This is a genomic window from Legionella longbeachae, assembly GCF_004283175.1.
In the GTDB taxonomy this organism is placed as follows: domain Bacteria; phylum Pseudomonadota; class Gammaproteobacteria; order Legionellales; family Legionellaceae; genus Legionella; species Legionella longbeachae.
In genome coordinates this window covers 57672-115342 of record NZ_RXNW01000002.1, presented here as the reverse complement: position 1 = coordinate 115342, position 57671 = coordinate 57672, and the positions used below count along the sequence as shown (strand labels likewise).

Here is a 57671-nt window from a genome sequence, read left to right as displayed (position 1 = left end):
ATTGCTTACCTCAATGGACATAATGGAAATTGTACCTCTTTTCCAATCAATAGTCCTTGGAGTAGTTGTTGCTGCAATCACTGGAGCAATATTTGGTGAACTTATCGTTCATTGCCCTAAACCCTATAAACTTAAAACCTTTATGTTAGGTTTTATCATGGTCCTCCTTTCCTTGCCTTTTTTTGATTTGGGATTGATGTATTTTATCGAGGAATCAGAAAGGCCAATACTCAAAATAACCAATTTCCAGGATCTTTTTCTCTCTTATTTGACAGTATTAGGCTACAGCTATCTTCTGTTCGGATTTTTACTTGCCATTGCGGCAGGTCTTGCTTCTATGTATTTAAGAGGCCTGTTCGTCTATCAAATTTTGCATACCGATAAACGGCGAAGTCATCGTTTACCTCGATATATAGGAGAATTAGATAAGGTGAAAGCAAAATCCACTCCCAAAAGGCGTGCTATGCAACGGAAAAAAACTTCAGTAAAATAATCTAGAAATGAGGCATCTTTGAAAATGTACTCCAAGATCTGACGTACATCATCACGTTAAGGAAGAGAGTAACGACAATATAAAATTTACATTTTCAATTCTCATAAGAACACTTGCATCGATTATCAGCGAATATACGTTTAAGATAATCTTATTGTGTAATAGCACTCAGGTACCCATGTTGACTTTGACGCTAATGGTTATATTTGAGCTCAGACAGAGAGAATATTTTGAGAAACAAGCACCGCATACATCCGAATGTGAGCCTTAGTTAGCGAAATTCTCTCGCAAGATGAACCCAATATGGTTATTTCCCCATTGGGGCTGAATTCTTACTTTTTTTGGATAGTTATGATCCTCCATACTTTTAGTAATAAAGATCAACTTTTTTTTCTGTTAACAAAAGGAGCAATTGTCCTCACTCCTAATAACCGACTAAATGAATCCATAATTCACCAATATTTTAGTCATTGTAATACTGAGACTGTAGATAAACCAAAATGCATGCCTTATAGAACCGCGCTCATCAACGCCTATGAACAACTTAATTTTATTGATGCAAATGACTCCTATCCTATATTATTAAGTGATGCCCAGTGCCAGTATTTATGGCGTAAGATCATTAAATCGGAACCATCCATCATCTACAGTGAAGGCTTACTCAAATCGGTTATCACTGCTTGGGAGTATTGCCAACAATGGCAAATTAACCCCGAAAATCCAAAATTCCTCTATACTGATCAAACACGCCAATTCCAACAATGGTGGCTTGTCTTTGAGGAACAACTAAAAAAGCATCATTTAATTACGGAATATCAATTAATCACTCACCTACTCAATGCTCAATACCCTGTGTTTTCTGACTCGATTGTTTGGGTATGTTTTGATGACTTTACGCCGCAGCAAATTCACCTGCAAGAACAGCTAATCAATCAAGGAATTACCCAATACCAATATGATTTAAAAGAAAAATCGTCTAAAATTGAAATGCTGGCAGCTCAAGACGACAAAGAAGAATATCAACAATTAATGTTGTGGCTGCATTTAAAATTACAAGAAGGTAATCATCGTATAGGCGTAGTTGTACCTAATTTAGAAAAAGAATCAAATTTATTACAAAGAATATTAACGAATCATTTTGAGCCAACGCTCTTTAATATTTCCTTAGGCCAACCTTTAAGTGATTTTCCCTTAGTTGCTCATGCCTTGTGTTGGCTCAATTTAGATGATTTTACTTTATCGCAACATCAAGCAAGCCTGCTTCTCCAATCACCTTATCTTGGTTATTCTAAGGAAGAATTTATTGGGCGAGCGGAATATCTGCAAGAGGGCATACTACTCGAAAGACACGTGATTCCATTAAAGGATTTTATAAACGAACTCCATTATTATACCCCTAAACTTTCCCAATTATTAAGTCTTCTAATCGCCTATCCCGCAATGGCTACCCCCCAGGAGTGGGTATGCCTGTTTCAAGATCGCTTAAGGGTGATGGGATTTCCAGGTGACTATGGACTTAACTCAGAAAATTACCAATGCCTCAATCGTTTTATCACACTTTTTGATGAGTTTAGGCAACTGGCAGTGTTTAACACTAATTTAACTAAGGCTGAAGCACTCGAAGCATTTCACCATTTGACTCACCATACTATTTTTCAAGCACAAAAAAACAACGCACCAATTCAAGTTACTGGTCTTTTGGAGGCATCTGGGTGTGAATTTGATAGTTTATGGGTTATGGGATTAACTGATCAATGTTTGCCAAATAAAGTTCGTTTGTCTGCTTTTGTTCCTTCATATTTACAACGCGAACTGAGTATGCCGCATAGCCTACCTGAACGTGAGCTGCAATTTGCGCGTCAAATACTCCAAAGACTACAAAAAAGTGCCGATTCTGTAGTATTTAGTTTCCCACAGTTACAAGGTGATAATCCTAATTTACCTTGCTCCTTAATAACAACATTTCCTCATTTTACCTTATTACCTGAACCTAACTCTTCGATTTACCAACCTAAATACATAACTGTAGAAGAACATTTTTCTCTACCGGTATTGCCAGAAGAACGTATTACCGGAGGTACCGCAATTTTGTCGAATCAAGCAAAGTGCCCTTTTAAAGCATTTGCAGAGCATCGACTTCGTGCAAAGGCCCCTTTGCAAACAACTGATGGTTTGAATCATCAAGAAAGGGGAAAGTTGATTCACAAAGTGATGGAATTATTATGGCAAGCCTTAGAGAGCCAGGAGAAACTTAAGCTTTTAGCACCCCATATTGTAGATAGGTATATAGATGAGGCAATTCATACAGCTTTAAGTCATCTAAATCAACGTATTAATTCCCTCTCTGCATCCCTTCAAGAAGTTGAAAGTGCTCGGTTGAAACGTCTTATATACACCTATCTCGAATGGGAAAAACAACGAGCTCCATTTACAATCGCAGCATTAGAACATTCTTACTCCATTAATTTAGCCGGGCTTGATATTCAAGTACGTATTGATCGTTTGGATCAAGTAGCCGATAAAAAATGGGTTATTGATTATAAGAGCACCCTTCCCACGAGTAAACCTTGGCATGAAGAGCGGCCGAAAGAGCCACAGTTACTTCTTTACGCGCTACTCGATGATCAAATTAATACTTTTTTACTAATGCAATTAAAATCAGGAAAAATATACTGTGCTGGTCTTAGTGAAGAAAAACAGGCTATTAATGGAATTACTTCATTAAAAAAGGATGAGACTTGGACTGAATGCAGAAAAACATGGCAAAAACAATTAACCCATTTAGCAATGGAATTTCAACAGGGATATTGTCCCCCACAACCAGCACATTTAAGTATTTGTCAGCGATGCGACTATCAAAATTTATGCCGTATTCAAGACAACGAATAGCTTCCCTTCCCAAATAAACAGCTTTGCCCATGATCAAATAAATAAAAATACCATGATTTTTCCATATTAATTATGTTATAAGACATTAATTTAAATGGTTTTAATTACATGTTTTCCTAAATAATTATAATAAGAGATGAATCATGCCTTATAATCATAAAATATTAGAACAACGTTTAAGCACTTGTGACGACCAATTATCCGCGCTCTTCATCACTGAAAAAGAACTTGACGACAAGATAAAACAACAAATAAAAGCAGTCCAAGAATATTATAATCTCTCCTACACGAAAGCGACTTCAGCAAAAACTGTTGAAGCAATAGCGAACAGTTATGAATCTTTTGTCGCTTTGCTCACTAAAGTCAAAAATAAAACAATGCCTCCTAAAGAAGCAATGGATGCATTAATAAACACAAGCCAATCCAGAAAAGTTAATGTCTTATTCAGCAATCTTACTAAAGCATGTGAATTATTATTTTGGTCCTCCACTGCATTTTCCTTGTATATGGGGATTTTTGGAATTGCTTTACCTGTGCTTGTGATCCAACCTCTTTTAGGCGTTGCAGTGGGAATAACCATTGTTGGGGCAATGCTTGCAGCCGCATATAAAGCGCTTTCTTGTTTTACTGAATTTAAATCATTGAGTCGGCATAATACAGAATATACAAATGAAGCAAACCTGGTTTCATTTTTCAAACCAATACATCAAGAACGAGAAAAAATTCATCCGATTGATGAGGAAATAAAAGGACTAGGGCAATTATGTTGTAGTTAAATTTGCATGAACTCAATATAAAAAATAAAGTGCATGTTTCTATCAACCGTTTAGAACTCAATCCCCTATAAATACTAGGCATTCCATCTTTGCTAAAACATTAAGGGATAAAATTCGTTTAACGACATGTTACATTAAAGGGATAGAGCCAGCCCCTTGAAAAGGGATAATGTTTGCTCAACTTGCGAGAAAAACTTACACTCAAGCATTCACATGCTGCACGCTTGCCTAAAGAAAATTTCTCGCAAGTTATCAATCAAATCCTATCATGCGAAGCAACATTTGTTATGGAGTAATCTCTCATCTGGATCAAAATATTGCTAAACCCAGAATACAGATATACCTTAATCACTACTGATGTTTATTTTTATACTTTATAGATTAAGAAGTTACAATTGCGAAATTTAATCAGATGTTTAATAATGATTAAATCACAGAACAAGGGAGTGAAGATGTCACTCAAATTAACTAAAAGAAAAATTATATATTGTGGTTTTATTACATGTTTACTCAGTAGCTGCGTTCACCCACCCTATAATAATTTTAAACCGGTACATCCCATGCCTAAAAGAGTTGTTACCGGTGCGGTGGTTGGTACTGCAGTGGGGGCTGCGACAACAGGTACTGTAGCCGGAGCACTCGTAGGTACTGCAGCAGGAGGGGTTGCTGGAGCCGTTGTAGGTTTTAGCAAAACCAGTAGCCGCAGTATCATTAAAGAATTAAATAATGAAAATATTGAGTTCGTGCAATATGGCGATACCATGACCCTTATTGTACCTGTTGATAAATATTTTATGTTTGAAAGTCCACGTCTTAACGAAATTTGTTATCCGGGTTTGATTAACATCGTAAGATTGTTAAAATTTTACCCATTAAGCCCTGTCTATGTAGCAGGATTTACAGATGATGTAGGCACAAGATACCATAAAAGGTCATTGTCCCAGGCACAAGCAGAAACAATGCTTACCTTTTTATGGGCAAATAATATCCCCGCACAACTGCTTAAAGCAGAAGGTTATGGTGATAAAAATGATGTAGGTGATAACAAACTGATTCATGGTAGTGCATTTAATAGACGCATCGAAATTCAATGGTTCAGTAGTTTAGGAGCTAAAAGATGTGCAACGTGTCCTGCTCCAGTACCACCACCTATGATTTATGCAACGAAGTAAGGTGGTTTAATGCGTACATCTAGATTTATTGGAGGCATTCTTTTAATTGTTGGGACTTCCATAGGTGGGGGGATGCTTGCTTTACCTGTTGCCAATGCAGCTACTGGTTTCTGGCAATCTTCTATTTTTTTGTTTCTGTGCTGGGTTTTTATGACCTTAGGCGCTTTTTTTATTCTTGAGGCAAATCTTTATCTGCCTCGAGGAAAACATATGGTTTCTATGGCACAAGCCACCTTAGGTAACTATGGCTTGCTCCTTGCCTGGGTAAGCTATTTGTTTTTACTTTATACCTTATTATCAGCTTATATTTCTGGTGGAGCTGATGTATTAAACAGCCTTCTTTTTAAAGTAGGATTACACTTGCAAGATTGGCAGGCAAGCTTTTTATTTACACTCTTTTTTGGACTTGTAGTCTATGGCGGTATTTACTATGTAGACTATGTAAACCGTGGTCTGATGTTCGGCAAATTAGCGGTTTATTTTTTGTTAATAGTATTGATTGCACCCCATATAGAAATAGAGCATCTTCACCATGGCGATATGGGTTATATTGGCGGCTCGATCATGATTTTGATCACCTCTTTTGGATTTGCCATTATTGTCCCCAATTTAAGAGACTATTTCGATGATGATATCAAGCAACTAAAAAAAGTGATTTTTATTGGTTCATTAATTCCATTATTTTGTTATTTAGCGTGGGATGCCGTCATTATGGGTGCTCTTCCTTCCGAAGGCAGCCAAAACCTGGAAAGCCTAATGAGCAATCCTCATACTACGAGCGCCTTAGCCAGTATGCTCTCGAATAAAGTACAAAACACGACTATTAGTGCTTTATTTAATTTTTTCACTTCCATTTGCATGTTAACTGCCTTCCTAGGCGTTTCCCTATGCTTATATAGTTTTCTTGCGGATGGTTTGAAATTACGTGAACGAGGGAGCCATGGTTTGGGTTTATTTTTACTCACTTTTGTACCCCCGCTACTTATTGTCATATATTATCCTGGCGCATACATTCATGCTTTAGGTTATGCGGGAATTTTTTGCATCATACTACTACTATTTTTACCCGCGCTAATGTGCTATTTTGGTAGAAAATACTATAGCCCTGCTTTTAGTGTCCCTGGCGGTAAATTGACTCAGATTGTTGTCATCGCTATTTCAATTGGGCTATTGGTACATGAACTTTGGAAATTAATAGGCTAAACGTTACAAAATCTAAAGGATTGAGGGGTATATACATCAATCATCCCAATCATTTTCAGCCTAAAATACTTGATTGTGCCTGGTCATGATGCAATTGACTCAAAATGAATAACATTGTATCATATTGAATTATTTTTGAGCTGTTTTTTTGGATTACTTCTTATGAACCATTCAAAGCTAATAGGTGGAATATTACTTATAGTAGGTACCTCAATAGGTGGAGGCATGCTGGCATTGCCTGTATCTACAGCAGAAGTAGGCTTTAGTAATTCAATTTTTTTCCTATTCTTATGTTGGTTTGTTATGACTGCAGGGGCATTATTAATGCTGGAAGTTAATCTGCGCCTTCCTGCAGGAAGTAACATGATTTCCATGGCTAAATCTACATTAGGTTTACCAGGACAAATTATAGCTTGGATTACTTATTTATTCTTACTGTATACCCTGCTTTCTGCTTATATTTCAGGTGGAAGTGATGTATTCAATAGTTTATTGCATAAGATAAATATTGATTTGCCTAACAGCGTCACAGCAATACTCTTTACCTTTTTATTCAGTTTGATCGTTTATAATGGTATCCGTTCGGTAGATTATGTTAACCGAGGTTTAATGTTTGGCAAGTTAGGTATTTATATTTTGCTAGTTGCGATTATCAGTCCGCATACATCAACTATAGGATTAACGGGGGGGTCTGTACGTGCTTTTGCTGGTACCTTAATGATTCTTATTACTTCTTTTGGTTATGCAACAATAATACCCAGCTTAAGAGACTATTTTGGAGATGATATTCATAGTTTAAGAAAAGTCATTCTCCTTGGTTCACTCATCCCCCTTTTCTGCTACATTATTTGGGATGCGGTCATTATGGGTGTGGTATCACGAGAAGGAGATAATGGGTTAATTGCACTTATGAGTTCAGAACACGCGACTAGTGGTTTAACTGAAGCGTTAAGTCAGTCCGTTCAAAATCAATGGATAAGTGGATTTTTTGGATTTTTTACTTCTATTTGCATGCTCACTGCATTTCTAGGTGTTTCTATAGGTTTATTCGATTTTCTGGCAGATGGATTAAAGCTTAAAAAATCAGGCCATCAAGGAAAATATACCTTGGCATTAACGTTCCTCCCTCCTTTGGCAGTAGTTTTACTTAATCCAGGAATTTACCTCCATGCTTTAAGCTATGCGGGAATTTGCTGTGTTATTTTATTACTGTTGTTGCCTGCAGTTATGGCATGGAAAGGGCGTCAATACCTGGTAACTACCGATAGCCATTTGGTCCCAGGAGGGAATTCCAGCCTCGTCGTAATTGGTTTTGTCGCCATAGGTTTACTCATCATTGCCATGATGTATTAATCGTTGAATTAGCAAACTTTTATCAGGGAACAATTATATTTGAACAATATTAGGAGAATATTCTTAATTAATACCCTCATTATGTTGTCATGAATCTCTGCGACGAAATATGGGTAAACATCAGCATACTAACATCATAAAGCCAAAAGGTATCCTATTACCAATTGATCATTCGAAAAATGGTTAATTAATGAGCTATAATATTAGTTAGGGATAACTTGTATCTGTTCAAAGGGTATGCTTAAACCTCTATGAAAGGCTGATTATGCAATTCAGTGCATGGGCCACGAACGGTTACGATAACTTTACAGCAATAAGTACAAGGAGGTTATCATGTTAGGCTGGGCTCTTACATTTTTTATCATCGCAATTATTGCCGCAGCATTTGGGTTTGGAGGTATAGCTGTAGCCGCTGCAGGAATTGCAAAAATTTTATTTTTCATATTTCTAGTGATCTTTGTCGTATTTCTAGTTATGGGTTTACTTGGACGCCGTCCACCTCCTCCCCTATGAGACATTCTCACTCATAAAAATTTCAATTTACTTTCGAAAAGAGCTTGTTTAAGCTCTTTTTATGATTCGTCCCTTCAAATTTTTCTCCCAACTAATTCCCGTTCCTTCATTTGAAGTTATATTTTTTCTATTCACCAACGTGCTGGACAATTACAAAACGAAATCTGGATCATCGACGATAATTCAAAATGCAAGCCATTATCCCAATCCAGATAAAAACTCTAGTTTGAGCGGTCATTTCACGCTAAGCCAAGATAAAGACTAGATGCACATTGTACGGGGATGCAAATCCTGGAACCCTATTATTTTTATGCCTCAAACTCGCTTCATTAAATCTGACGTTGAACATAACCTTTGTCTGCATTACTGTAATGAGATTTAGGGAGTTTTTCAATACGATCAGGAGCTGCTTTAGCATCATGTACTTCAACTCCAGTCAATTGAAATTCAATTGGCATACGCTATAACATTGCCTCAACAATCATAAGCAGATTAGGCTTGTCATAAATCTGTTGTTGTAGCTTGATTTCCTTTAGCTTTGACCACAGCTCATCATCGAGCATCAGTCTAGCTCTTGCAAACTTATTTTATACTTAATATGAGAATCGTTCTATTATGAGGCTGCTCTTATTAATCAATCGATTAGAATAAACTATTGGGTTTATTTTTAATAGGACTGTCTCCGGGATGCCGCGAATAAGGTGCGGTACGTAGGCAGTGGGGATGAATGGTCAACACGCCTTATTGACATTAATCAAAAATTTTAACCTTCGTTTTTTGCTCAGAACTTTTCCAAGCTCTTTTCATAATTTCTGTATTAAATGAAATACCAAAATCCCCATTTCGATTAAGAGCAATGACCCCCATCTCTCCGTTTAATTCTTTATTTCGTTCATGAATCACGTAATCACAGGCTTGCTGCAAAGACATATTAAATTCAACCATCATAGATATAGTATGTCCTACTACATTTCTTATTAAATATTCTCCTACACCTGTCCCTGAAACTGCACAGGTATTATTATTAGCATAACAACCAGCACCAATAACACAACTATCCCCTATTCTTCCCGGAAGGCAATTACTTGTTCCTCCTGTAGATGTTCCGGCAGCAAGATTTCCGTGCGAATCCAAAGCTACGGCACCTACAGTTCCTGTCATTTTCTTATTTTGGATCACGTCCATAGTCTCTATTGCATTGTGCTGTTGATACATTTCATATTGATGAGGCGTTATGAAATAAGATTCACTTTCAAGTTCAAGATTGTATTTTTTTGCAATTTCTAAAGCACCATATCCTGAAAGAAAAACGTGATGAGTATGTTCCATCACTATACGTGCGAGGTGTATTGGGTTTTTAACAGTACGCACCATAGAAACAGCACCTGCCTGCAAATTGGTACCACTCATGATAGATGCATCCATTTCAACTTCACCATGACAATTTAATGCAGAACCTTTGCCAGCATTAAATAATGAATTATTTTCGAGAGTTTTTACCGCCTCTTCAACAGCATCCAGAGCCATTCCCCCTTGATTAAGCAAGGCATAACCCTTTTCGAGTGCATCAATCAAACCTCTTTCAACGTCTTTCTGATATTTTTGTAAAAATGGATAATTTTCACTGGCACCACCATGTACCGCAATTGCAATTTTATTCATTTTTTGATCCCAAATTTGAATTTTTTATGGGTATTGCTGGATTTGCAAGGGTTCGATCTGCAATTGAAAATTGGCATCCCTTAACTAACAGATGGACTATTAAATTTTCGACAAATACCGCCTCGCCCTCTTCAACATCAGTGATATTGGTTTGATCTATATTTCTTCCATCGATAATCACCACCATACCTGAACCATAACATTCTGCCTCTGCTCCGTTTCGTATCACTAAGGCAGTATCTTCTCCTAAACCAATCCCTAGTTGTTCTGGATTCATTATAATTGCATGTGCAAGACGACTGAAGCGGCCGCGCTTTATAAAATGGGTATCAATAATGCACGACTGTAAAATCCCTAAACCTGAGGAGGTTAATAAATTGCGATATCTTAATGCTTCAGATAATCCTCCCCCTGTAATCATTACCGAAGCCATTACCATGGCTCCAGCACTTGTTCCTGCGATTATGAATTCACTATCTTTTAAATATCGTTCTTTAATAATATCAACAATGGGTGTCCCCCCCAGAATAGTGGATAAACGAAATTGATCTCCTCCTGTAAAAAAAAAGGCACCCGCATTTTCTGCTCGTTTTAAATACTCACTATTACGCGCCTCGCTCCTTTTCTTTATGGGTATAAAACCTATATTGTTATAACCCATATTTTGAAAAACATTTTGATAAATTTTTTTCACTTCCTCCTGAATTTCTGAACCCGTCGTTATAATCTCTATTTTCTTATTGGACGGCGGTAATAATTCACTTAGAATTTCATAGCGGGTAAATTCTTTTTTTTGTTCCGTATCGGAAGATGGCCCATTACCTTTATCCTCAGCACCACCAATAATCAATAACTTAGCCTTGGGTACCATTATAAACCTCGCTGACCGCCTTAAATTGTTTTTCCTTTTGCTTCAAAAAATGAACCGTTTCAAACACATTTTCAATCGCACAAAAGATAAAAGAATTTACATCTGCAACTTCTAATACATGCTCAAGAGCAGCCTGTTCATCTGAAATAATATTTAATGAAGGTTTGAATTCAGAACGAAGAATTCCAGAAACAAGGAGACGATTAATTTCATTATGCGTTCGCCCTCTTCCATCTTTATCATGTCGGATCACGATTTCATCAAACATAGAGGCGGCTTGGAAACCTAATTTTTCTATATCCTCATCACGCCGATCACCAACGGCACCAATAATCCCTATTTTTTTTGCACAATGTACTGACTCAAGATAATTTTTTAACTCACAAAAAGCACCTTCGTTATGTGCATAATCGACCATAACCTGACAATGAGGAAATTTAAAAAGATTCATACGTCCCGGTAAATTTTCAAATGTAGGATAAAAAACGTGTAACGCTTCTTTTATTTTATCAAAAGAAAATTGACTAATTACACCAGCTAAAGTGGCAGCCAATATATTGGCTATCATACTGGTAGCCGCACCATGAAAACTTAGGGGGATTGATTTAATGTTCGAAAGAAATGTTCGGTCAGCACCTCTTTGAACCACAAGCTTCCCCTGATCAATATATGCTGCTAATCCTCCCGACCTACAATGCTTTCTGATGCGTGGGCTTTCATACATACTAAATAAAGCAATATTACAATCAAAATCGTTTCTTAACTCATATGTTAAATTATCATCCGCATTTAAAATTGCATACCCAGATTTTTTAGTACTATGAGCAACAACCGCTTTGACTTGAGCGAGTTCTTCAAGAGTATGAATATCATTTAACCCTAAATGATCACCAGTAATATTGGTAATGATACTAATATCACATTCATCAAACCCCAAGCCCGAACGCAAAATACCACCTCGAGCGCATTCTAATACAGCAAAATCAACTTCAGGATCATATAATACTACTTGGGCGCTGCCTGGACCGCTGCAATCCCCGCTATGAATCAATTTATTATTTAAATAAACCCCATCGGTTGTAGTAAATCCTACATGATGATTTGCATAACGTGCAAAATGAGCGATCAAGCGAACAACCGTTGTTTTTCCATTGGTTCCGGTAACTGCAACGATTGGAATTCGTGCACTTAAATGAGAAGGATAGAGCATATCAAGAATAGGTTTAGCAACATTCCGTGGTTTTCCTTCATTAGGTGATAAGTGCATCCGTAACCCTGGCCCCGCATTAACCTCAATAACTGCACCATGGTTTTCATTTAAAGGGGTACTTATGTCCTTTGAAATAATATCTATTCCACAAATATCCAAATTCATAAGACGAGCCACACGCTCGGCAAGATATATATTAAAAGGATGCACTTCATCAGTTACATCTTTGGCTGTTCCTCCGGTGCTTAAATTTGCAGCCTCTTTTAAAAATAGAATTTGCTTTTGGGGTAAGACACTTTCTAAACTTAAATTATTTTCATTTAAAATCGAAAGAGTTGCTTCATCTATTTTAATTGAAGTTAAAGTATTTTCATGAGATTCACCTCGATGAGGATCTTTATTGACCTGCTGAATAAGTTGATTTATCGTAAGCTTTCCATCACCCACCACGTGAGCTGGGGTACGTTTTGCTACTGCAGCGACTTTATAGTTGATTACCAAAAATCGATAGTCTTGACCCGAAATAAATCGTTCTGTAATGATTTGATTTGAAATATTTTTTGCCAACTTAAAACCAATATGAGCTTTTTGCTTATCAGTAATATGAGTCACAACTCCTTTTCCATGATTACCATTAAGCGGTTTAATCACTAAAGGAAAACCTAGTTGGTTGATTGCCTCATCAAGTTCCTCTGTAGAGTGAATCATCAAGCCTTCAGGAATTGGAATAAAGTTTGCTTTAAGGATCTGCTTCGTCAGTTCTTTATCTGCAGCAATATCAACACCAATAGAACTTGTCTTGGAAGATATGGATGCCCAAATTTTTTTTTGATTCCGGCCATATCCTAATGTAATTAAAGAGGTATGCTCATGACGCTTATATGGTATTTTCCTGTTTTGTGCTTCTGCAATAATTGCTCGGGTACTAGGACCCAGGCCTTTATCCCTAAAAATTTCTTTTAAATGCGCAATCACTCTATCTAAAGAATACTCCTTTCCCTCAGCTATTGCGGTAATGAACTCCACAGCAGCAAATCCTGCATATAAACCAGCCTCTTCTATCTCATAAGTAAACAGTACATTATAAACCCCATACTCCCGGGTTCCATAAGTTCTACCAAATCCACAATCCATACCTGCCAGACATTGCAATTCTAATGCAACATGTTCTATAACATGTCCTAACCAAGTTCCTTCTTCAACTCTTTTTAAAAATCCACCTTCAGTCCCTAGGGAACAGCGATGACTTAATAAGCTTGGTAAATAATGAGTTAGCCGCTCCTGAAAACCGACTAAGAGGTTGGTAGGTAACTCCTCGTATCTTCCGATATCAAGCTTGATAACAATAAGTTTTTTTCTGGAGTTTGACCAATAATTGGGCCCTTTTAAGACTTGGGTTTTTAAAATGTTCATTTGCATTCCTTGGCATAAAATGAATAACTAAAAACTCTTTTTAGAATAGGAAGAATTATGAAATTCTTCAAATTTAATTTTAAAATAACTGATAAATTATTTATTGTGAATTAGGGATGATCTTAATTATTTGAAAATTAAATAATATCGCCCGCGGTTCAAAAGAAAATGCGGGCGAACGGGGCTATGTATATCACGTAGTACAAAAACTAAAATTTGATTTCAAGATGTTTTATAACTTACCACTTGTATAAAAGCCACTTATAGTAGTGGTAAACTCCGGAGCAGAAAAATTTGGCCAATGATCTTTGTCAAATCCCGGAGCATCTTTTAATCGTTGTTTGTCCACATTAAGAATAAAACAATCATCCTTATTGTCGTACAAAAACAAATTCCAAGGCACTGCAAAAAATTTATTTCCAAAACCTAAAAAACCGCCAAAATCAAGCACCAGATAATTCACTTTTCCAGATAATTTATCGATAACAACTTCGGCAATTTCACCTAAATTTTCATGTGTAGGGTTCATTACTTTGGTACCAGTAAGCTCCCCTGATTTAACAATTCCGTTGTTTTCCATGTTAGACTCCTTGTAAAATAACACAATGATTAATCATCAATGATGGGTTTTACTTTGAAAGTCTTTAATTGCTTTCTCAGCTTGTTCTTTAGTGTAACCATAATGTTTTTGTAATTTTCCAAAAATTTCTTGTTGGTTCCCTTCGATTTGTTTGAAATCATCATCAGTAAGTTTGCCCCAAGTTTTTTTCATATGGCCTTTGACTTCTTCCCATTTACCTTGAAAAATATCCTTATTCATTTTATATCTCCTTATCGCTGAGGTTTAGACTAATTAAAATTTAGTCATTATTAAATGTAGTCCTTAATTTCCAAAAACTCAAAAATTGCTTCATTTCTCAGGACGGTTAAATATTATTTTTCAAGGTTCATTGACGTCATGATCCACCACTTTATCTGTAGAACTTTTAATAAATTCTCTGGATATCTTTTTGTAATTCCTTTACTTATCAGTTTAAATAGACTTAAATAAAAGTTAAATGTCATTTCAAATTTTTCCCATATCCTCTATTTTTATCTGGAATTATTTCATGAAATTTTCAACACTTTTAAAAATGATGCGATTTTGGCCACCTTTTTTGGGGGCGGGCATTAGTGTAAAGAATTTTAATCCTGATGGAACAACTATTATTGTCCAAATGAAAATGCGCTTTTGGAATAAGAATTATGTAGGCACTCATTTTGGAGGTTCTATATACTCCATGACTGACCCATTTTACATGCTGATGCTATTGAATTTATTGGGGAAAGGATATATCGTTTGGGATAAATCGGCCTCTATTCGTTATAAAATACCTGCTAAGGGTACTCTTTATGCACGATTCGAATTATCACCAGAGCAAGTTGATAAAATTCGACTTCAAGTAGATGAAACTAAAAAAATTGAATCAGAATTTCATATACCTATTACTAATGAAGAAGGAAATACCGTTGCCGAGGTAAAAAAAATTTTATCAATTGCTACAAAATAACTATTGAAGATATAGCTTACCTAATTTCCAAAAGTAAAAGTGTAGAATTGAACCCCAGGTTCATTAACAGTGACTTGTAAATATCCGCTGGTAAATTTCTTTTGTGCAACTAATTGATAAATAGAATATTTATCAATTAGTACATTACTTTCGTTTATTATTTTGCCGTTCGAGTCACTTAAAATCACCTTTATGTTAATCGGCTTTGCCGTATTATTTCCCATAACAGCATACACTTTACCTGCTTTGAAATGTATTTTTAGTGCTGCATCCGCCTGCTCTGCACTAATGTATTCCTTATGCACCCGCCATAAGCCCTCTAAGCTCCAATTATTCGCAGATAACTTCGGAGAAAAATGATATTGCGCCGTTTTATCTTTTATGAGTTTTGGACTGTAAGAGACGTCAGCTCTACCATAACCTAAATAAGTTTCAGGCGTTTGTGTGAAAGAAACTGCATTATTTTGAGCGGGTTCGAAAGTAGTTAAATCCTTCACACCTAATAAAAAACGAATATTATTTTCGGTAATATCATAATCACCCTCACCAAAGTGTTTGTAAACTACATCACCTTTTTTATTAATTAAATAATGGGCAGGCCAAAAATGATTTTCATAGTTATTCCAGGTTACATACTGATTATCAAGCGCTACCGGATATAAAATTCCATAGAGTTTTACAGCAGCTTCCACATTAGTAAATTTTTTTTCAAAATCAAATTCGGGTGTATGGACGCCGATGATCACCAATCCTTGCTTGTGATAACGTTTATACCAGTCTTTAATATAGGGTAAAGTACGTAAGCAATTGATACAAGAATAAGTCCAGAAATCGACCAACACTACCTTTCCTTTTAAATCCTTGATATGTAAGGGGGGAGAGTTTATCCACGCATCAATACCCTGTATTGGTGGTGCAGGATAAGTAAGCCACAAGCCATCAATCAATGAAGTTGATGTTTTAATGCCTGTTTGCGGGTTTACAGAAATAGAAACAACGATTCCTTCAAAATAAAGCATGTACACCACACTGGCAATAATCAATCCACCTAAAAATTTACGAAAAAGAATTGCTTTGGTTTTAAAAAAAGTAAAAGCACCGATTAACTTTTTTCCATACAGAGAAATAATAAACATAGGAATTGTAGCGCCTAAAGCAAAAGCCATAAGAGTTAAAAAGCTAACTAAGGTTGCTTTTTGCAAGGCTGTTTGAACAATGATTGCCGCCAAAATAGGCCCTGCGCATGGTGTCCAAATAATTGCAATTATGCATCCAAATAAAAGCCCATTCCAAAAGCCACCTTCAGTATTATTTGCTTTAGAAAAAAAATTTCCTATGCGAGTAAATCCCTGTGTCATTTTGCCAAATTGTTCTGTTAAATGATTCGAGAGCATAATAACTCCCAAAATTAACAAAACAGCATAACCAAAATCGCGAACCCAATTAAAATCTATGTCAAAGTACTGCACCAATTGATGCGAAAAAAATACCAAAAGAGAAAAAAATAAAGTAAATCCAATAATGATACCTACAGGCCTCTTCTTAGATCCAGTCAATGATCCTGCCAAAAAAATAGGTAAAATAGGCAAAATACAAGGAGAAATAATAAGGCCGAACCCCTCAATAAATCCTAGTATTATATTGATGAAATGAGTTTCCATTTCTTATTTCCAGACAAATACAATTACCTCCTTTTTTCTACATACGCACATAAACACCGCTTTCTTGTAAACGCTTGGCAACAACTAACTGAATATTGTCGCGTGCTCTTGCAGGAAAATATTGATAGACATCTAAAAAATCTTTGGCATTAATCGTAAGAAATTGGCACGCAGTAATTGTAACAATCCGCGCCGTTCTGCGTATATTACGTAAGATAGCAATTTCCCCAAATACATCTCCTGGACCTAATGTATTGATACGCTTCCACCCCTTAGAGTTTGTTTTAACGCAGACCTCTACAGTACCTTTAATAATAATATAAAGCCTATCCCCAATTTCTCCTTGCTCAATAACAGTCTCTTCAGGTTTATAAGCAACGACAGTACATTTATCAGCAAGCATTTTTTGTTCAATAAAGCCAACGCCTGTAAATATGGATGCTCGAGAAAGCATGGGTATCTTATCTATTTGCGACAAACTATTAATCGTATCCATGTACTTTCTCCCTAATAAGATAAATGTAATATAACGTGCTTAACTTATAGTATAGATTGTATTTTTTAAATTTTAGGAACTTGCTTTATCCAAAATTAATAAAATAATTGCCCTACTGATTTCTGACTTTCTGGCAAACTATAATGTCTATTTCTAATGCCATTATTTCCCAAGATATCCTCAAAACTTCAAGAAATAAAAGAAACCTATTAGGAGAAATAAAACGCGTTTGGTTATTGCTAATTTATTGTATGGGCATATATATTCAAAAACTAAATCAAATGTATTCAACCCCCTCCCTTGATGGTGGATGGCTAATTATAGGTAGCTCGAAAGAAAATGTTATAGAATAGGCTATGGGAGCGGCAGAGGGAAGTAATGGACACCCCGATAATGCATGGAAAATCCATATGAGTTTCGCTCCTAATCATATGCCTGGAGCTGTTGCAATTATTGGTGAAATTTTAAATGACAGCCAATATCAGAATGTACCGTTTTAGAGTTATTCTTCCGAGGTTAATTGGGGGGAGGGATGATTTTTGTTGTATTGCCAGCAACGGATTTCCCAACCGCTTGATGTGCCTCTCCATCAGTACCAGAGCTCTGTTGATGCGCCCGAATGATACTGCCATCAATAAATTCCCATTCAAGCTAAGGATCATGTATGAGATCTTTAAAAATTTTCATCAACTTTTTTTTGAGGATCAACTATTGAATTGTTGCTAGAGAGAATTCGAGAATCCAAATACCATGGGTAGATCTCACTAGGAACAGCCACACTATAACATTGCCTCAACAATCATACGAAGATTAGGCTTGTCATAAATCTGATGTCGTAGCACGATCTCCTTTAGCTTTGACCACAGCTCATAATATAAAAACTGGGTTATTAGCGAGTATTAGCGCATAGATCTAACCTAGGCGCGGATTTAGTTTATTCTTCGATAAAAAATTGATCTCAGGCAACAGCCTTTCATGAATAACACACCCTCAATATGATCATATTTAACTCAATTTAGTATTTGGATTTATTATATGAATTTTTTAAATAAGTCAGAGTACACTTGGATTAAATGGTAGATAAACTTCGAATTAATAATTCCTAAGAGGCTCACAAAACAATTGACCAAGAAATAATAAAACACTAATCAAATCGGCCACGCCACCAGGGCTAATACCTGTTTCTGAAAAAAGTCGGTGTATTTCCAAAGCCCTTTGTTTGCGAGTTTGCAAACAGGGGATAACCAATAATTCTTTTACTTTACTTTGTGCATAATCAAGTCCAGTTCTCCCTTTTTTGTAAAGAATGTTGGTATCATCCATACACCCTAAAAGCACTCCATAAGCAAATAAACAGGCGGTGTCTAATGATTTAGTTTTAATAAAAAGCGCGATAAATTCCGGGAGTAATTGAAAAAGCAGATCATAACCTTGGATAGCCATTTGCACCGCATCAACCACCTTATACTTTCGGCGTACTTCAGCTCCATGACTTTCAGGGTTTCCAGTATGATTTTTTAAATGTATTGGCCAATCGTTTAATAACTGCAAATGTACATCACTAGGCGTGAAAAATTCATTTTTTTGGGCTAACCGCCTCACAGAAACACAGATAAGACCTAAAGCAAAAATAGCACCACGATGAGTATTAATGCCAAATGTTCTTTCAAGCATTCGCTCCTCAGCCTTAATGGCTATTTGTTTTAATTCCTCAAAAGAATCATTTATTAGTCCCTTTTTTGAAATTTGATAAAAATAATGGCGTAATGCAAACAAGCTACGATAAAAAGTTTCACCGTTCATATCATGGTGCGCACCTGAATCAATAAAACTTACTAATCCAGGTTTTGGATAAGCCTTAACCTCAAAATAAAGCGCTCTAACCGCCATTCTCGCCAGAGTACGTTCACAACAAGAAATAGTGTTCATAAAGTTCTGTTCTTGATAATAAAACCACTTTGTCCTTGCTCTTACACAATAGTTTTTTTGTGGATGTATTGAGTAATTCTTTGATCGAAATATCTCCTAATCCTTGAAAACGTATTTCTCCATCTATAACTCGCTTAAATTTTTGTGTTAAAGCATCAACAAAATCCTGCAAGTGATTTAATGAATATTCGTGATAATTGATAAGCAAATCAAGATCGGAATTTTCCGTAACAAAATCATATCCTGATAAATATTGGGACAAAAAAGATCCATATACGGCAACATCGGTTATTCCATATAATCCGATAACACTATTTAAATTATCAATTGCGTAATATCTAAAGAAGAAATCCTGCATCGCTAGAAGTTGTGGTGGAGGATTATTTTTTTGTACTGCTGAGGGGTTAACGCGAACACCAACACGATGCTTTTTATTGGCATACCAAAGAGGTAACCCCAAATTGATGAATTTGTCATTAGGTAACTGTTTTGCAAAAATACATGGCAACCCTTTTGCAAACCAGGCAGAAACATGCTCTTTAATTAATCGATTCTCTTCATGACAGGACACAAGAAAAAATTCAGTGCCTGGTTGAAGATAGATTAAATGATGTCTTTGTAGCATTATGGATGACTAGCGACTTGATTAATAATTGAAAAAGCCAACTTCCTTCCTCCGCGCATATTCCCTAAAAGCGCTCTATCATCTTCGATATTTTTCTTTTGAATTGCCAAACTAATTTTTTCGGCAAGCTCTGATGGAGCTACAATCTCATGCAACCCTCCAAGTTGATAAAAATTTTGAACTCCTGGAGCAAACACAGGAAATGTTTTACTAAGCTCTTTAAGCTGCTCCAACTCTATTTTTGTCACTTTAGAAATACCCTCCAACCACATCACCGCTAAAGCTGCATCCGGGACTGCCAGGATTGTATCTGCCATCAATCCATAAGCAATAAAAGCACCACCCAATGCTTGATTATAAACAAGCGATATCAATGGGTTTCCCTGTTGGCGTAAACACTCAAGACATTCTAGCAAATGACCAAAATATTGTTGCATGCCTAACCATTCATCACGCATCGTTAATTTTTGTCCTGCAACATCCACTAAAAGTAATACTGGATCTACAGATTTACTTTCAAGTATTTCGATTATATGTTCCGCCATAATCAGTGCTTGTTCGGCGCCTAAAAAAGTTGACTCTTTAACTCCGAGAATATGAATCAATTGGCTATTTAACCGAGCTTGGCTATAAATTACCGCTTGATTTTCACTAAACTCAATTTCCTGAGAAAAAATTAATTGTAAAATATCCTTTAATGCAACCATGTCTATTTCCTTCTTCGCAATTCATAGAGGCAAGCCCAGGCAGAATTAACCCTAAGCATCATAAGTTTGTCTTTATCTCTTTTGCTGCCTCTAAAAACTCTTCATCCTTCATATTAAAAAGAGTTGCGGCATACTTTGGAGCAACTTTGCTTAAATAAGCACCTTCTTCCTGATAACCCACTGTATCCTCAAATCTTTTTTTCAAGTGATTATGTTTTTGTTTGATCGAGTTAATATCCAAGGGAATCTTCTTATCAAGGGCGCTGATGAGCTTATCACGAATTGCTGCGATGTCCGAGCTGACATAGCTTTGCGCAACGTCTTGCAAATAACGTGTTTTTCCTCCATATACGCGCCATACCAAAGCCCTATCTAATGCATTAAAAGCCTCTTTACCTGCTACAGCTTGAATCACTTCCGGGCCAGAAACTCCAATACGTCCCACTTCATTTATAATCAGAGAATCCAGGCAAGATGAAATAATGCCCATCCCCCCAAAAGCACCATTTTTACCGCAAACCACACCTACAGTCATTATTCCGTTATTTCGTGCATCAAAAATAGCACGAATCGTTTCAGAAATAGCTATTTCCCCAGCATTTGCTTCGTGTAAACGTACCCCACCACTATCAATGAGTAAAACCACTGCCTTGGCTTTGCTTGCTAAGGCAGCTTTAAATAAACCAGTAAGTTTTGCCCCATGAATTTCACCAACTGCCCCACCCATAAAATCCTTTTGCTGAGAAGCAACCAAGACTTTATTTTTTCCTAAAAAAGCAGAGCCAATGACGATTCCATCATCAGCTTCTCCCGGCAAGTTCAATGCAGCCAAGTAAGGGCTATAATGTTTTTCTTCAGCAAGCCACTCAACAAATGAATTGGCATCAAAAAGAGCATGAATTCGCTCACGTGCGCTTAATTCCTGGTAGTTATTCCCTATTTTGTAATAACCCTGAAATTCTTCTAGGGCTTGGGTTAAACGTAATAACACTACCGCAGGCATTGCCCCATTATCATTGAGTGTAAATCTCAAGCCTATTGGTTCATGTTGTCTCACAAAATCAGCGATCACCATTTTCCAGACAGGCTTATAGTGATCCACTGCTGTTTGAATCATAAATAATATTTCAGAAGTATTATTTTCTTCAATGATCACTTCCAGATTACCAGAGCCCACAACCCCACAAACTGTTCTTTTACCCCGTAACCTGTTGCCAGAAAGAGTAAAACGAAACTCCATATTTTCCATAGTTATTACCTCTACCAATTTCTAAACTTTGCAGGTGGCTCATATAAACCATGAGAACAATCAACGAGATCTCGAATAGACTTGGCAGCTAACAGATCCCTTGTTGCATCAGATACCTTAATGCCTAAATCTTCAGGACGTTTTATAATACCTCGCTGACGCAATTCTTCAACTTTTGTCTTATTTCTTTTCATGCCAACCGCTGTATAACCCGCAATCCCGCGAATTGCCTGCTCACGCTCTGCCATAGTTTGACACATTAATAGGTTTGCTATGCCCTCTTCAGTCACAATATGACTTACATCATCCCCGTAAATCATCACCGCAGGTAAGTCAGCATTCATTGATTTTTGTAATTCCCAGGCATCCAGTTTTTCTACAAAAGTGGGTCGGGCTGAACTTTGAAATGTTTCAACCATTTGAATCACCAGTTTTCTTCCCCTGGGCATTTTCGATGTTAAGGCTTCGCTACGTTCCTTACCTGCTCTAAGCCAAGCATAAGAAGAATGGCGTCGTCCAGGAGCATCACACCCCATATTTGGAGCACCACCAAAACCTGCAATTCGGCCTTCAACAGCAGTTGAACTGTTTCCCTCGAGATCCATCTGCAATGTAGCGCCAATAAATACATCGCAAGCATAATGACCTGCAAGTTGACCCAACATGCGATTTGAGCGCAAACATCCTTCCTTACCCGTGAAAAATACATCAGGCCGAGCAGCTGCATAGCGATTCATACCCACTTCCCCCCCAAAGGGGTAAATGGATTTTACAAATCCAGCTTCTATAGCAGGAATTAAGGTAGGTAAAGGATTAACAATCCAGTGTTGGGCTATTTTCCCTTTTAATCCTAATGATTCCGCATAGGTAGGTAGGAGCAGTTCTATTGCGCATGTATTAAAGCCAACGCCATGATTTAGGATATTTACTTGATAAGGTGCATATATTCCTTTAATGACCATCATAGCCATTAAAATCTTAATCTCATCAATTTGCGCCGGATCCCGTGTAAAAAGAGGCTCTATATAGGAGGGTTCAGGGCCTTTAACAATAATATCAACCCAATCGCCAGGAATATCGACTCTAGGTAACCGGTCAACCAGTTCGTTGACTTGAACAATTACAATACCATTTCTAAAGTTCGTTGCTTCAATAATTGCCGGGGTTTCTTCGGTATTCGCTCCGGTAAATAAATTACCTTGTTGGTCAGCCTGCTCGGCCATGAGCAAACAGACATTGGGTGTTAAGTCAGCAACCAATCGACCAAAAAGTTCATTATAAGTATGAATATTACCGATCTCAATTTTGTTATTTTTAACCATATTAGCCAGGCGTACTGATTGTGGACCTGAATAAGAAAAATCAATGCGATTTGCAATTCCCTTTTCAAAAATATCAAGATGTTCAGGTAATGCAATAGCAGATTGAATCATATGCAAATGATTCACTTTTTGGGGATCTAATTGGGAGAGTGCGGTAGCCAAAAAAATGGCTTGCTTTTGATTATCACCTTCAATGCATACTCGATCGCCTGAGCAAATTAGTTTTGAAAGCACGGTAACTAAATCATTTGCTTCAATAAATTTGTCATTTTGTAGATACTCTTTAATCTTAAATAAACGATTTAAATATTCTTTTCTATTGCGATCCCACATTTATTGCGTCCTAAATTGTTTCTTTTAGTTATATCAGGTTTTGTAATCTATATGAACTCTTAATATCCACTTAATATTTTGGGTTTATAATGACTAATTTTTAATTATAATGGAAAATTATTATGGCAATTCGCATTACCTCATTTGATTTTGATGGGTGTCTGTTTCATCGAAATTATGTTAACTCTGAAAATAAAGATGTAATTACCTCAAATAAGATCTTTTTAGATACCATTAAGCAAGAAAATCAAAACTTTACTCAAACAATTGCCTTTATTGGCTCCAACAGACAATCTTTAAATGTAGATATGGCGAATAGTATCGGAAAAGGCTCTTGCTTTCCTGCCATCAAAAAAGTAAGCGATTATTTAGGTTGCACATTTGATCCATTCATCCTGGCAGATATTTATGGTGATCTCCCAAGCGGCACATCTTATGACCGTGCAATCCAATTTTTAAATCGCACCTACAGTGGCGACCATAGTGACTGGATATTTGATGAGACCAAAGCATCTCTTATTTATGCACAAATGCATAAAGCTGCTTTAGAAAATCCAACTGAAGAAATTATTTTTGATTTTTATGATGACCGAGGTTTTGGAGCACGCTCACCTAAAGATATTCTTGAAGATTTACATGAGTTTTTCAGCCAAAATCCTGAATTAGTCCCCCCCAATGTAACACTTCGTCTTAATCATTATGCTGGTGGCAATGTTTCCCAAATGGATCCCATCAAAGGAAAAACGAACAGCATCATCGACGTCAATTACCAACAAACCGTTAAAGACATGGCTGAAATCACCAAGCAAAAGGATGCATATCGAGATGGGATTATGGCTCCTATATTTATCGCACACCATGTTAAAGGAAATGAATTACTTCATCGAAAAGCCTTCACTCAAGCAGAACCTTCAGTAGTCAGCCAACCAATTACTGTTAGCGATGATGCACCAAGGCTTGATACTGCAGTCATCAACCAAGAACATCCAATTGAACCTGTTACACAAGCAACAGATGAAGAATTGTCACTTATTGATATTGAATTCACTCCCCGAATGGTACGCTTTTATGAGCAGTTGGAAATTATCGAAAAGAAAGCTGCTGAACTTCGAGCTGCGGGCTATCTCAAAGCAGCTGAAAAAGCAGAAGAGCTGCACAAACAGCTTTATAAAGGTTCTGTTCAATATTTCAACGACCGAATCGATAATGAAAAATTTAGTATTCTTTGCCATAAAGCGATCAAAGCAGCCCGTCCCGAGCTGGAAACACATAGAGGATGGAAACAAGTATTTGGCAACTTAGCTCTCGCCATTGTCGGGGTTGGTATTGGTTATGTAGCTGCTGGCCTGATTAATTTAGCATTTACGGGTCACTTCCTATTCTTCAATACTGATTCTGCTAATAAGCTGAACGAGATGGAAAAAGTAGTGAATCAAATTGTTCCGGTAGTTGCTTAATCATTGGTACTATAACCGGGATAACAGGAACTGAAATCCCGGTTTTTAAATATCTTTAAAATTTTGACAAAATCATTTATTCTCATAAACCATCAGCGTGATCAATAACCCCACGGTTTTTATCATCTTTTTCTTTATGGTTATAACTAATAACAATTTTTCATAAGATGGTAATCACCTGGTAATCAAACAATCAATCAATTAGTTCATAATTTAATCATTAAAGTTGTGTTGAGATTTATTATGGCTGTTGCAATTTATACCTGGAAAAGCGGCTCAAAGGGAATAGGTTTTAGCAAACCCGTTAAGTCTATGCTACTAGGAGGAAATGTTGGGCATGCGGCAATTGAATTAACCTTTCCTGCTGATGACAAGGGGATAGAGCTCGCAAAAAAATATCAAGGTGTTCCTGGTCTTTCAATAAGTAAACGAACAGAAATTGTTCCTGAAAAACAAGAAAATGGAAGTTATAAGCCTAAGGAACAAATAAGCTATTTTGTTTATTTTAGCTGGTGGCCAGGACATACTAATGGCCATCATATTAATAGCCATAAAGAAGATTTGGAAGCAGAATGGCGCCATGAACCTGCTCGTAAAATTAAACCACACGCACATGACCATGTTTTTGGGGATGGCGTTCCCGAGCAGAACAAGACAAATGTTACAGGATTACTTATACGTGAGAAAGTAATCACCAAATTTAAGGAAATTTCACACCCATCACTTAAAAGAGATATCGAAAATGATCCTGCGTATCAACAGTTAAAATCAGAAGAGACAGCATTAAGAGACGAATTTATAGAATTGCAAAATAAGCTAAAAGTCTATGCAGAGGAAGTAATCAATGCGCGCAATGAAAAAAGAGAGCCTGATAAAAAACTAGATTTAAATGACGCTGAAAACGTTCGCTTCAATGAGATCAATAATGATTTACGGAAAATAAAAGGACAAATTCAATTATGTATCATTGACTTTGAAGAACGATATCTCAGCATCGGGGAGCAACCCTCCTCTGTTATTAGAATAGCCACTTCCAACGATCATAATGCACCTACTTTTGCGCTTGATGCTGAAAATATTCTAGATACAATGGCAAGTTTAGCAAAAAGCAATTCAGCTTATAATTTTTATAAATTAAATTGCTCTACTGCTGCAACAAAAGTAATCAAAGCAGGGATTACTGATGACTTAAAACATGCTATGCGATCTGGTGGTTTCAATGTAGAAAATGCCTCCAAGGCAATTATATCTACACCTACTTCCTTTAGTAATTTTGGCCGACAGCTTCAAAAAGAACTAACTCATCTCAATAAGGAGCAATCTATTGAAAAAATAAGAACAGAACGTGTTTCTGAAGAGTCAATTTCAGCAACACCGGGCTTTAAGGAAAGACTGGGGACTTTAGTTAATGAAAGATTCAAGGGACAAGTCGAGGAGCTGGATAATTTAGAGGAAAAGAACATCCGCTTGAACTCTAGAGTACCTGTCCGATAAATGGGCGATATGCATTTAAAAATCACCAATAATTTTCAGAAAAATCTGAGTTTAATAACTGGTTTTGATTCTTAAAATCCATATGATGAGATGAATTATTGGGTAACCGAACTCCTGTTACCCCAATAATTTTTTATTACTCTTCTACTTTAATATCTATTTTTTTCTGAACTGCCGTTTGTTTCTTAGGAATTGATATTTCGAGTACTCCTTGTTTGTATTTAGCACTTATTTTTGCATCGTCAGCAGTTTGAGGTAAACTAAAACGACGATAAAACTGGCCTTGCGAACGTTCTATACGAGTATAACCTTCTTTTTTATCGGTTTTTTCGAAATGACGCTCACCGCGAAGCGTTAATACATTCTGTTCTAAAGATATTTGTATGTCTTCTTTATTTACCCCTGGAATATCAGCAAGTACTAAAAACCGATCTTTTTCCTCTTTTATATCGACCGGGGGAGCCCATGAACTAGTGTCAACAAAAGAAGCATCTAATTGTTGCCCTTTAAAAAAATTATCGAGTAAAGAGCCAATTTCATTATATACAGGAAAATAATCACGTCTAATCGTAGTCATATTCAAATACTCCTTTTGGTGGTTGCGTTATATAAGAAAATAGAGGCAATTTATTAAAATTCAAGGTTCTCAAAAATTATTTTTTTATAAGATTAAAACGTGTACGATCATCATTATTAAGATATGATTAAGAAAAGGAAGATTTCTTATTTAAAACGGAGCATTGTAATGCAATATCTTACTAAAATTTTAATATTGGTCTTCATAAGCTTTTTAGGTAATTATACCTATTCTGCAAGTGAAGAGTCCCTGCTTTTGGGAAAAACATTAAGCCAAACAAAGCAACAACAAATGACACCCAAGCAGGCACTGCAACGTTTGAAAGAAGGAAATCAACGTTTTTTATCAAATCAACAACTAACTAGAGATTATTTAAAACAAGCTCATCAATCTTCATTCGGACAATATCCTTTTGCAGTAATTTTAAATTGCATGGATTCACGAAGTGTCCCAGAATTTTTCTTCGACCAGGGTTTAGCTGATTTATTTACCTTGCGTGTCGCAGGAAATGTGCTTAATGATGATAATTTGGGCAGCATGGAGTATGCAACTAAAGTTACAGGGGCACGTCTTATCGTGGTATTAGCCCATACATCTTGCGGCGCTGTAGCAGGCGCTTGTGATGGCGTCCAATTAGGACATTTAACAGATGTCTTGCATAAAATTGAACCTGTAGTTCAACCCAGCATGCAAGAGCAAGGAACAAAAAATTGTAGCGATTCCAAACTCATTGATGCAATCGCCAAAGCAAATGCCCTAAGAGTAGTTAAAGAGATACAAGAAAGAAGTCCTATAATTCAAGATTTAATTAATAAAAAGCAAATAGGAATTGTCGCTGGACTTCATGATATAAAAACGGGGCAAGTACATTTTTTTGAAGAAAAACGATCCATTCCAGATTAGGACGTTCCAGTGAATGTTGCCCGGGTGAAACGAAGTGAAACCCGGGATTCGACCCGTAGGATCTTTACCCAGGCTAATTAGCTCATTAATCAAGATGAAGCCTTTAATGTATTAATTAGGATACTTTCTAATCGTTCCTTATCTACACTGGTACACACGCGAACATTGTTACCTTTTTTATCCTCTACTGTGGTGCCCGATTGTTCTTCCGGACTTAATAATACACGTAATTTTTTATTGCTTGCTTGAACGATTGAATCATCATAAGCAACGACCGCAGAAAGAACATCCCAAAAATACCATTTGTGATCGATTATTTCTGCTTCATTGCGATGAAAAAGTTCATAAAAAAATTGATTCGCCAGACTATTTTGATTCTGCTTTAGCTTTTGGTAGAAAGCTTGGGTTACAGGAACTTGATTGGTCACATCTAACCCTACCATGGTAATAGGTACTCCAGAACGAAATACATGATCCGCGGCTTTAGGATCCACGTAAATATTCCACTCAGCAGTAGTATTTTTAATGGTTTGATCAACCTCGACTAAATTCCCTGTACTTTCAACAGCGCCCCCCATAATGTAAATCATTTTAATTTTATTTATTAACTCCGGGGCTTTGTCCACAAGTGCGCCAAGATTCGTTAATGGACCAACTGCTAAAATCTCAACAGGTTCCTTGGCTCCGCGTAAAGTGGATTCCAGTAATTGTACTGCAGTTTGCGATGTTTTTACTTCAACTTTAGGCAATAAATCAGCAGCACCTGCTAAATTATCTGCTTGTTTACGTAACCAATCGGGAAAATGATGATTTCCAGCTAAAGGGGTACTGCGTCCGCAAGCCAAAGGAATTTTTTCTTGATGCATTAACGCTAATAACCCAGCGACATTTTTTAATCCATCAGGGCAGTGGGATTCTCCTGTACCAACAACAGTAATGGCTTTAATATCAATATCTTTTTGCCTTAATAGATAAAGTAGTGCTAACTCATCATCAGTCCCAACATCAGTATCAATAATAAAAGATCGGGTTGCATGTGTCATAGAAAATAACAATGAAAAACAGATAAGTAGAAATAATTTCACACCAAAACTCATGATTTAACCTCCGATTCTGTATAGAGCTTTTTAATGGTTAATACGGCTATCAAACAAAGTGACGCGCTTAAAATAAGATAAAAACTTGGGGCAAGATTATTGTTATATGTTTCAATAAGGTAAGTAACAATAAAAGGAGTTAAACCGCCAAAAAAAGCAAATGCAAGATTATAAGAAATAGCAATTCCAGTATAGCGGATAGAGACAGGAAATAATTCCACCAACAAACTTGGATACACCATTATAAAGCTGCTTAAAAAACCTAAAATAGACAAAGTGATCATAAGTAATTGGGTCGTTTGCTGGGACAAGGTTGCAAATAAAAAATAACTCAATAAGATAAAACCTATAGTACCGATCAAAAGAATAAGTTTTCGTCCATATCGATCACCACACCAACAAAGAAAAATCAACAACAAGGAATAAAAAGCTAAATTGATTGTATTAAATAAAGTTGCTTGTTGTATGGGATAAGCAAGAATCGAAGAAAGATACGTAGGCATATATAAAAATACAAGATTAATCATGACTGAACCCAAACAGGTTAAACCCACACCTTGCAGAATTTTTCGCCAATACCCACTGATCGCCTCAGCAAAAGGAATTCGTTTACGTTCCGCAGTATGTTGAAATGCAATAAATAATGGGCTTTCTGATAGTTGCTTACGAATATAAAAACTAAATACACCAAGACATCCACCAAAAATAAACGGAATACGCCAACCAAAGCTCAATAATTGTTCCTGTGACAGTTTTTTGGTTAAAATTAAACTAATCACCGCCCCAAGAAAGATACCAAAATTGAGCAAAGAAAAAATAACACCGCAAGCCAATGCCCTACAACGTGGATCCACATGCTCACAAGTAAACGTTAATGCGCCTGGAATTTCCCCCCCAATGGACAATCCTTGTAATAAACGTAGAAAAATTAGCATGATGCTGGAAGAAATACCGATGTGTTGATATGTGGGTAAAAATCCAATAAGTAATGTAGGTACAGCCATTAAAATAACTGAAGCTATAAATGTTTTTTTGCGCCCGTATTTATCGCCAAAATGACTAAAAACAATCCCACCCAAAGGACGAATCAAGTATCCTATAGCAAAAACAGCATAGACACTCATCAATGAGGCGAACTTATCTGTTTCTGGAAAAAAATTCTGACTCACTACAGGTGCAAAAATAACGTAAATGATAAAATCATAAAACTCCAACGCGCCCCCCAAAGAGGCAAGAAAAATAATTTTTCGCTCACCAGCTTTTAACTTTAACTCACGCACTCCAAATCCTTTTTTAAGGGAAAGGGCTAAAATAGCATAACTTTTGATGGCGCTCATGAATTATTTAGTAACGCACAATAAGTTCGATGGAAAGTCCTGTACTGAATCTATGAGATAGGGACAAGTTTAAGATATGAATGAACAAATGCACTTAATTATAAGTGAATTGACTCCAAGATGCGTAGCTCCCCTTAGAAAATTTTAGTAACATCATCATAATCATTTACATTTTAATAGACCATGCACTCTCATTTTATTTCTCAAGAAGTCCTGCAACGTGTTAAAGAATCAGTGACGCAAACACATATTGATGCTTATCAAAAAAATGGGGCTGTTTGCATTCGTCAAATTCTAACCCCTGAAGAAATTACATTACTTCGTGAAGGCATTGAGCTGAATCTGAAATCACCTAGCCATCGCTCAAAAATTGCAAGTAAAAGTGAGGATCCGGGGCGGTTTATAGAAGACTTTTGTACTTGGCAAACCAATCCCCATTACCAACAATTTATTTTTGAGTCACCTGCCAGTGTTATTGCAGGAACGCTGATGGGGAGTAAAAAAGCACGGCTTTACCATGATCATCTCCTTGTTAAAGAACCAGGAACACAACAGCGTACGCCATGGCATCAAGATCAACCTTACTATAATATTGAAGGGTTTCAAAATTGCAGTTTATGGATACCAGTGGATCCCGTATCTCGTATTTCCAGCCTAGAGTTTGTTGCAGGTTCGCATCTAGGACCTTGGCTTATGCCGCGATCTTTTATGGATAACCAAGCAAAATGGTTCCCTGAAGGAAGTTTAACCGAGCTTCCGGATATCGAAGCAAAGCGTGATGTTTACCCTATTCTTGGGTGGGAAATAGTTCCTGGTGATGTGATATGCTTCCATATGTTAACACTTCATGCGGCATCAGGTGTTCCTGGAACACAACGACGCAGAGTTTTTTCCGTGCGTTTTTTAGGCGATGACATCACTCATGCCCCACGTAAATGGGTAACTTCACCTGATTTTCCAGGATTAATCAACGAACTCCCAGAAGGTGCTCCTATGAATCATTCTTTATTTCCTGTGATTTGGGAGTGTTAATTTAGCGCAACTTGAATAATACCTTCTAAGCAGAAGCTCCTGCATCATACCAACATACTGTAATCCTATAAAGTTAGACTCTTATTCTGACTAATAAGCTCTTCTAAAACCCAATAACCTATTAAATACAATCAATTATTTAATAATCTTATATGTGAGCTCAAAATATTTGATTGGATACTTATTTAACAAAGTGATTAACATATGAAAAAATCAAATATCAGAGTAACTAATTATGAAGAAAGGCATAGCGATAATCCAGACATGGGGAACGAATAGCCAAACGAAGTATCTTGATGAAGATGTTGGGCACGAATCTATTGAGTTAAGATTACCGGCCACTGAGGAAAATTATAATCTTATAATGAACTATTGTGCTCCATCACCTCACATTCCCTCTGACCTGAAGATTGAAAAAAATAAGGATGGTACCGAACAAGAAATATATGTAGTTCGCTTTAGTTTCATACCTAACGAGCTTAATGTTATAGAGCCTTTCCGTCTGAATCCTAATTATCAAACAGATGCACTTCATGCAGCAAACATCCATCCGGATCCATTCTTTACTACCTGTACCCTAACAGAAAAAGGTCAGCGGACTGTAGACAACAATACAGTAGAGAGCCAGTATATTCAGAATCTAAAAGCTATAGCAGATTATAAAGATTTAATAGATGCAACCGTTGAAATAACACATAAAACAAATAACTTACTCCAAAGAGCCCCTCTATTACATCGTCTTTACCCTAGCTATAGAGAAATTTTAAATGCCGTTAAACGATTAGATAAAGAGGTATATGGAACCAAGATATCAACATAACTATTAAAGAACTTGCCAGATAAGTTAAACAGTATTGTGTCAAAACTAAATGGAGAAGTTGGTAGTTTAGAGTGGAATAACTATCAATTAAAAAGCAACAATCCTAACAATTTTAATACTTTTGATGAAAATGAATATTTATTCTATGGTAGACCCTATGATGATCAAATAGAACTTCCTATAGGTTGTGAAGAAAATGAACTGAACGCAGCTTGCATGCTCGAACAAATGCGCAAAATAATCGAAACAGCTTCTGACTCACAGACTCATAATGGTGCAAATACAATACTTAGCATCCTAAATGCAGGTAATAACGGGAAAACACTTGATCTTTCCGATAATTTTCAGAGTAATGCTACCCCTCAAATGGTTTATACTGCCGCGAGGGAGCTTAAAAATAAATCTCGCGCAGAAAACTCTGCAGAAATCATTCAAGAAAAAACAAGAGCACATTCACAATCCTCCTCACAGCAAAAATTACTTATAGTCGGTTTATTGGCAGCAGCAGGATTAGTGATCGGAGCAGGTATCGGCGTGACATTAGTGGCCACAGGCGTGTTTGCTCCTTTGGGGGTTGGCTTATTAGGTCTAGCGGTAGTTGCAGGAACAATGGGAGGAGGTTTGGCATTAATTAGTGGATCTTTGGGATTAAGTCTCACGAAATCAGATGCGCCGTCAGCAATAGCAGCTCAAACATCCCAGAATATAGATGAAAGTGTATCTCTATGCTATTTATCCGTTACAAATACATTGAGAGAGCCAGGCGCAATTGCGGAAAACTCTCAAAAGCACGCCAACACTCAAGTATTAACACCGATGCCATCAACACCATCTATTACAAGTAACATCATGAGTCAACCCAATCTCTTCTTTCACTATAGGAATAGCAGCCCTAATAATCAAGAGGATTTGTCTTTGGAAGCAGATAATCACCACATTCGGAGCTCTGTTTAACTCAACGCCATCAAAGACATAAAATGCCTTTGATGGCGCCAGCTAACTTTTGGAAGACGGATAATTTATACGGAAAAATTCAGTGCAAATGCAAACACTCCAATACAAAAAAATTCTGTTTTTTTTCTTAAAAATAAGCAATACTTCTCCCTGAATCAATCGTGATACTATCTATGATTAAAATAAGACCTTTCCTAAAATGGGCAGGTAGTAAATACAACTGTTTGGAAAAGATTGTTTCTTTTCTTCCTCCCGGTAAACGCTTAATTGAGCCGTTCACAGGCTCTGGCGTTGTTTTTATGAATACCAACTACCCTTCTTATCTCCTTGCCGAAAGTAATCTTGACTTAATCCATTTATTTACTTTATTACAACAACAAGGTGAACCATTTATCAGGTACTGTGAATCTTATTTTAATCCTGAATTCAATCGTAAGGAGAAATATTACCAAATAAGATCTGATTTTAATGCCTCACCGTGTTCCCAACAAAAATCAGCTTATTTTCTTTACCTCAACAGGCATGGTTATAATGGCTTATGCCGCTATAACTCTAAGGGGATCTATAACGTTCCTTTTGGGCTTTATACAAAGCCTTATTTTCCACGTAAAGAAATGCTTCTGTTTCATCAGAAAAGCCAATGTGCTGAATTTATTCATAACGATTTTAGAAAGACTTTTGAGCTTGCAGAACGTGGTGATGTAATTTATTGCGATCCTCCTTATGTACCACTTTCAGATAAAACCCCCCATTTACCTTACAATCAAAAATTATTCACCAATGAGGATCAGATTGAGCTGACTGAGCTCGCTAAAGAAACAGCAGCAAAAGGCATCCCAGTTATTCTCTCCAACCATGATACGGAATTTACCCGTCATCACTATAGAAAAGCAGAAATCAAAAGCTTCCCAGTCTCTCGTTTTATCAACTGTCAAGGCTCTATGCGACAACCCGTCAACGAATTAATTGCAATATTTAATTAACGAATCATAGCACAGCAAATCATTTTGCAGTTTTTTTATTTACTTTATTACAATTAAAACCATTTTTAGGGCTGTTAAATCAAGTGGACTTTACATATAACTTATTGAATAAATAAAACTATTTAATAGTTTCATATCATATATACACCCAATGAATTGGACTCATTTTGACCAGCATGATTAAATATGATTATAAATTGAGTGGTATCAAAAAATTTGCACTCTATTGAACCAATGTAAAATATTTGGAGAAATAAATGGCTACAACACAAGATGATATACAAAAAAAATTAAATGAAAATGCACAGATACTAAAAGATAATAACCAAAAAAGGATGGAGCAAGATCAAGCAAATATGGCAGCTAATAACCAAGGAATATTAAATCCAAACGAGGAGACAGAGCAAAATACAAAAAATATAGACATTAAAAAAGATCCTAACAAAAATCTCGATCTTAACCAAATTTGTGAAGACTGGCTTAAAAAATACAAAAAGAAAAAACCAGATTTTGATGAAAATGAAAATAAACTTAAAGTTGACCAAGACAATGGCAGGATAGTAATGGACTTCAAGGATACAAAAGCTGAGGAAGACTTCCTTAGAGATATAGCGAAACAAGGGTCAGAGGGTCAGGTTACATTCGGAGGCAATATAATTGCCCTTACTAAGGATGGAGAACTCATTGATCCGCGTACAAACAAGGCATTCCCGGAAGGAGGGTATAAGGATCTTGTTGACCAACTTCGCGCAGGAAAAGATTATAATGATATCCCAAAACCAAAGCCTTCCGAGAGTTCCCCACAATTCGTAGAGAATCAATCTATGCCTGCTGATAAATCACCAGAAATACCCATGGGCACTCCCAAAAGCACATCATCATTTGACAATATTAAGAACAATATAAATGACGTCTCTAGTAAACAAGAGGAAATTGGATTAGGTTCTCCTGCCGAAAATAAGGTGCAGACAGAAAGCCTTGAAGTAGAAGAAGCGGCATCGCCTAGAATATAATCTTGACGCTAATTCTGACTTTATTGAGTATCTATTGTCTCTTAAAAGCCAGGACTTGCGCGGGTAAAACAACAAACCATTTGATTTATAGACTTAGCTATGTCGCTTTATTTATCATCTATGCCATATAGCCACAATTAAGGTTCTGCTCATGGTAACCTACCACAGCCTCAGAAGAATAAGATTTCTAAACCAGGTTCAGCTTTTGGAAAAACGTCACCTTCCGCAAAAGCGGAAGGTCTAAAAAGCAATCATTCAAACACTCGCAATAAACGGCCATATTTGGCCGTTAAACCAAGGGTCAGCACGTTACCTGACGTTTTACTTAAACAATGGGATGATCTTTATGATCTTTAATAAAAAAAGCAAGAATAGTAACTAATAACAGTGAAAGAGGTAATATGGATAAAGCCACTTGATAATCCACGACAGTGTAAATATGTTCCCCTTTTACAATACCACTATCGCCAAAAGTATCCAATAATTTACCCACTAAAGGTTGGAACACAACCCCCGCAAGAGAAATTATCATATTGGTCGCTGCAAAAACGGTACCTGATAGTTGAGCGCCACTACATTCCTTAGCCATAATAAATACGATAATCTCTGTAGCACTAAACACGCCATATAAAAATAATAAGACATTGAGACTAAAATAAGATAAACCGGGACAATATAAAACAAGGCTAATACAAATTAAAGCAAAAATAGCACCTAAAACCAAAGGCAATAAACGTTTTCCCGAACGATCTGATAAATATCCCGCGACAGGGGCCCCTACTGCCCAACCCAAAAATACTGCGGAAACCGTCTTAGCTGCTTCAACCTTAGTTAAATGATGGGCTTGTTCCAAATAAGTTTTTCCCCATAATTCACCAAACACAGATAAAGAAGTATATAAACACGCACCAACAAAGCCGATAACCCAAACTTCTGGAGCCACAAGTACTTTCAGCACATTTCGAAAAAACTCCGGTAAAGGATGATTATTCGATTGATGCCCTTCTGGTCCATCACGAACCACCAGCAACATCAGTACGCTTAATCCAGCACCAACGATGGCGATCAAGATTAATACTTGCTCCCAACCTATACTTTGAGACCATTCAGTAATTTTTACTTCACCATAAACAAGACCTAACATGCCAAGAGTGGTCATTAGACCTGCAACTAAGGAAAAATAACGTCTGGGTAACCAATGTAAAGCAAGAGAAAGCACACCGACAAAAGCAAAAGATGAGCCAAACCCCACTAAAAAACGTCCTGAGCCTACTAAAAACATAGATGAAGTAAGTGTAAACATCCATGAACCTACAGTACAACAAAGACATGCAAACGTTAAAAGTCGCCTTGGACCAAATCTGTCCATTAACATACCGACAGGCATCTGCATGGGAGAATATGCAAAATAATACAGAGCTGATATCTGGCCAAAAGTAGTTGCTGAAATATGTCCTAAAGCAGTACTAAGTTCGGTTTGCAACACACCTGGAATGATGCGTAAAATAAACTCATAACAATAAAACACTGCCCCAACAAAGCAGATAAACAGGCCTAACAGCAGCTGTTTTCTCGAAACAATTTCATTTAGGTGCATGAGCGTGTGTTTCCTTTAAAAAGAATGTTAATAAAGCAGCAATACACATACCAATAGGTATAAATGCCAAGGCAATACGATAGTCAGTCATGTTATAAAGTTTATGTACATTCTCAACTGCTAATGCTGTTGTAAGAGAAGCGCCGCTACGTAAGGAATAACTAAAATCCAATAAGTATCCAACTAAAGGCTGTAATAACATACCGCCTAACATCACGATCATGTTAGTTAAAGCCATTGCTGTACCTGCAGCTTCACCAGGACTTAACTCGCGTCCCACTGCGAATACAATCGCTTGCGCACTATAAAATAGACCTAAGAAAAACATGAGAATCTGTACATTACTCTCGCTCAAACCAGGAAAATACAGAATAACTACCATCAATACCGTGGCTACACTAGACCCTAAAAGCATAGGTAATTTTCTGCGCGCGATGCGATCAGAAAAGTACCCCATCAATGGGGCTCCTAAAGTAAAACCTAAAAAAAGCAACGAATTTGCTAAACCAGCACCATGTGCAGATAATCCATGAGCATGCCTTAAGTAAGGGATTCCCCACAATTCAGCAAAAACTGTGGTAGGTAAATAAACTAAACACCCGAATAATCCATTAACCCATATTTGTTTATTACGTGCAATAATACCTAAATCAATCATACCTTTCTTAAAAGAAGAAACAGTACCACTTTGTCTGTATCGACCTTTCTTATCATGGATACCTAACCATAGGATAAAGGTTAATACAATACCAAAAAAGGCCGTCATATGTAGAGTCTTGATCCAACCTAATCTATGAACAAATATTTCTAAAAAATTATCACCCAGCATTGCACCAACCGTTCCTAAGGCTGAAGTGATTCCTGAAACCATAGCAAGCTTATTTTCGGGTAACCATATTGTTGCTAGCTTTAATACACCGACAAATGCAAATGCGGACCCTAGCCCAACCAAAAATCGCCCCGCAGCAGCAACCCAAAACGAGGTTGTTCCTGTGAATAAAAAAGTTCCAATAACACAAATTAAACAAGCAAAAGTTAATAATCGCCTAGGACCGTAACGATCCATCATGATTCCCACAGGTAATTGCATGGGGACATAAGCATAATAATAAACCGATGAAATATTCCCAAATCCTGTAGCAGATAAATTAAAATGCTCACGCAGTGCCGTTTCCATCGCACTAGGCGCGATCCGGAGTAAATACTCGTAACTATAAAACATGGCTCCAAGACCACAAATAAGCCATCCAATTAATGCGTAATTTCTACGGTTTTCAGAAAGCAAGGTTATCTCCTTAACATTGGTTAAGCAAAAGCATCTACTGTCTTAATCTAAGGCGGCAAATACTCTTTTATTTAATTCACCTATTTATCCTAGATGCAACCAGTCATATCTCCACTGCCATCAACTTAAAGGTTGTCATTTTCACGAATGCGAAAATCCATTTTTACAGGAGGACTGTGCCTCCTTCAACATGGGTCCCGCATGCGCGAGGATGAATACAAGCTTCTTATATCAATGGCAATGAGTACATCTCACACGGCATACTTCTACACCCAGAGACCCCTTATTGCATATGGGATGCTACTTTTTAATTTAAATTACATACAACTCATTGACTTACGCCACTTGCTATTGCAGCTTGGGCTACAGCAGCTGGAACTCGTTCTCGCAAACGAGGATCTATAGGCTTTGGAAGAATATAGTTAGGACCAAACTCCCAATACGTAACACCTGGGTAATTATCCTTCACTACCTGGGGGACTGGCTCATGTACTAACTGCCGGATTGACTCAACTGCCGCAATTTGCATGGATTGATTAATACATTTGGCACGCACATCCAATGCGCCACGAAAAATATATGGAAAACATAATACATTGTTTACCTGATTAGGGTAATCACTACGTCCAGTAGCTATGACTATATCATCGCGTACTCGATGAGCAAATTCAGGTCTAATTTCAGGATCTGGGTTTGATAACGCAAAAATAATTGGCCTAGGCGCCATTAGTTTTAATAAATTAGCATCTAACAAGTCTGGCTTCGCAACACCGATAAATACGTCTGCATCAACTAATGCATCGGCTAAGGTTCTGCATTCAGTCGTACGTGAAAAAGCAAATTTATAAGCATTTAAATCAGTGCGCCCCGAATGAATGACGCCTTTAGTATCCAAAAGCAACATGTTTTCTTTATGAGCCCCCAAGGCAGCAAGTAAGCGCATTGAAGCGATTCCTGCAGCACCGGCCCCTATACAAACAATTCGTGCTTCAGATAATTTTTTCTGTTGTAACTCAAGAGCATTTAGCAAACCGGCAGCAACTACGATAGCTGTACCATGTTGATCATCATGAAAAACTGGGATATTTAATTGTTCAATTAAAACCTGTTCGATTTCAAAACATTCCGGTGCTTTCAGATCTTCTAAATTAATTCCGCCAAATGTAGGTGAAATTCGTTTTGCTGTAGCAATAAAAGCTTGTGGGTCGTGGGCATCAATTTCTATATCAAATACATCAATACCAGCAAAACGCTTAAATAAAACCGCTTTCCCTTCCATAACAGGCTTACTTGCAAGAGGGCCAAGATCGCCTAAACCAAGAACTGCGGTACCATTAGTCATTACCGCTACCAAGTTTCCTTTATTCGTATAACGATAAGCATTTTCAGGATTTTCTGCTATAGCAATTACAGGAGCCGCGACTCCAGGTGTATAAGCCAGGGATAAATCACTCTGAGAGTCTGTTGATTTGGTCACATGAACACCGAGTTTCCCAGGAATAGGAAATTCGTGATAATCCAATGCACATTGTTTCAAAACCTCGTTATCCAAAGTACTTGCTCTCTTAAATAAAATGAAATTTTAAGTAAGATTCGGAATCTTACAACCATTATCGATTCATTGCTTACCCCAAGCTCTCAGACACAAGCATTCGAGCCACTCCTAATTCTAAGAGAAATAGCTAAGGAATAATAGGGACTTAAACAAGAATTGAATTATCAAGACTGAACAACCAACAAAAATTTACATCGAAGGAAGCAATCTGTCAATAAGTTATACTTCGAGTGAAGCATAAATAAGGCGCAAAATAATGCGCCTTATTTATTTTCTTCTTTATTAGATGTTGCACGTTGGCTATAACGATCACGAAACTTCTGAACTCGTCCACCAGTGTCTACTAATTTTTGCTTACCCGTATAGAAAGGATGACATTTTGAACATACTTCAATGTTCAAATCTTTACATAATGTTGATCGAGTTTCAAACTCCTCACCACAACTACATGTTACCTTAACTATTTTATATTCAGGATGAATTGATGCCTTCATAATACTACTCTCTTTAGTTATGAATATCGCCACCTGATCCACTGCCAGGCACCATACTCGACGCAAATGACGCAAAACAATAGCAGAAAATCGTCGCTAAAGCAATTTTTCTGAGAATGATCTCCGTTTTATCAATTGCAGCCTTTTAATTTTTAGAACTTCATTATAACACGTACGATATTTAACCCATTATTCATAATAATAACCTACAATTCTTAAGATAACCCAATCAAAACGAAAGGAGCTTAAAATGAAGAAAATGGAACTTTATAAACTGGATACCCCAAACGATCTTGATATTAAAGACAGGCGAAAAATCGCTGAAGCTATTAATCCACTTGTTGCTACTACTTTTGCTTTATTTGTTAAAACAAAGAATTTTCATTGGCACATGACTGGGCCGCATTATCGTGATTATCATCTTTTACTCGATGAACAAAGTGAGCAAATTTTTTCAATGATTGATGTTTTAGCGGAGCGCGTGCGGAAATTAGGAGAAAAAACAATACAATCTATTGGACAGATCAAAGAACTGCAAACGATAAAGGATAATAATGACATATTATCTGCGGAAGAAATGCTTTATCAACTTCTAAAAGATAACGAAGATTTTTTAAAAAATATGAGAAAAGCGCATGAAATATGTAACAAAGGAAATGATTTTGCCACGACAAGTATTCTCGAAGAATATATAGACGAAACTGAAAGAAGAATTTGGTTTTTATTTGAAACACTGCAAAATAAATGAAATCAAGCAAATAAGTACCGTTCTCTATAACCTGGATTTATAATTCATGCACCAAAAGTTCATTTTGGTGCATGTTGCACAACTAAATTTCACTTAACTCCAATGCAACCCAAACAGGTGCATGATCCGAAGGTCTTTCCACTTTTCTAGGCTCCTTGTCAATCACTGATTGTGTGCATAAATGATTCAGTTCTTTACTTAATAAGATATGATCAATACGCAAACCACGATTCCGTCTAAAAGCCGCGGCACGATAATCCCACCAGCTAAACGATTGGTCCTCCTGAACGAAGTTTCTAAAACTGTCATGAAATCCAAGCTGTAGCAGCTGGACAAAAGCATTTCGTTCAGCGGGGCTTACTAATACAGAACCTTCCCATGCAATTGGATCATGTACATCCCGATCTTCGGGAGCGATATTAAAGTCTCCAACTACTGCGATTTTAGAATAAATATTTATTTGTTGTTGAATAAAATTAGTAACTTTTTGTAACCAATCCAATTTATATTGATATTTATCTGAAGTAAGCTCAGAACCGTTAGGGACATATAAATTAATCAAACGAAATCCTGCTACAGTTACGATCAAAATCCGTCGTTGTGGATCATCTAAATCAGGAATATCAGTGAGAACATCAGAAAATGGATATCGGCTAATGATAGCAACTCCATTGTATGTTTTTTGTCCAGAAAATACAACATGATACCCTTTTTCTTCAAATACAGCTCTGGGAAAATTATCATCGATTAATTTTGTTTCTTGTATTGCAAGAATATCCACATGTGAAGAATCCAACCAGGATATTACTTGCTCTAATCTAACTTTGAGTGAATTAACATTCCAACTTGCCAATTTAATCACACCAATCTCCCTTATATTCAATTAATAAAGGAGCGTGATCTGATAAGCGTACGTCTCGAAAAATATGGCTATAAACCACATCCTCAATAAATCCCGGTGTCACTACTTGATAATCGATTCTCCATCCTACATTTTTCTCCCAAGCTCGTCCTCTAAAAGACCACCAAGTGTATTGTTCCTCTTCTTGATTGTGGACTCGAAATGCATCTACAAATCCCATGCCTCCAAACAATTCATCCATCCAAGCCCGTTCTTCTGGTAAAAAACCTGAATTCTTTCGATTACTTTTCCAATTTTTTAAATCAATTTCTTTATGTGCGATATTATAATCCCCACATATAATTAATTCGCGTCCTTCATTTTTTAATTGCATTAGGTGATTCGCGAATTGCTCCAGGAATTGATACTTTACTTCCTGGCGTTGTTCACCGCTTGTGCCAGACGGTAGGTAAAGTGAAACAATACTGAATTTCGGATAATCAAACTGAATGTATCGTCCTTCATTATCGCAATAATCAAAGCCTATCCCTTTAATTACGCGAAGGGGCTTATTACGCGCATAAATCGCTACCCCGCTATATCCTTTTTTTTGTGCTGAATAATAGTCGCAATAATAATCACGGGGATAATAAATTTCTTCTGGGATTAATTGATCTGGTTGCACTTTAGTTTCTTGAATGCAAACAAAATCAGCATCTTGGGTTACAAGCCATTCATAAAAACCATTTCGTGCCGCTGAGCGTATCCCATTGGCATTAAAACTAATAACTTTCATTTATCTTCACTCAATTTTAAGGCAGTTCTAGCTAAACGTTCGCCCAAATGCTTCGCTAAATTAATTTCATCCTGGCTGAAAGGGCGATCATTTGCCACACCAGAAACATGGGTTGCACCATAAGGTGTACCTCCACTCATTGTATCATTTAATGAAGGTTCAGAATAAGGTACTCCTAGTAAAATCATACCGTGATGCAACAAAGGCAACATCATGCTTAACAAAGTTGTTTCTTGACCTCCATGCATGCTCGCAGAAGAAGAAAATACACAGGCGGGTTTACCTACCAGGTCACCCGCCAACCACAATGAAGAGGTATTATCTAAAAAATACTTCAAAGGAGCAGCCATATTGCCAAAGCGGGTTGGGCTTCCCAACGCCAAACCATGGCAATAACGCAGATCATCCAAGGTAGCATAAGGTGCGCCAGTATCTGGTATCGCCTTATCTACGGCTTCACAAGTAGCAGAAACAGGAGGAACTGTTCTTAAGCGTGCTTCAATACCCGTAACATGTGCTACACCACGTGCGATATATTGCGCTAACTGTGCAACAGAACCACTTCGAGAGTAATACAAAACCAAAATATAAGGATCTGACATCAAACAACTCCATTATGCTAATAATTAAAATAATACTTCAGGTGCTCTTCTAATTTCATTTCAATAAATTTAATTCGTTGATACAACGATCCTCCAATTTCAGGTTTTAGTGTTTTTAAATCTGCAACCACATCATCAGCGGATTCATAATAATTTTTAACAGAAATATTTGCGATGATTTTACTGACTGCACTAACATGATGTCTATTCCAATGTCCAGAAATAATAAGCCCAATAGAGGAACCTAATAAGAAATTCTCTTTGGTGTAATCCAGGAGTAATGCTTTGATTCTGCGTATGTTTGAATTTTCTTCAACTCTACTCCACAGCCTGGAGTAAGAATCTGGGAAAACCAAGTTTGATTTTGAACGTTTAAAAAATGAGTTTGTGTTTAATCCAATACACGAAAAAGGAGACGAAAGCGTACTGCTTATTGAAGAATCATCAGCCTCTTGTAAAAACTCAAGATCTTCACTTTTGATTGTAGCAATTGAATCCGATCCCTGGGTCATTTTTCTCTCCTTGATGACATATACTTTTTATTTGACACAATTGAGTGCAAATTGCAACCTGGAATTAAGGTATTAGAGCCCATAAAAATTTGCCGGATAGATTCAAAATAGGTTTCCTGAATTATATGAGTGCAACAGAATAAATGGCCAATCATTTTAAGTTAACAAATCTACCCCACATAAGCGCTCCATTGCCTATGGGTAACAGGACTATACCCCCTTTATCAATGAACTCTCTTTTGTTTACGCATGGTATCTTAAATTTAACTGAGTTAGGGATAGGCAAGCCGATTTACTACATCTGCTTGTTCGAACTGAGAAACACGAGCATTGACTTGTAGCCGTATTCGTAAAGGCGGGGTCCCTGTTGATGGGGACAATACCCCTATATAAGTGGATTTCGCTTTCGCGAAAACGGCAAATCTCTTAAGTGAATAGCAGTACTACCCAGCCTACAGCAGTCAGCGATACTCTAGCATTGATAACATCCTTATCCCAATCCCAATCCCAGATTAACTTAATGGTACTGATCTGGGATGCTGGTATCAGGATGGACTATTAGATTTTAAAGAATGTATCGAGCCAAATCTTCATCAGCCACAAGTTGCCCCAGGTTTTTATCGACGTAAGCCTTATCAACATATACAGATTCACCTGATTTGTCAGTAGCCTCAAACGAAACCACTTCCAATAAACGTTCCATAACTGTATAGAGCCTGCGCGCACCAATATTTTCTGTACGCTCATTTACTTGCCATGCTACTTCTGCAATACGTCTGATACCTGATTCATCAAAAGTTAATTCCAGACCTTCTGTTGCCATTAAAGCACTGTATTGCAATGTGAGCGATGCCGTAGGCTCTGTAAGAATACGTACAAAATCTTCAACGGATAGAGCGGATAATTCAACACGTATGGGTAAACGTCCCTGCAATTCAGCAATCAAATCAGATGGTTTCGCTACATGAAACGCTCCAGATGCTATGAATAAAATATGGTCCGAGCGAATCATTCCATATTTAGTAGTCACTGTAGTTCCTTCAACCAAGGGTAATAAGTCTCTTTGTACCCCTTCACGAGAAACATCCCCACCGCTTCCATTTTCAGCACGTCGAGCTACTTTATCCAATTCATCAATAAAAACAATACCATTTTGTTCTACATTTTCTATGGCGCGAGTCTTAATATCGTCTTCATTAATCAGTTTAGCCGCTTCTTCTTCACGCAATATTTGCATTGCCTTAGCAATAGTCATTTTTCGTGTTTTTGTTCTATGGCTACCGACCTGTTGGAACATTGATTGTAATTGGCTCGTCATCTCTTCCATACCAGGAGGAGCCATAATTTCAATGCCTACTGGAGTCGCTGAAACCTCTATTTCAATTTCATTCTCATTAAGTGTTCCTTCGCGCAGTTGCTTCCGGAATACCTGTCTTGCAGTACTATCCTTTTCTCCAGGTGTTAGGCTACCACGAGGAGGAGGAAGTAACACGTCAAGAATTCGTTCCTCAGCCGCATCTTCAGCCAAATGTTCGACTTTTTTCATAGCAAATTCACGTTCTTGCTTCACCGCAATATCTGCTAAATCGCGCAGAATAGAATCTACATCGCGTCCAACATAACCTACTTCGGTAAATTTCGTAGCCTCTACTTTTATAAATGGGGCACGTGCTAATTTTGCTAAGCGGCGAGCAATCTCTGTTTTTCCCACACCTGTTGGTCCTATCATCAGGATGTTTTTGGGCATAATTTCATTTCGTAAGGCGGGATCTTGAATTTTCATCCGACGCCAACGGTTACGTAAAGCGATAGCCACAGCTCTTTTCGCATTATCTTGGCCAATAATATATTTATCTAATTCTTGGACAATCTCTCGAGGAGTCATCACTTCTCGGACTTCCCGAGGATTAGTCACCATGCTGTTATTTGTTGACATTATTTAATTCTTCTAAAGTTAAATGGTTATTGGTATAAATACAGATATCGCCGGCGATCATTAGCGCCTTGCGCACTATTTCCATAGCGGATAAATCCGTATTTTCCAGCAATGCTCGTGCAGCAGCTTGTGCAAAAGGCCCCCCAGAACCAATAGCAATCAAACTATGCTCAGGTTCTATTACATCACCATTACCTGTAATAATTAAGGAAGATCTGACATCTGCTACTGCAAGAACCGCTTCCAGTCGACGTAACATTCTATCTGTTCGCCAATCTTTAGCAAGCTCAACTGCAGCACGCACTAGATGGCCCTGATGCATTTCGAGCTTGCTCTCAAAACGTTCAAAAAGGGTAAACGCATCTGCAGTTCCGCCAGCAAAACCAGCTATGACCTGGTCTTTATAGAGTCGTCGTACTTTACGGGCATTTCCCTTCATTACAGTATTGCCCAAAGTCACTTGACCATCACCTCCAATAACTACCTGGTTTCCTCGTCGTACTGAAAGTATGGTTGTTCCACGAAATTGTTCCAAAATTAAATCCTCAAATCAAATCGGAATATTCAACATGGGGATGATTGATAAAAAAACAAGAGTGGCGTATAAAATTAATCAATTTTATTGAGGAAAAAAAGTTATATTGATTACTAAATCGTGTTGACCATTCATGGTCAACACGACTTAATACATGCGCATCGAATTCGAATTAATAAAGAAACTCATTATCTGGGGTTGTGATTTTTTATCAATTAAAGAAATGAATTTTGAAATACCAAAAAACTCTTGGAAAAGCTTGTAATTAAAATTACAAACATACCAAGCTGTCAAGAAAGCGTAACAAACTTCTTCAACCCAAAGATGCTGGAGTAATGAATTATTTCTGATCCCAATCCGCATTGAATAATCAACTTAAAAAGGAGATCCCATGGGCTAAATGCTCCAATCCAAGATATTCTGCTATGCTTTGTCCTATATCTGCGAAAGTATCACGACGACCTATAAATTTGCTTTTAAGACTGGGACCATATACAAGTACTGGAATGTGTTCACGCGTATGATCGGAACCAGGAAATGTAGGGTCACAGCCATGATCTGCAGCAATAAAAACAAGGTCATCTGGTTGCAATAGAGCATCGAGCTCTGGAAGACGGGCATCAAACGCTTCGAGCGCATGCGCATAACCAATTACATCACGTCTATGGCCGTATGAAGAATCAAAATCCACAAAATTAGTGAATATCAAACTGCCCTTGGGGGCTGTTTTCATTGCCAACAAAGTTGCATCAAATAAAGCCATGTTTCCGTCAGCTTTTACAGTTTGAGTAATGCCCTGGTGTGCATATATATCAGCAATTTTTCCAATACTAATCACTTCACGACCAGCGTCCTTCAAGTAGTCAAGTAGTGTTTTTGCCGGTGGTAATGTTGCATAGTCTTTACGGTTTGCTGTTCGTTTAAATGCCCCTGCATGCCCAATAAATGGACGTGCTATAACGCGACCTATCTGGTATTCATCAACCAGGTCCCGCGCGATGTCACAAATATCATATAAATGCTGCAAACCAAAAATTTCTTCATGGGCAGCAATTTGAAATACACTGTCCGCAGAAGTGTAAACAATAGGTTTACCAGTCCGAATGTGTTCTTCGCCGAGTTCATCAAGTATTGTAGTACCAGAGGCATGCTTCTCTCCCAAAACACCAGGTAACTGGGCACGCTTAATGAAAGCATCAATCAATTTTTTGGGAAAACAAAAAGGTTGATCAGGAAAGTAACCCCATTCAAAAGTCACTGGAACACCAGCTAATTCCCAATGTCCACTCGGAGTATCCTTACCTAAACTTTGCTCAACAGCATAGCCGTAATAACCAACAGGCTCAGCCAATGTAGACAACTCAACAAACCGCAATCCAGAGCTCGCTAAAGCTGCATGATAAAGCCCCAGCTTCGCCAAATTTGGTAAAGTAAGCGCACCTTGACGAAGCCCGTCTTTATCTCCATCACCACGCCCACAGGCTTCATGAATATGAACAAATGTATTGGCACCAGCATCGCCATAGCGAGAAGCATCAAGGCTGGCACCTATACCAAATGAATCCATCAATAATATGCACACTCTCCCTGTCATTTTAATCCTCGAATTGTTGGCAACGGGTTTCTTTTAGACCCAAAAGCATAAGAAATGCAATGAATAATCCCGCAGGTAAAATAATTGCTGCATATTGATAAGCATTCAACGAATAAATTGGAGTTCCATTTATTATTTGCATACCGCTGTGATTTGTTAATAAATAACTGAATAAATTTTGATAAATAATATAACCACCTTGGGTTAATATGGAAATAACACTTACCGCCGTTGCAGTCATTGCAGGCGAGCTGCTTTCAGCAACCAAGGCATAACTTATTACTTGGGCTGAGGTAAAGAAGCCCAGCAAGAAAAATAAAAAGGCCATAGCGCTATAAGAAACAGGAAGATAAAGTACGGCAAGTAAGGTTAGAAATGAGGTAATAACCCCTACTTTCATAGGAACAATTCGTAACCCGATTTTATCAGAAATCCATCCTACAAGAGGAGAACCAATAATTGCCCCTAAAAATAACATGCCATTTATTATGGAAGCTTGTGCAGAACTAATATCTAAACGCTGTTCTAAATATAAAGTTCCCATCATCGCACCAAAAACAGCGATCGCCATATTCATTAAACTTGCATAGAATGCAGCTCGTAGATACTGTGTATTAAGATATGCCTTTTTAGCCGCAGACATAACATTAATTGGCTTCGCATTTTGTTTTATTGCAACTGCAGGTCTTTCCTTAATCCAAAAAAACATCACGATAAGCATCACAAAACCAAGTATACCAACATCTTGCACAGCTTGGCGCCAGCCCACCAGAAGAACCAACTTGGTCAAAGGATATTGTGCCAGCATGCCGCCTGCCATTGCCATAGTCACTATAGCTCCAGTTACTAAAGCCATGCGTCTTGGGGGAAACCAATGGGATGCTAAACGAACAGGGCCTAAAAAACAGAATGCACTTCCGATACCTGTAATAAAACGGCAAAATAGCGCTGTATAAAAAGAATGGGAATAAGCAAGCAGAAATGTACTTGCCACACACAAAAACATAGCAATTAATAACGTATTTTTAATTGAAAAACGATCCAGAACCATTCCTGCAACAAAAAGAAACAATACATTAGAAAGGTAATAAATGCTGGATAGCCATGCCATTTTATCTGCTTGAATACGATAATCTTGCATGATATTTGCAGCGATAGATGCAAACATATTTCCTTGAATAAATTCATAGAAGAAAAATAAGGTTGCAGCAAAACACACCATCCAGGGTAATAAGGATGATTTTACCTCATTATATTCTTGAAATTCATCCACCATGTGCATTTTTACTCCTCAGCTTTAACGTTTGCAATATGTTTCTCGGGTTATTAATACAGCAATTAAAGCTGCAACAGTTGTTATTGGAAATATCCACATAGCAAATTGAAAGTCAGCGACTGTATAAGTTGTGACTGATTGACCCGCATGATGTGCAATTAACCAACCAAATAATACTTGCCCTACTCCACCCCCGCCCATAATAATAACAGAAGCGACGCCTGTAGCTGCCCCAGTGTTTTCTATAGAATTACTTTCAGCAACTAAAGGATAGGTAATCACTTGTGTGCTTGTAAAAAGGCCTAAAGCAAAAAAGATAATACTAAGCGTCAATTGCGATAATGTTGTGTCCAGGAATAAAGGAATGAGTGTGATGAGGGTCGCTATTGCTCCAATGATCATAAGGGGTTTACGACGTCCCTGAGCATCAGACAACCAACCAGCCAAGGGGCAACCAATAACACTCCCCATAAAAATAAGGCTTACTACATTACTGGAGGCCATTTCAGGTAAATGATGCGCTACTTGCAAGTAACTCGCTCCCCATAGGGCGCATAAAACCATAATGGGTAAATTAAGAAAAGAAGTATAAAAGCCTGCCAACCAATTTTGAGGATTGGACAACGCCTTGAAAAATCCAGACATGACTTGTCCTTGATTCAGGCGAACACGTGTTGGCGCGTTTTTAGGTTTATCATTTACTATCCAATAAATCCAAAGTAACAATACTGCACCTACAGCACCATCAATCAATAAGGCATTACGCCACCCAAATAATTCATAAAGATAGGCAAAAGGAGTATGAGCCATCATCCCCCCTACAAAAGCCATAGTAACCAAGGTTCCGATTACAAGTGCTTGTCTTCTTGGCGGAAACCAATGTGATACCAAAACCACGCAGGATAGGAAGCAAAATGCGTTACCAATTCCAGAGAGAAAATGACAAAAAGAAGCTAAGATAAATGAATCAGTTAATGCAAAACCAACCGTGCCTAAAATACAAACAAACATAGCACTCAAAATAACTGTGCGCGTCGAATAACGATCTAAAATGACTCCAGCGGGAAGAAGAAATAAGATATCGGCCCATAAATAAGCGCTGGACATCCAGCTCAACTGAGTTGCATCAATATGAAAATCATCACGTAACGGCTGATTAATGACATCAAAAATGTTTAGCTGAAAAAACTCATAAAAGAAAAACAATCCAGCCGAAAGACATACAACCCAAGCCATTAAGTCACCACGAGGGACAAAAGCTCTCGAATCCACTGCAACAGATTGCGACACAATTACTCCTTATGGCATAAAAATTGCGCCAGAGTATATCAAAACTCTAAATGAATTGGTATCTTAATTGAACAAACACTTGTCATAAAAAAAGTCATTACTAAAAAAAACCAACCATTTTATACCACCCCAAACCAAGTTTATGCGTGAGCACATAAATTACTTGCGTCAACTGGGATGCGCATCAACAAAAATGGTTTATCGCCTGCATAAACATGTTGAATCAGCTCCATTCTATTCAATAAAATGGGGGACATTTCTTTTGTATCAGACGGATTAATAGCCAGGTAATCTTCACGATGATCGGTCAGCAAATGGCATAGTTCTTTTTCACTAAAAGCAAATTTCACTTTTCCTCTTGAATAAAATTGCGCTGAAAAGTCTGTTTTATAATCCCAATAAATCAGGTAATCCCCAGCTGATGGATGTTGTTTTAACCATGCAGCAACCACAGGCTTTTGAGTTTTTGAAACTACTTCAGGTATAGTATTAAAAGCAAGCGTAGCTGCTAAAAAAATTACGCCTACAATTAAAGATAATCCTAAAACCAGGTTTTTGGCTCTAATCATTACACCTACCCGCGCCCAATATTCAACAAAAAATATTGAGAAAGCAGGCAGGCTACAAAAAACATAGGTATAGATAATATTGCTCGAGAATGTAAAAAAGAACAGTGGAACTACCGTACAGAGAAAAAAATAACTTAACCATCCATCATTATCTTGAAACACTTTACGCACGTTGTGCCTGCATTTGATAAACCAAGCAAGTCCAAGTAGGCACCAGGGAAAAATTCCAGATGCAGCATAAACCCAAATCATTCCCCAATATTCCTTGTGGGCATACCCATATTTATCGCCCACCCACCCTGGCTTTAAAAACCGATTGAAGTTTTCACCGATGATAAAATAATTTAAAAATCCAGGGGTTCGCAGTTCAGCCCAAACATACCAAGGAACTGCTATAGCAAACATGATTAATATCCCTTTTATCCAGGGCAACCTTTTCCACAAACTACGCCATTGATTCCGCATCAAAACCCAAAAAAACAAAGGCATGCCAGGTATAATAACGGCGACTGGTCCCTTTGCTAACAAACCTAATCCTAAAGCAATAAAAAAAACATAAGACCATAGTTTTTTTCCATCAACCAAGGCATACCAAAATGACACTATAACCAAAGTCACACAAAAGACTAATGACGGATCGGTCATCACTGTTCCAGCATCAAGGAAAAAATACAAAGTTCCTGCTAAAACCAAAGTAGTCATCATGGCAATCACAGAACCACTATGCTTCTTTGTTAGCTTCCAAACAAGCCATAATACCGCTATTGACAAAAGCAATCCTGGAAGGCGAGCGGCAAATTCATTAACACCAAAAAGCTTCATTGAGAAGGCAGAGAGCCAAGTTGACAAAGGAGGTTTAGCCCAAAAAGGAACCCCATAGTCATGTTGTGGGGTTACCCAATTACCAGTTTCCAACATCTTTCGAGCAATTTCAGCGTAACGTGCTTCAGAAACATCATTAAGTGGAATCAAGCACATGGAAATAATTCGACACACAAGGAGAAAGAATAATGCAAACACAGCATTAGTAAGAAATAGTTGTGGCAACTGCTTCTCGTTTTTGATGTCCAATACTAAACCTCATAAAAAACGCTCCTTGCACTACAGAAAAGTCATGAGCGTGTGGCACTACATAGCGTGGGTCTAAAAGATAACTCTTTACCCAAACAGCGTCATAAAAATAATGAAAACAGCGGAATATTACTCATTATTTTACATTTTTTCATGCCTTTTTTCAAAAAAATACTGTATTGTCCGCAAATAAACACCAATAACATAATGAATTTTATTAAATTTTTAAAAATACTAAAATTGTATAATGAAAATACATGACGTGAAGATTACTTTAGTTTACACTGAGGCCTTGTAAGATGAACTTACATTTATCTATTGGACATTTGGAGACTAAACATGACGTTTGAGTTAAAGGAATTAAGCACATTAAAAAAAGAATTTAATGACGCTGTGGATGTATTATTAAAACGTGATAAGAAAATAAAAAAAATTGAAGACCTTTCAAATCCAAGAAAGTATGAACTTCAGTACCTCACTGCCATACTGAGCAGATTAGAAGAGCAAGTAACTGAAAAAACAATCAGACCCCAAGTTGCAGCACTCACTTTTTACGGTGCGATGCTCACAGTTATGAGGGACATTGAAAATAAGCGTGGAATGTTGGACTCTTCTGGCTTACTTAGCGACAGCCTGGCAAATATAATAGGAATCAATGCTGAAGTCCGTGCAGAAAACAAACCAGACCTCTACCAAACCTCTAAGTTTTACACAGCTCTAAATGAATTTTTAAAGCAAATCTTCATCAATAATGATTCACGTAAAGGATTCAAAAAAGAACATATTCTACATGCAATTCCTACGAATCATTTAAATGAACTTATTGAAACAAGTTATCTATTATCAAAAAATGCTGAGAAAGCAATCGTTGATTCCTTAGCTGCTACTGGGCAATCAATTGTAGTTTTTGAAAAACCAACGCCCCCAACTGTTGGAGAAAAAAAAGAAACACCCGTTGTAGAAGACAAAAAATCTATATTTATTGGCGAATACGCTGCAAGCAAAAAATCACCTATATCAGCTACAGGGCGTTTTGGAACTTGGGACGAGCTAACTCTTGCTCTTGATGATTTAATCAAAGATGAACTTGCAGATAAAAATGTTTCAAAAATTAACAAGTTAGGGTTACACCGTGCTGCCCAACTTCATTTTTTGAATGCAATGAAAGCAGCTGTTCAAGCTACAGGAATTAGCGAATCGGAAAAACTAGCTGTCCTTGCTGGAGCGATGCATCTTGTACGTAAACAAATTGATGATGAATATGCCTCCGCCATATTAACAAGCACAGACAATTCCATTATTCATAAGGGATTAGATAAAATTCTGGGCACAAAAGGTGAGGTAGACGCGCAAGATATTGAAGCATTAATTTTTTCAACAACTCAATTCATGCGTTTTCTTACAGTAGAGCCCAAAGCTGAGGCTAAAAAATCCATACGTAACAATCACATTTTTTCTGAGATTGCAGGTTTTGACTTAAAGAGTATTTTTACTCTTTGCATTGACATGATTCATGACTGTCGTAATGTGGCATTACATCATGTTGTTGAAGAGTTTAACAAAGAAGGTAAAATTCCAGAAAAAGCACCCAAAAGTTATATTGCTTCCGCTCTAAGCAAATTCTCTTTCTTAACTGGCAAGAAAGATGAATCTAGTGAAGAAGAGGATGATGAGCTCGAACATAAAAATACTGATGCATTAACCCGATAATTTTTTAACTTTGAATATAAATTTGACTTAATGCTCAAAGATAAAGTAGCTACATAGTGTAAGTGACTGCTACTTTATCTGTATCACTTTATATATATAAACAATATCACTTCGGATAAGCCATTTCGTTTAATTTTTGCTACAATGCTGTTTTCTCTAATCTATTTGTAGTTTGTGCGCATGAAAATTATTAAAAAGTTATTATTTATCGTCATTTTTTTAGCTGCTCTGCCACGCATTTGTATCGCTTTAGAAAGCGATTCTTTGCATAAGGCTAATCATGTTCAAAACATGCAGGAAGACCATGTAAATGAAAAAAAAGAACAATTTGAACTACTACAACCCGCACCTAAAAAAATGATATCCATTACTATAGATGATTTACCTTTTGTCGGTGAATATAGAAATTTTCATTTGAATATGATGATCGAAACAATGACAAAAGAGGAAGTGCCTGCCACAGGATTTATCATTGCCAGCGAAGTGCGCAAAAACAATTGGGAAATACTACGCAAGTTTCGAGATGCCGGTTTTGGATTAGGTAATCATACTCTCAATCACGCCAATTTGAATAAAATGGAAACAAAAGAATACATTCGTGAAATTCAAAAAGCAGATAATATTTTATTGCCCGTTTTAACTGAACCCAAATATTTTCGTTACCCTTATTTAGCAATGAGCTCTGGAAAAAAGAAAGAAGACATTCTTTGCTACCTCGCACAAAAAAATTATCAAGTTGCCCCAATTACCATTGATTCCAAAGATTTTGTCTTTAATCAACGCTTACTATCAGTTTCTGAAATAAACAGACGCACATACCTAGAGGAATTAAAACCGTTTTATCTGGATTTTATTTGGCAGCAAACACTCCGTGCCGAAGAACATAATCAATTTCATCACAATAATGCTCAAGCACAAATCCTGCTGATCCATGCAAATTTACTTAATGCTTATGTTTTACCAGATATTATTCATCTGTATAAACAAAAAGGTTATGAGTTTGTCAGTTTAGAAAATGCCTTAAAAACCTTTAAATTTCCGACTCAATGTGCCAGAACACAAGTACTTGCTCGAATCCAGACAAAACAACAACAGCACATATCCAGTGATAAAAATATCAAAACTTTTGTTGAGTGGGATTAAGTGACATTAATGGAAGTATTGCATTAACACTTTCCCCCATATTACACTTTTATTTTATCATATAAGAATGTGGATTTAGTTCAAATCAGGGATAGGACTTTGAAAGTCATAATAATAAACAAGCAGGGATTCACATTAATTGAGCTCTTAATCACTATATTAGTTTTTTGTATTTTATTAGTTTTAGCAATACCGGCATTGAGTAGCCTGCTGATGAATAATCGCCTGATTGCCAAAACAGACATGTTCGTAAATTCGCTTAATTATGCGCGCAATACCGCTTTAGGCGAGTCAATCAACGTTGTAGTTTGTCCATTTGGCGTAGCTCAATCGACAACATGCGGCGGTAGTTGGAGCAATGGATGGATTGTGATCACACAACCTTCTGTAGGTACGAGCACCTTATTACAAAGCCAACAACTTTTTTCTGTTGATCCTGTACTTTCAGGCAATGTACCCAGCGTAGTATTTGACCCACACGGATTGACAACGACATCAGGTAACTTTAAGTTTTGCGACAGTAGAGGAGGGGCATTTGCTCGCTCCATAGAAGTATTGGCAACTGGATTCGTACAATCAGGCGCAACCCCCGGACAGGCAGTTTGGGATAACAGCGCGCTTACATGTCCTTGATGGAGAATATTGATGCATCATGTAAGTAGTTCAGGAATACAACAGAAAGGATTGTCCTTAATTGAAGTATTAGTCGCTTTTGTAATTTTAGCTATTGGCATGTTAGGGATAGCCAGCATGCTCATTTTATCAAGTAAAGCCAATAACTCAAGCTATGCGAAACAACAAGCAGTACAATGTGTTTATGATATATTTGATAAAATCCGTGCCAATTACCAAGCAGCAATTAATGGGAACTACAATATTTCTAACATCAATAGCACGGGGACACCAACTCTCCCTCCAAAACCTGGAACATTGTGCAATCAATCCCCATGCTCCAGCACCCAGTTAGCTACTTATGATACCTGGGATTGGCTCACTTATGATGTAAGTAAATTGCCTAGTGGTAGTGGCTCTATTACAGCTACTCCTGCACCAGGAAGCTCGGGTAATACCATTATTACAGTAACTATTCAATGGGATGATAGTTTGGCAATAAACCTAGTTGGGGCAAGCAGCACCCCTGCTCCAACCAATCCCAACTATGTTCAACTAAGCATCCAAAGTCAATTATGAAAAACTATCCAAAACACCCACAAGGCTTTTCTTTAGTTGAACTAATGATAGCAATTGTTATTGGGCTGTTACTAAGCTACGCTGTCATGGAAATTTATGTGACTCAAACACAAATTTATAAAACGACCAATTCACAAAACCTCATTCAAAATACTGAAAATGCCATTACCAATTTACTAACTCCTATCATACGATCTGCAGGATTTTTAGGGTGCGGATCTATAAACACAGCGATATCCAATTTAAATGGAGGTGGGTCAAATCCTATTGGATCACTCAATGCCAATCCCTCGCTGATCATGGGGTATAATGCTAATAGCTCACCCATTACAATAACGCAAAGTAATGCTGCAAATAGTAGCAATGCAAGTGATTGGACTCCTTCACTCGATCCCACACTTGTAGGAAATATTGAAAATAGTAGTGATGTTCTGGTCGTTTTTGGTGCGGTTCCAGCCAGCTTTCCCGCATCTGTAACTGCTATAGATTCAACAAACGATTCTTTTACAGTGCAAAGCACGAGCGGAGTTAGCCTTAGTGCAGGGCAATTTGCTGCTTTATCTGATTGCACCACATCTTTGGTTTTTTTAATTACAGGTGCAACTGGCTCCACTATTTCACATACAGCGGGAACAGGAGTATATGCAAATGGATCCTCTACTTTTATTGTAAATTATCAGCCGGGGGCTCAATTCATTCCATTACAGCAAACCGCTTTCTTTGTAGGGCAGGGCCAAGGAGGACAAAGTGCACTGATGCGAGGAATTTTAACAAGTTCGGGATGGACGATCCAACCTCTTGTGCCTGGAGTTGAAGTAATGAAAGTAGAATACGGTATTGGCAGTAATGGCTCGATTTCTCAGTATGTCACCGCTGATGCAGTAACCAACTGGGCACAAGTTTATGCAGTTCGCCTGGGATTTCTAATTCAGGGGCAAATCGCTTCCGGTACTTCCAATACCACTCAATATTCGGTGTTAAGCACTACAGTCAATGTCCCCAATGATAATCGACTTCGTCATGTGTATGAAATAAATATTGCCTTGAGGAATGCAATCTCGTGAATATAAATCCTTTTTCTAAAAAAAAATATCCTCCTTCGGCAAAGTCTTTCAATAGTAAAGTCTTAAAATCAACTCTATTCAGGCATAAAAAGCAAACGGGTTACATTCTACTTTTGACTATGATTCTACTCACTATGATTACCGTCTTAGCACTCGCGAATGTTTCTCTAAATACCACCCAAACTCGAATTGCAGCAAATGCAACCGATACAGAAATGAGTTTAGAAAAAACGGAAGGCGCACTAAATGAAGCAATCAACAAACTCATGAATGGAACATATACCGCAGCAAATTTTCTACAAAATAACAGCGGACTCTACATATTGGATGTGGATAATCCACCAACATGGACCACAATAAACTGGTCTGATTCTGCTTCTGTAATTAACAGTTTCCAGGGAGATACTAACAGCCAAGCGAGTTACATCATTGAGAAACTCCCATCAGTGAGCACCCCTGGTCAGAGTATGAATAAAGTGACTAATGTTTATCGAATTACCGCGCGTTCAGTCGGCGCCAATGGTTCAGTAATCATGTTGCAAAATACACTTCAAATACAACAATAGGTAAAACGGATTATGGTTTATGCACGAAGCAAATCATTTAGAGTCTGGTTAAAAGCGCTTTTATCCCTCATGGTATCCACCCTGGTGTTAGCAGCATCAACACCTATTTTAAATATCCCACAAATACCCTTAATTATGGCCAGCCCAATTCATCCACAAGTTTTAATTGCTATTGGCAACTCAGAATCTATGGACGGTGATT

The 57671-nt window shown here is 37.3% G+C and carries 55 protein-coding genes and 2 pseudogenes (2 of these 57 cut by a window edge); 25 read left to right on the top strand and 32 right to left on the bottom strand.

All coding sequences use genetic code 11. The features are described from left to right. The 7 genes from EKG34_RS02555 to EKG34_RS02525 all read left to right on the top strand — a co-directional run. Positions 1–493 carry the 3' portion of a hypothetical protein gene (locus EKG34_RS02555; protein WP_003635710.1) on the top strand. It extends 101 nt beyond the left edge of the window, so only the last 493 of its 594 coding nucleotides appear in the window; the start codon falls outside the window, past its left edge; the stop codon is at positions 491–493. 351 nt (positions 494–844) lie between these two features. Then, a complete protein-coding gene (locus tag EKG34_RS02550) occupies positions 845–3382 on the top strand; it encodes a PD-(D/E)XK nuclease family protein (protein ID WP_172622911.1) in 2538 nt (845 codons plus the stop codon). A 143-nt stretch (positions 3383–3525) separates the two neighbouring features. Then, complete coding sequence (locus EKG34_RS02545; protein WP_003635707.1) at positions 3526–4158, top strand: DUF5638 domain-containing protein; 633 nt, start codon at positions 3526–3528, stop codon at positions 4156–4158. Between the two features lie 452 nt (positions 4159–4610). Further along, positions 4611–5330: a C-OmpA-like family protein CmpA gene (cmpA, locus tag EKG34_RS02540; protein ID WP_012979322.1), complete on the top strand. Its 720-nt coding sequence runs from the start codon at positions 4611–4613 to the stop codon at positions 5328–5330. A gap of 9 nt (positions 5331–5339) precedes the next feature. Continuing rightward, on the top strand, positions 5340–6533 hold the full coding sequence (locus tag EKG34_RS02535; RefSeq protein WP_003635701.1) for an amino acid permease: 1194 nt from the start codon (positions 5340–5342) through the stop codon (positions 6531–6533). Positions 6534–6695: 162 nt separating this feature from the next. Beyond that, entirely contained in the window at positions 6696–7886 is a 1191-nt protein-coding gene (locus EKG34_RS02530) for an amino acid permease (protein ID WP_003635700.1), read from the top strand. Between the two features lie 333 nt (positions 7887–8219). Further along, the gene (locus tag EKG34_RS02525) at positions 8220–8399 is read left to right on the top strand and encodes a DUF1328 family protein (protein ID WP_003635698.1); all 180 of its coding nucleotides are present in this window, start codon (positions 8220–8222) and stop codon (positions 8397–8399) included. Positions 8400–8728: 329 nt separating this feature from the next. Here EKG34_RS02525 and EKG34_RS18500 read toward each other — a convergent pair whose 3' ends face one another. The 7 genes and pseudogenes from EKG34_RS18500 to EKG34_RS02495 form a co-directional block, all read right to left on the bottom strand. After that, positions 8729–8857, bottom strand: a complete 129-nt coding sequence (locus EKG34_RS18500) for a hypothetical protein (protein ID WP_003635696.1) — start codon at positions 8855–8857, stop codon at positions 8729–8731. 6 nt (positions 8858–8863) lie between these two features. Then, positions 8864–8962 (bottom strand): annotated as a pseudogene (locus tag EKG34_RS18495) (IS5/IS1182 family transposase); the annotation flags it as partial. A gap of 187 nt (positions 8963–9149) precedes the next feature. Next, the gene (locus EKG34_RS02515; protein ID WP_003635694.1) at positions 9150–10061 is read right to left on the bottom strand and encodes an isoaspartyl peptidase/L-asparaginase family protein; all 912 of its coding nucleotides are present in this window, start codon (positions 10059–10061) and stop codon (positions 9150–9152) included. Beyond that, positions 10054–10932 (bottom strand): cyanophycinase, encoded by an 879-nt coding sequence (locus EKG34_RS02510; protein ID WP_003635692.1) that lies wholly within the window; start codon positions 10930–10932, stop codon positions 10054–10056. Before EKG34_RS02510 ends, EKG34_RS02515 begins: the two co-directional genes overlap by 8 nt. Beyond that, positions 10916–13555, bottom strand: a complete 2640-nt coding sequence (gene cphA / locus EKG34_RS02505) for a cyanophycin synthetase (protein WP_003635691.1) — start codon at positions 13553–13555, stop codon at positions 10916–10918. The genes EKG34_RS02510 and cphA overlap by 17 nt, the downstream gene beginning before the upstream one ends. 232 nt (positions 13556–13787) lie before the next feature. Next, a complete protein-coding gene (locus tag EKG34_RS02500; protein WP_003635689.1) occupies positions 13788–14135 on the bottom strand; it encodes a PRC-barrel domain-containing protein in 348 nt (115 codons plus the stop codon). 36 nt (positions 14136–14171) lie between these two features. Next, positions 14172–14375, bottom strand: coding sequence for a CsbD family protein (locus EKG34_RS02495; protein ID WP_003635687.1), 204 nt, complete (start codon positions 14373–14375; stop codon positions 14172–14174). Between the two features lie 289 nt (positions 14376–14664). Between EKG34_RS02495 and EKG34_RS02490 the strand changes: the two genes are divergently transcribed. Next, a complete protein-coding gene (locus tag EKG34_RS02490) occupies positions 14665–15105 on the top strand; it encodes a YiiD C-terminal domain-containing protein (protein WP_003635686.1) in 441 nt (146 codons plus the stop codon). A gap of 20 nt (positions 15106–15125) precedes the next feature. On the opposite strand, the gene EKG34_RS02485 is transcribed toward EKG34_RS02490, so the two are convergent. Together EKG34_RS02485 and EKG34_RS02480 are read right to left on the bottom strand one after the other, a co-directional pair. Then, entirely contained in the window at positions 15126–16766 is a 1641-nt protein-coding gene (locus EKG34_RS02485) for a cytochrome c biogenesis protein DipZ (RefSeq protein WP_003635684.1), read from the bottom strand. A gap of 37 nt (positions 16767–16803) precedes the next feature. Next, positions 16804–17262 carry a cyclic nucleotide-binding domain-containing protein gene (locus tag EKG34_RS02480; protein WP_003635683.1) on the bottom strand — a complete coding sequence of 153 codons (459 nt, stop codon included), beginning with the start codon at positions 17260–17262 and terminating at the stop codon, positions 16804–16806. 356 nt (positions 17263–17618) lie between these two features. Between EKG34_RS02480 and EKG34_RS18135 the strand changes: the two genes are divergently transcribed. Continuing rightward, the gene (locus EKG34_RS18135) at positions 17619–17762 is read left to right on the top strand and encodes a hypothetical protein (protein ID WP_003635679.1); all 144 of its coding nucleotides are present in this window, start codon (positions 17619–17621) and stop codon (positions 17760–17762) included. A gap of 34 nt (positions 17763–17796) precedes the next feature. Here EKG34_RS18135 and EKG34_RS18490 read toward each other — a convergent pair. The 6 genes and pseudogenes from EKG34_RS18490 to mdcA form a co-directional block, all read right to left on the bottom strand. Beyond that, a pseudogene (locus EKG34_RS18490) lies at positions 17797–18152 on the bottom strand (IS5/IS1182 family transposase); the annotation flags it as partial. Positions 18153–18354: 202 nt separating this feature from the next. Then, the gene (locus tag EKG34_RS02475; protein ID WP_012979323.1) at positions 18355–19191 is read right to left on the bottom strand and encodes a triphosphoribosyl-dephospho-CoA synthase; all 837 of its coding nucleotides are present in this window, start codon (positions 19189–19191) and stop codon (positions 18355–18357) included. Further along, positions 19169–19816, bottom strand: coding sequence for a malonate decarboxylase holo-[acyl-carrier-protein] synthase (mdcG, locus tag EKG34_RS02470; protein ID WP_003635676.1), 648 nt, complete (start codon positions 19814–19816; stop codon positions 19169–19171). Before mdcG ends, EKG34_RS02475 begins: the two co-directional genes overlap by 23 nt. Beyond that, on the bottom strand, positions 19816–20523 hold the full coding sequence (locus EKG34_RS02465) for a biotin-independent malonate decarboxylase subunit gamma (RefSeq protein WP_003635674.1): 708 nt from the start codon (positions 20521–20523) through the stop codon (positions 19816–19818). The genes mdcG and EKG34_RS02465 overlap by 1 nt, the downstream gene beginning before the upstream one ends. A gap of 58 nt (positions 20524–20581) precedes the next feature. Beyond that, positions 20582–21772 carry a biotin-independent malonate decarboxylase subunit beta gene (locus EKG34_RS02460; protein ID WP_012979324.1) on the bottom strand — a complete coding sequence of 397 codons (1191 nt, stop codon included), beginning with the start codon at positions 21770–21772 and terminating at the stop codon, positions 20582–20584. A gap of 11 nt (positions 21773–21783) precedes the next feature. Continuing rightward, on the bottom strand, positions 21784–23427 hold the full coding sequence (gene mdcA / locus EKG34_RS02455) for a malonate decarboxylase subunit alpha (RefSeq protein ID WP_003635671.1): 1644 nt from the start codon (positions 23425–23427) through the stop codon (positions 21784–21786). 122 nt (positions 23428–23549) lie between these two features. Between mdcA and EKG34_RS02450 the strand changes: the two genes are divergently transcribed. Continuing rightward, a complete protein-coding gene (locus EKG34_RS02450) occupies positions 23550–24884 on the top strand; it encodes a hypothetical protein (RefSeq protein ID WP_003635669.1) in 1335 nt (444 codons plus the stop codon). 243 nt (positions 24885–25127) lie between these two features. After that, positions 25128–26378 carry a hypothetical protein gene (locus tag EKG34_RS02445; RefSeq protein WP_003635668.1) on the top strand — a complete coding sequence of 417 codons (1251 nt, stop codon included), beginning with the start codon at positions 25128–25130 and terminating at the stop codon, positions 26376–26378. 136 nt (positions 26379–26514) lie between these two features. Here the strand turns inward: EKG34_RS02445 and EKG34_RS02440 are convergent, their stop codons facing one another. Next, the gene (locus EKG34_RS02440; protein ID WP_012979325.1) at positions 26515–26955 is read right to left on the bottom strand and encodes an Hsp20/alpha crystallin family protein; all 441 of its coding nucleotides are present in this window, start codon (positions 26953–26955) and stop codon (positions 26515–26517) included. 168 nt (positions 26956–27123) lie between these two features. Here EKG34_RS02440 and EKG34_RS02435 point away from each other — a divergent pair, with 168 nt between their 5' ends. Beyond that, on the top strand, positions 27124–27858 hold the full coding sequence (locus EKG34_RS02435) for a carbonic anhydrase family protein (RefSeq protein WP_003635665.1): 735 nt from the start codon (positions 27124–27126) through the stop codon (positions 27856–27858). A gap of 89 nt (positions 27859–27947) precedes the next feature. Here the strand turns inward: EKG34_RS02435 and EKG34_RS02430 are convergent, their stop codons facing one another. Both EKG34_RS02430 and EKG34_RS02425 read right to left on the bottom strand, forming a co-directional pair. Beyond that, positions 27948–28955 carry a nucleoside hydrolase gene (locus EKG34_RS02430; RefSeq protein WP_003635664.1) on the bottom strand — a complete coding sequence of 336 codons (1008 nt, stop codon included), beginning with the start codon at positions 28953–28955 and terminating at the stop codon, positions 27948–27950. Continuing rightward, on the bottom strand, positions 28952–30235 hold the full coding sequence (locus tag EKG34_RS02425) for an MFS transporter (RefSeq protein ID WP_223800048.1): 1284 nt from the start codon (positions 30233–30235) through the stop codon (positions 28952–28954). Before EKG34_RS02425 ends, EKG34_RS02430 begins: the two co-directional genes overlap by 4 nt. 240 nt (positions 30236–30475) lie before the next feature. On the opposite strand from EKG34_RS02425, the gene EKG34_RS02420 reads away from it, so the two are divergent. The 5 genes from EKG34_RS02420 (at position 30476) to EKG34_RS02400 (ending at position 35094) form a co-directional block, all read left to right on the top strand. Beyond that, positions 30476–31324, top strand: a complete 849-nt coding sequence (locus tag EKG34_RS02420; protein WP_003635662.1) for a phytanoyl-CoA dioxygenase family protein — start codon at positions 30476–30478, stop codon at positions 31322–31324. Positions 31325–31559: 235 nt separating this feature from the next. Then, positions 31560–32144, top strand: a complete 585-nt coding sequence (locus tag EKG34_RS02415) for a hypothetical protein (protein ID WP_080619954.1) — start codon at positions 31560–31562, stop codon at positions 32142–32144. 36 nt (positions 32145–32180) lie between these two features. Further along, the gene (locus EKG34_RS02410) at positions 32181–33098 is read left to right on the top strand and encodes a phage holin family protein (RefSeq protein WP_223800049.1); all 918 of its coding nucleotides are present in this window, start codon (positions 32181–32183) and stop codon (positions 33096–33098) included. Between the two features lie 173 nt (positions 33099–33271). Then, positions 33272–34081 carry a Dam family site-specific DNA-(adenine-N6)-methyltransferase gene (locus EKG34_RS02405; protein WP_003635657.1) on the top strand — a complete coding sequence of 270 codons (810 nt, stop codon included), beginning with the start codon at positions 33272–33274 and terminating at the stop codon, positions 34079–34081. A 257-nt stretch (positions 34082–34338) separates the two neighbouring features. Beyond that, the gene (locus EKG34_RS02400) at positions 34339–35094 is read left to right on the top strand and encodes a hypothetical protein (protein WP_003635656.1); all 756 of its coding nucleotides are present in this window, start codon (positions 34339–34341) and stop codon (positions 35092–35094) included. Between the two features lie 325 nt (positions 35095–35419). Here the strand turns inward: EKG34_RS02400 and EKG34_RS02395 are convergent, their stop codons facing one another. The 4 genes from EKG34_RS02395 to rpmE form a co-directional block, all read right to left on the bottom strand. Beyond that, positions 35420–36691, bottom strand: a complete 1272-nt coding sequence (locus EKG34_RS02395) for an MFS transporter (protein ID WP_003635654.1) — start codon at positions 36689–36691, stop codon at positions 35420–35422. Beyond that, positions 36678–37976: an MFS transporter gene (locus EKG34_RS02390; RefSeq protein WP_003635652.1), complete on the bottom strand. Its 1299-nt coding sequence runs from the start codon at positions 37974–37976 to the stop codon at positions 36678–36680. The genes EKG34_RS02395 and EKG34_RS02390 overlap by 14 nt, the downstream gene beginning before the upstream one ends. A 328-nt stretch (positions 37977–38304) precedes the next feature. Beyond that, positions 38305–39528: a malic enzyme-like NAD(P)-binding protein gene (locus EKG34_RS02385; RefSeq protein WP_003635649.1), complete on the bottom strand. Its 1224-nt coding sequence runs from the start codon at positions 39526–39528 to the stop codon at positions 38305–38307. Positions 39529–39794: 266 nt separating this feature from the next. Beyond that, a complete protein-coding gene (rpmE, locus tag EKG34_RS02380) occupies positions 39795–40025 on the bottom strand; it encodes a 50S ribosomal protein L31 (protein ID WP_003635648.1) in 231 nt (76 codons plus the stop codon). 250 nt (positions 40026–40275) lie between these two features. On the opposite strand from rpmE, the gene EKG34_RS02375 reads away from it, so the two are divergent. Continuing rightward, positions 40276–40773: a Dps family protein gene (locus EKG34_RS02375; protein ID WP_003635646.1), complete on the top strand. Its 498-nt coding sequence runs from the start codon at positions 40276–40278 to the stop codon at positions 40771–40773. Positions 40774–40855: 82 nt separating this feature from the next. On the opposite strand, the gene xth is transcribed toward EKG34_RS02375, so the two are convergent. The 10 genes from xth to EKG34_RS02325 all read right to left on the bottom strand — a co-directional run bounded on the left by xth (position 40856) and on the right by EKG34_RS02325 (position 51795). Next, complete coding sequence (gene xth / locus EKG34_RS02370) at positions 40856–41635, bottom strand: exodeoxyribonuclease III (RefSeq protein ID WP_003635644.1); 780 nt, start codon at positions 41633–41635, stop codon at positions 40856–40858. Further along, positions 41628–42410 (bottom strand): exodeoxyribonuclease III, encoded by a 783-nt coding sequence (locus EKG34_RS02365; RefSeq protein ID WP_003635642.1) that lies wholly within the window; start codon positions 42408–42410, stop codon positions 41628–41630. The genes xth and EKG34_RS02365 overlap by 8 nt, the downstream gene beginning before the upstream one ends. Further along, on the bottom strand, positions 42407–43012 hold the full coding sequence (gene wrbA / locus EKG34_RS02360) for an NAD(P)H:quinone oxidoreductase (protein WP_003635640.1): 606 nt from the start codon (positions 43010–43012) through the stop codon (positions 42407–42409). The genes EKG34_RS02365 and wrbA overlap by 4 nt, the downstream gene beginning before the upstream one ends. Positions 43013–43029: 17 nt before the next feature. After that, positions 43030–43524, bottom strand: coding sequence for a DUF5617 domain-containing protein (locus EKG34_RS02355; RefSeq protein ID WP_003635638.1), 495 nt, complete (start codon positions 43522–43524; stop codon positions 43030–43032). Positions 43525–44089: 565 nt separating this feature from the next. Next, on the bottom strand, positions 44090–45460 hold the full coding sequence (hslU, locus tag EKG34_RS02350; protein WP_172622912.1) for an ATP-dependent protease ATPase subunit HslU: 1371 nt from the start codon (positions 45458–45460) through the stop codon (positions 44090–44092). Continuing rightward, positions 45447–45995, bottom strand: a complete 549-nt coding sequence (gene hslV, locus EKG34_RS02345; protein WP_003635634.1) for an ATP-dependent protease subunit HslV — start codon at positions 45993–45995, stop codon at positions 45447–45449. The genes hslU and hslV overlap by 14 nt, the downstream gene beginning before the upstream one ends. Positions 45996–46365: 370 nt before the next feature. Next, positions 46366–47589 (bottom strand): phosphopentomutase, encoded by a 1224-nt coding sequence (locus EKG34_RS02340; RefSeq protein WP_003635631.1) that lies wholly within the window; start codon positions 47587–47589, stop codon positions 46366–46368. Between the two features lies 1 nt (position 47590). Continuing rightward, positions 47591–48871, bottom strand: coding sequence for an MFS transporter (locus tag EKG34_RS02335; RefSeq protein WP_012979327.1), 1281 nt, complete (start codon positions 48869–48871; stop codon positions 47591–47593). 15 nt (positions 48872–48886) lie between these two features. Further along, positions 48887–50155 (bottom strand): MFS transporter, encoded by a 1269-nt coding sequence (locus EKG34_RS02330; RefSeq protein WP_003635627.1) that lies wholly within the window; start codon positions 50153–50155, stop codon positions 48887–48889. 140 nt (positions 50156–50295) lie between these two features. Continuing rightward, positions 50296–51795 (bottom strand): ArnT family glycosyltransferase, encoded by a 1500-nt coding sequence (locus EKG34_RS02325; RefSeq protein ID WP_003635625.1) that lies wholly within the window; start codon positions 51793–51795, stop codon positions 50296–50298. 339 nt (positions 51796–52134) lie between these two features. Here EKG34_RS02325 and EKG34_RS02320 point away from each other — a divergent pair, with 339 nt between their 5' ends. The 7 genes from EKG34_RS02320 to EKG34_RS02290 form a co-directional block, all read left to right on the top strand. Further along, positions 52135–53505, top strand: coding sequence for a hypothetical protein (locus tag EKG34_RS02320; protein WP_003635620.1), 1371 nt, complete (start codon positions 52135–52137; stop codon positions 53503–53505). 291 nt (positions 53506–53796) lie between these two features. After that, complete coding sequence (locus EKG34_RS02315) at positions 53797–54648, top strand: polysaccharide deacetylase family protein (RefSeq protein ID WP_223800149.1); 852 nt, start codon at positions 53797–53799, stop codon at positions 54646–54648. Positions 54649–54747: 99 nt separating this feature from the next. Continuing rightward, entirely contained in the window at positions 54748–55281 is a 534-nt protein-coding gene (locus EKG34_RS02310) for a GspH/FimT family pseudopilin (RefSeq protein WP_003635615.1), read from the top strand. A gap of 12 nt (positions 55282–55293) precedes the next feature. Beyond that, positions 55294–55839 carry a type IV pilus modification protein PilV gene (gene pilV / locus EKG34_RS02305; RefSeq protein WP_003635614.1) on the top strand — a complete coding sequence of 182 codons (546 nt, stop codon included), beginning with the start codon at positions 55294–55296 and terminating at the stop codon, positions 55837–55839. Further along, positions 55836–56903: a PilW family protein gene (locus EKG34_RS02300; RefSeq protein WP_012979329.1), complete on the top strand. Its 1068-nt coding sequence runs from the start codon at positions 55836–55838 to the stop codon at positions 56901–56903. The genes pilV and EKG34_RS02300 overlap by 4 nt, the downstream gene beginning before the upstream one ends. After that, positions 56900–57469 carry a pilus assembly PilX family protein gene (locus EKG34_RS02295; RefSeq protein WP_012979330.1) on the top strand — a complete coding sequence of 190 codons (570 nt, stop codon included), beginning with the start codon at positions 56900–56902 and terminating at the stop codon, positions 57467–57469. Before EKG34_RS02300 ends, EKG34_RS02295 begins: the two co-directional genes overlap by 4 nt. Before the next feature lie 12 nt (positions 57470–57481). Then, on the top strand, positions 57482–57671 hold the beginning of the coding sequence (locus tag EKG34_RS02290; protein ID WP_003635609.1) for a pilus assembly protein. 3290 nt of this gene lie beyond the right edge of the window; 190 of the gene's 3480 nt are visible here — the first part of the coding sequence; its start codon is at positions 57482–57484; the stop codon falls past the right edge of the window.

What these genes read in the sequence shown, in the direction of transcription:
- EKG34_RS02550 (WP_172622911.1), top strand. Translation starts at nt 845, where the DNA reads ATGATCCTCCATACTTTTAGTAATAAAGATCAACTTTTTTTTCTGTTA.
- EKG34_RS02545 (WP_003635707.1), top strand. Translation starts at nt 3,526, where the DNA reads ATGCCTTATAATCATAAAATATTAGAACAACGTTTAAGCACTTGTGAC.
- cmpA (WP_012979322.1), top strand. Translation starts at nt 4,611, where the DNA reads ATGTCACTCAAATTAACTAAAAGAAAAATTATATATTGTGGTTTTATT.
- EKG34_RS02535 (WP_003635701.1), top strand. Translation starts at nt 5,340, where the DNA reads ATGCGTACATCTAGATTTATTGGAGGCATTCTTTTAATTGTTGGGACT.
- EKG34_RS02530 (WP_003635700.1), top strand. Translation starts at nt 6,696, where the DNA reads ATGAACCATTCAAAGCTAATAGGTGGAATATTACTTATAGTAGGTACC.
- EKG34_RS02525 (WP_003635698.1), top strand. Translation starts at nt 8,220, where the DNA reads ATGTTAGGCTGGGCTCTTACATTTTTTATCATCGCAATTATTGCCGCA.
- EKG34_RS18500 (WP_003635696.1), bottom strand. Translation starts at nt 8,857, where the DNA reads ATGCCAATTGAATTTCAATTGACTGGAGTTGAAGTACATGATGCTAAA.
- EKG34_RS02515 (WP_003635694.1), bottom strand. Translation starts at nt 10,061, where the DNA reads ATGAATAAAATTGCAATTGCGGTACATGGTGGTGCCAGTGAAAATTAT.
- EKG34_RS02510 (WP_003635692.1), bottom strand. Translation starts at nt 10,932, where the DNA reads ATGGTACCCAAGGCTAAGTTATTGATTATTGGTGGTGCTGAGGATAAA.
- cphA (WP_003635691.1), bottom strand. Translation starts at nt 13,555, where the DNA reads ATGAACATTTTAAAAACCCAAGTCTTAAAAGGGCCCAATTATTGGTCA.
- EKG34_RS02500 (WP_003635689.1), bottom strand. Translation starts at nt 14,135, where the DNA reads ATGGAAAACAACGGAATTGTTAAATCAGGGGAGCTTACTGGTACCAAA.
- EKG34_RS02495 (WP_003635687.1), bottom strand. Translation starts at nt 14,375, where the DNA reads ATGAATAAGGATATTTTTCAAGGTAAATGGGAAGAAGTCAAAGGCCAT.
- EKG34_RS02490 (WP_003635686.1), top strand. Translation starts at nt 14,665, where the DNA reads ATGAAATTTTCAACACTTTTAAAAATGATGCGATTTTGGCCACCTTTT.
- EKG34_RS02485 (WP_003635684.1), bottom strand. Translation starts at nt 16,766, where the DNA reads ATGGAAACTCATTTCATCAATATAATACTAGGATTTATTGAGGGGTTC.
- EKG34_RS02480 (WP_003635683.1), bottom strand. Translation starts at nt 17,262, where the DNA reads ATGGATACGATTAATAGTTTGTCGCAAATAGATAAGATACCCATGCTT.
- EKG34_RS18135 (WP_003635679.1), top strand. Translation starts at nt 17,619, where the DNA reads ATGGGAGCGGCAGAGGGAAGTAATGGACACCCCGATAATGCATGGAAA.
- EKG34_RS02475 (WP_012979323.1), bottom strand. Translation starts at nt 19,191, where the DNA reads ATGAACACTATTTCTTGTTGTGAACGTACTCTGGCGAGAATGGCGGTT.
- mdcG (WP_003635676.1), bottom strand. Translation starts at nt 19,816, where the DNA reads ATGCTACAAAGACATCATTTAATCTATCTTCAACCAGGCACTGAATTT.
- EKG34_RS02465 (WP_003635674.1), bottom strand. Translation starts at nt 20,523, where the DNA reads ATGGTTGCATTAAAGGATATTTTACAATTAATTTTTTCTCAGGAAATT.
- EKG34_RS02460 (WP_012979324.1), bottom strand. Translation starts at nt 21,772, where the DNA reads ATGGAAAATATGGAGTTTCGTTTTACTCTTTCTGGCAACAGGTTACGG.
- mdcA (WP_003635671.1), bottom strand. Translation starts at nt 23,427, where the DNA reads ATGTGGGATCGCAATAGAAAAGAATATTTAAATCGTTTATTTAAGATT.
- EKG34_RS02450 (WP_003635669.1), top strand. Translation starts at nt 23,550, where the DNA reads ATGGCAATTCGCATTACCTCATTTGATTTTGATGGGTGTCTGTTTCAT.
- EKG34_RS02445 (WP_003635668.1), top strand. Translation starts at nt 25,128, where the DNA reads ATGGCTGTTGCAATTTATACCTGGAAAAGCGGCTCAAAGGGAATAGGT.
- EKG34_RS02440 (WP_012979325.1), bottom strand. Translation starts at nt 26,955, where the DNA reads ATGACTACGATTAGACGTGATTATTTTCCTGTATATAATGAAATTGGC.
- EKG34_RS02435 (WP_003635665.1), top strand. Translation starts at nt 27,124, where the DNA reads ATGCAATATCTTACTAAAATTTTAATATTGGTCTTCATAAGCTTTTTA.
- EKG34_RS02430 (WP_003635664.1), bottom strand. Translation starts at nt 28,955, where the DNA reads ATGAGTTTTGGTGTGAAATTATTTCTACTTATCTGTTTTTCATTGTTA.
- EKG34_RS02420 (WP_003635662.1), top strand. Translation starts at nt 30,476, where the DNA reads ATGCACTCTCATTTTATTTCTCAAGAAGTCCTGCAACGTGTTAAAGAA.
- EKG34_RS02415 (WP_080619954.1), top strand. Translation starts at nt 31,560, where the DNA reads ATGAAGAAAGGCATAGCGATAATCCAGACATGGGGAACGAATAGCCAA.
- EKG34_RS02405 (WP_003635657.1), top strand. Translation starts at nt 33,272, where the DNA reads ATGATTAAAATAAGACCTTTCCTAAAATGGGCAGGTAGTAAATACAAC.
- EKG34_RS02400 (WP_003635656.1), top strand. Translation starts at nt 34,339, where the DNA reads ATGGCTACAACACAAGATGATATACAAAAAAAATTAAATGAAAATGCA.
- EKG34_RS02395 (WP_003635654.1), bottom strand. Translation starts at nt 36,691, where the DNA reads ATGCACCTAAATGAAATTGTTTCGAGAAAACAGCTGCTGTTAGGCCTG.
- rpmE (WP_003635648.1), bottom strand. Translation starts at nt 40,025, where the DNA reads ATGAAGGCATCAATTCATCCTGAATATAAAATAGTTAAGGTAACATGT.
- EKG34_RS02375 (WP_003635646.1), top strand. Translation starts at nt 40,276, where the DNA reads ATGAAGAAAATGGAACTTTATAAACTGGATACCCCAAACGATCTTGAT.
- EKG34_RS02365 (WP_003635642.1), bottom strand. Translation starts at nt 42,410, where the DNA reads ATGAAAGTTATTAGTTTTAATGCCAATGGGATACGCTCAGCGGCACGA.
- wrbA (WP_003635640.1), bottom strand. Translation starts at nt 43,012, where the DNA reads ATGTCAGATCCTTATATTTTGGTTTTGTATTACTCTCGAAGTGGTTCT.
- EKG34_RS02355 (WP_003635638.1), bottom strand. Translation starts at nt 43,524, where the DNA reads ATGACCCAGGGATCGGATTCAATTGCTACAATCAAAAGTGAAGATCTT.
- hslU (WP_172622912.1), bottom strand. Translation starts at nt 45,460, where the DNA reads ATGTCAACAAATAACAGCATGGTGACTAATCCTCGGGAAGTCCGAGAA.
- EKG34_RS02340 (WP_003635631.1), bottom strand. Translation starts at nt 47,589, where the DNA reads ATGACAGGGAGAGTGTGCATATTATTGATGGATTCATTTGGTATAGGT.
- EKG34_RS02335 (WP_012979327.1), bottom strand. Translation starts at nt 48,871, where the DNA reads ATGCACATGGTGGATGAATTTCAAGAATATAATGAGGTAAAATCATCC.
- EKG34_RS02320 (WP_003635620.1), top strand. Translation starts at nt 52,135, where the DNA reads ATGACGTTTGAGTTAAAGGAATTAAGCACATTAAAAAAAGAATTTAAT.
- EKG34_RS02315 (WP_223800149.1), top strand. Translation starts at nt 53,797, where the DNA reads ATGCAGGAAGACCATGTAAATGAAAAAAAAGAACAATTTGAACTACTA.
- pilV (WP_003635614.1), top strand. Translation starts at nt 55,294, where the DNA reads ATGCATCATGTAAGTAGTTCAGGAATACAACAGAAAGGATTGTCCTTA.
- EKG34_RS02300 (WP_012979329.1), top strand. Translation starts at nt 55,836, where the DNA reads ATGAAAAACTATCCAAAACACCCACAAGGCTTTTCTTTAGTTGAACTA.